The following is a 55,720-nucleotide window of genomic DNA, read 5'->3' on the forward strand; positions in this document are numbered from 1 at the left end:
GATGTGGAGGGCGAGGACGGGCTGGCGGAGCGAGGCCGCGTAGGCGAGGGCCCGCATGCCGGCGAGGTCGAGGGTCGCGAGGGCGACGATGATGAGGTGGCGGATCTCCGCGGGCAGTTCCTCGTTCTCCCCGTTCGTCTCCGGCTGCGCCGCGTGCTGTCGCGGGGCGGGGGAGGCGTCCGACGTGGCTGAGTCCGTGGCCGGTCCCACGGTGGTGTGCGCGGGTAGTTCGACGGCGTGCGGGCGCAGCCGCAGACTGGCGCGGACGGTGGCGTAGTGGTGGTGGATTCGCAAGGTGAGCAGCAGGAACAGTCCGACGGCGATGATCGCGACCCAGGCGCCCGAGGTGAACTTGCTGATGCCCGCGGTGATGAAGACCACGGCTGACAGAAGGCCGCCCAGCGCGTTGAAGAGCAGGCTTTTGCGCCAGTGCCGGTCGCGCAGCCGCCACCAGTGGACGACCATGCCGGCCTGGGAGAGCGTGAAGGCGAGGAAGACGCCGACCGCGTACAGCGGGATGAGGGCCGCCGTCTGTCCGTCGAACGCCGCGTAGACCAGGGTGGCGGCCGCCGAGAGCAGGACGACTCCGTTGCTGTAGGCCAGCCGGTCACCCAGGCGCATGAAAACCCGGGGAGCGTAGTCGTCACGCGCGAGGAGGGACAGCACGCGGGGGAAGTCGTTGTACGCCGTGTTCGCGGCGAGGAGGAGGACGGCAGCGGTGGCGGCCTGGACGAAGACATACATCCATCCGGAGCCGAAGCTGAGATGGGCCAGTTGGGAAAGCACCGTCTCCCTGCCGCGGGGCACTACCCCAGCGAGATGGATCATGACGATGATGCCGGTGAACATGGCGATGAGCAGGCCCACCATCCAGGTGAGAGTCGTACGGGCCTGACGCCACTCGACGGGCTTGAAAGCCGGTACCGCGTTGGAGATCGCCTCGATACCGGTCATCGCCGTGGCCCCGGACGAAAAAGCCCGCATGATCAGATAGAGCCCCACGCTCTCGGTGACCGTGACGGCCGGGGCGGGACGTGGCCGGTAGTCCTGCCCCGCAGCGTGGATGAGTCCCGAGACGATGAGGGCGAACATCGCGACGATGAAAGCGTAGGTAGGAGCGGCGAACAGGGCGCCCGCCTGCCGGACGCCGCGCAGGTTTCCGGCGAGCAGAACGACGATTACCCCGACGCCGATGAGCACGGTGTCGGGGGCCAGCGACGGGAGCGCCGACGTGATGGCCGCCACGCCCGAAGCCACCGACACCGCGACGGTGAGGACGTAGTCGGTCATCAGTCCCGCTGCCGCCACCAGACCGGCCACTGGCCCCAGGTTGGCGCCGGTCACGATGTAGGAGCCGCCACCGTGCGGATAGGCGCGGATGGTCTGACGGTACGACAGGCCGACCGCCAGCATCAGGACCACGATCGCGCCGGAGACCGGGAACGAGTACGCAAGCCCGGCCGTTCCCGCGAGCACGAGAACCGCGAGCAGGGCCTCGGGACCGTAGGCGACCGAGGACAGCGCATCGGCCGACAGCACGGGCAGCGCCACGAGCTTGCGCATCCGCTCGGACACCAAGGCGGAACTCCTCAGCGGCATCCCCAGCACGAGTCGCCGCGCCCACGCCCCGGCACGCCCCAGCCGCCCACGAGGCTGTTCCTCCGTGTCGACCTGCTCGCCCGGCAAAGACACCCCCAAGGGCGGGAGAGGGACCAGGCGCCCGAACCGGGCCGGCCGGAGTTGTGCCGCAGGCGGGAACGCGCCCAGATCCGGGTCGACGGGCAGAGCCCGACGCCATTCCTCGGGAGACACCGACACCCGACCCCAGGCACGGCCCACCCCACGCAGGACACACAGTTGCTCCTCGTCCAGTTCCGCCAGTTGCGCGGCGGGCCCGGGCGGTCCCGCCGACTCCCCGCCTCGACTGCCCTTTGCATCTGTCACACCGCGCAGTGTGACCGATCAGGACACCCGAGCGGCGATGACATGCCAGTGTCGGACACCCACAAGATCGCGCCGGGTGGCCCACCATCGGATTGAGATGAACGTGCTCGATGATCTACCGCAACAAGGCGCTCGAACAAGATCCACACCTTTTTCCTGGGGCTGCTCCGGGTCATTCGAAAGGGCGGGACGCCCAGGGGTGCCGGGTATGGCTACCAAGATCCAGCCGATGTCGTGGCTTTCGGGGATTGGCCGCCCGGCACCCCGCGACGAGTCGACCGCTGATGGGGACGCGCGAAGAAGATCGCTTGTATGGACACGCCGGCGAGGTCGTCTGCTGGGACAAGAACCGCACACGCAGCAAGGAGGACCTGGTGCCGGAACTGTGGGCTGGGACGGATGCGGGCAAGACGGATCACCACTGCACGGTGATCGATACAGACGGGAAGACAGTCCTGTCCCACCGTGTGCCCAACAGCGAAGCAGAGCTGCTGCAGTTGCTCGATGATGTGCTGAAACTGGCGGACGGGGCGTCGGTCACCTGGGCCGTCGACCTGAACTCCCATGGGACGGCGCTGTGGATCGCGCTGCTGGTCAGCCACGGACAGAACGTCCGCTACATCCCCGGCCGCAGTGTGCACCACGCCTCCGGCTCCTACCGGGGCAACGGGAAGACCGGCGCGAAGGACGCCTTCGTCATCGCCGACCAGGCGCGCATGCGCCGCGACCTGCAACCGCTGAAGGACGCCGGCGAGATCACAGTCGACCTGCGGATTCTCACCTCACGACGGCTCGACCTGAGCGCTGACCGGACCCGTGCCACGGGTCGGGACCAGCGTGCCGTCCACGATGAGCACGGTGTCCTTGGCGAACCGTTTGCGGGGTTGGAGCGCGAGCATTGGGCCGACGTGGTCGATGATGCGGTCCGCCGCCGACCTGGACACCCCGAAGAGCGGGGCGAGCTGGCGCATCGTCAAGTTCGTGCGCCAGTAAGCCGCGACCAGCAGAGCCCGGTCCTCCAGCGGGAGGCTCCACGGCCGGCCCCTGCGGACCGCATCCGCACCCTCGCGCCGCAGTACGGTCACCAGCTTGCCGAACAGGCGAGGGCTCAGCCCGGTGAACGGGGCTATCCAGGACGGCTCCGACGCCGTGATCACACCAGCCACATCAAGATCATCTCACCCGTGACCAGCAGTTACGGGACAGCCCTTAACTGCCGCTGAAGCTCCCCTCCCTGGAGAACATGGCTGCTGCAGCTGATTCTCGGCTCGGATGCAGCAGCCACAAATCCTCTTAAGAATTCATTGGCAGACCGTTCGGCGTGCTGCGTTTCCAGTCTACGACCGTAGGTCGCTTTCCCCAGCGGCCGGACCTGACCCCACTCCGCGTCCGTCATGTCCGACGGATACCGCCGAACACGTTCCGGGTGATCGGCTGCGTTTCCGAACCGGTGGGCGACACAATCACACGACGGAGACGCCGAGTTGAACTCCACCGGCGCGAGCGCGTACAACTGCGGCAACAGGGTCTCCTGGATCTCGGGTGGCTTCGCAACCCCGAGCTACCAAGAGACCCGGCCTTCATGCCCGCGGCCGGCGGCAACCACCCGATCGAGACTCCCGTTTGACGAACACTCCTCAAAATCGGAACGACAACAGCCACTCAGGCCCGGCAGACCGCCGACCCCGTACATCTGGTGCACCTGTTTGGCATCCATCCCGGAACCGCGGTCCGCTACGTCCACGCCGCCCACCCCGACAAGGCACTGCCCCACATCTGCTGACCTCGGTTGATCCGAGCGGAGACAAGCGGTGCGAGTGAGTACAAGCTCTGCCAGAAGCCCGCTGCCCCGGGCATGACCGGGTACCCGGATGCGTGGGGTGGGCATGGGACAGAGGGGGCCGAAGCCGAGGTTTTGTGTGTCGGGTCTCGTTGTTGCATGCCCAAGTCGGCCCCCGCGGTCTGCGGGGGCCGACTGGTTTGTCAGGCGATGGCGGTGGGGGTCTTGTCGCGGGTTCGCACCACAAGGGCGGTGATGGTGAAGGCCAGGGCCGTGAAGGCAGCCGTGGTCAGGAAGGCGGTGCGGGCACCGGGGTCGGATTGGCCCGGCACGGCCCCGATGGAGTAGACGGACACGATGACGGCCAGGCCGATGGCGCCGCCGAGTTGCTGGGTGGTCTGGAGCAGACCGGAGGCTGACCCGGCGTGCTCGGGCTCGACGCCGCCGACGACCAGGGAGGCGGCGGGCATGAAGGTCAGCCCGGCTGCGACGCCGTTGAGCAGGAGCGGGCCGAGGACTGCGGCCCAGTAGCCGCTGTGGGCGTCGAGGTTGCTGAGCCAGACGAAACTGATGGTCAGGCCGAGGGTGCCGACCAGCAGAAGGGTCGCCTGGACGACCAGCACGGCCAGCAAGAGGGCACCCGCCGCGAAGCAGGCAATGGTCTGCGGTGAGGTCCAGCCGTGGTCGGGTGCGCCAATCAGTGCCCAGACGACGGCGATGGCGGCACCGGTAGCGCTGATGGCGCCGATGCAGTCGAAGCGGCCGGGGCGGCGGGGGGGCGGTGACGAAGCGGCGGGCGAGGGCGAGTACGGCGATGCCGATGGGGACGTTGATGAACATCGTCCAGCGCCACGAACCGAGGTCGGTCACGAGGCCGCCCAGGACGAGCCCGAGGCTGCCGCCGCCCACGCCGACGGCGGAGAACAGGGCGAGTGAGCGGTGGCGGGCTGCTTCGTCACGGACGCTTGTAGTGACCAGGGCGAGGACGCCGGGAGCGGCCAGGGCCGCACCGAGGCCCTGAACGGCCCGTGCCGTGACGAGCATCCCGGGGGAGGTGGCCAGGCCACCGACCAGTGAGGCGGCGGCGAAGACGGCAAGGCCCATCTCGAAGACACGCAGGCGGCCGAAGATGTCGCCGAGTCGGCCGCCGGTGAGCAGCAGGCCGCCGAAGGCGAGGGTATAGGCGTTGAGGACCCATGACAGGGACGCGGGGCCGAAGCCGAGGCCGCCCGCGATCTGCGGAAGCGCGACGTTGACGATGGTCGTGTCCAGCGTCAGCATCAGCTGGGCCACGAGCACGATCATGATGCCGATGCCGGCGCGCCGGGACGGCCCGGCCGGGGGCCCGGTGGAGGCAGACGCGGAGCTGCTTCGAGTCAGAGAGGGGGAAAGTGGCATGGCTGGTGCGCATCCTGTTCAGGGCGGAGAAGGAGAAATGGGCATCGGGCGCTGCCACTCACGCCGGCATATGGCCCGTGAGGTTGAGGGGCGTGAGCGCCGACGAGGGGAAGGGTGAGGCTGGCCGGCGCCCTGCTGCGCGGGCGGCCAGACCTCCGTGGCGTGAACTGTGGCCGGGCCGGGAAGGACTCCCGCGCCTGCGCAGCAGACCGGCTGCCGTCAGGCCTGGGCGGTGGGACGGACGATGAGTTCGTTGACGTCGATGTCGTCCGGCTGCTCGATCGCGAAGGCGATGGCACGGGCGATGGCCTCCGGCGCCACGGCGAACTTGTCCCTGGCCTCGATGAGCTGGGCTCGCACCTCGGGGTTGTCGACGGCTTCGACGAAGTTCGTGCGGACGAAGCCCGGCGAGACGATCGTCACGCGCAGGTTCTCGCCCGCCTCCTTGCGCAGGCCCTCGGAGATGGCACGCACGGCATATTTCGTACCGGAGTAGACCGCCTGGTTCGGGACCGTGAGGTAGGCGGCGGTGGATGCGGTGTTCACGAACTGTCCAAAGCCCTGCTCGCGGAAGACCGGCAGCGCCGCCGCGATGCCGTACAGGATGCCCTTGAGGTTGACGTCGATCATCAGCTCCCATTCGGCGACCCGCAGGTCGTCCAGCGGGGAGATGGGCCTACTCCGGCGTTGCTGACCAGGACATCGAGCTTGCCGTAGCGCTCGCGCGCCAGCGTGACGAGGTCGGCCAGGTCCTGCTGCCGGGTCACGTCGGTGCGGGCGAAGGCCACGTCGGCGCCGGCATCCGTGATGCGTGTCGCCAGGGCGTCAAGGGCGTCCGTGTTGAGGTCGCCGAGGACGACCTTCGCACCGCGCTCGGCCAGCAGTAGTGCGGTGGCCGCTCCGATGCCGCTGCCTGCCCCGGTGATGGCTATGACCTTGTTCTCGATCTCCTGCATGCTGATTTTTCCTTTCGGATCCTGTCGCTGGCTTCCGTCCCGCCGGCCGGCGGGACGGAAGCCATGTGCCTGCCGGGCCGGCGGGACGGAGTCGAATGCGTCACCGCTCGCGGCGGTGTGTGTACCGGGCCGGGGATGCCGGCGTGGCGCCGCCCGGCCTGGCGGGGGCCGTCAGACCTGGGCCATGCCGCCGTCGACGAAGAGCTCGACGCCGGTGATGAAGCTGGCGGCATCGCTGGCAAGGAACACCGCGGCGGTGCCCATCTCGCTGGGGACGGCGATGCGGCCGGTGGGGTTGCCCTCGCCCATCTTCGCTACCGCGGCAGGAACGGCGTCGGCACCCTGTGCGAGCGCCAGGGCGCGGCGCAGGGACTCGGTGTCGACCGCGCCGGGGCTCAGGACGTTGATGCGGACCCCGGAACCCTTGACGTCCTGGATCCAACCGCGCACGCAGTTGCGCACGGCAGCCTTCGCGCCGCCGTACAGGCTCATGCCGGCCGGGGGCTGGATGGAGGCGGTGGAGCCGATGACGGTGATCGTGCCGCCGGGCTTGAGCAGCGGCAGGGCCGGCTGCACGGTGAACAGGACGCCCTTGACGTTGACGTTGAAGGTCCGATCGAACTCCTCCTCGGTGATCTTCTGAAGGGGAGCGTGGGCGCCGATGTCGGCGTTGGCCACCACCGTGTCCAGGCGGCCGTGGCGTGCGATGACCTCCCTGTAGACCGCTTCCATGTCGGCGAGCTTGGCGACGTTGGCGACGATGCCCGAGCTCTTCGGCCCGATCTCGGCGACTGCTGCGTCGACCTGCTCCTGCTGGAGGTCGGTGATGACGACGTCAGCGCCGTTGTGCACGAACTCCTTGGCGATGGCCAGGCCGATGCCCGACGCGCCACCGGTGACGACAGCGGTCTTTCCTTCGAGCGAGCGAGTCATTTCGTATCTCCTGAGGCATTGCTTCGCTCCCGCCGGACGGCGGGGAACAGGGACATGTGGGTGCACACAACGTCGCGAGCGATACGCAGGCGGTAGTCACGTGCTGCACTCCGGATCCGCGGCCGGTCGGCGGCGGGCGCGCTTCCTCGCGGCTGGAGGCTGCGGTGGAATGCCGCCCCGTCTCAAGGGGGCGAGTGGTGGCGGTGTATGCCCTACAGTGGAAGTGGAGGCATCGCCACTTCCATCACTGTAAGTGGAGGCGTCGCCACTTAGCAAACGGAGACGGCAGGAGATGTGAAATGGCCACAGAGGCAGGGCGTCCCCTGCGGGCCGACGCGCAGCGCAACCGGGACAAAATCCTCGCCGCAGCGGCCCGCGTGTTCGCCGAGGAGGGCCTCGACGCCCACTTCGAACGCATCGCCAAGGAAGCCGGCGTAGGCAGCGGCACCCTCTACCGCAACTTCCCCACCCGGGAACTGCTGATCGAGGCTGCTTACCGTGGCGAACTGGCCCGGCTGTGCGACGCCGCCCCTGGCCTCCTGGCGGCGATGGAGCCCCGCGACGCCCTGCGGGACTGGATGGGCCGCTTCATCGACTACGCGACCGCCAAAATCGGCATGGCTGAAGCCCTGCGCGCCGTCGTCGAATCCGGCGTCAACCCCTACGCCCACAGCCGCGAGATGATGCTCGAAGCGCTCACCTCGCTCATGGACGCCGCCGTCACGGCCCGCACCATCCGCACCGACATCAGCGCGACCGACATGTACGCCGCCCTCAGTGGCATCGCCCTCACCTCCGGCAAGCCCGACCAGCGCGAACAGGCCGAACGCCTCCTCGACCTCACCCTCGACGGACTGAGCACCCGCCCCCACTGAGGGGTGTGTCGTGCGGGCGGCGGCTTTGCCAGTGATGGGTAACCGGCCCGGGCGACAGCCACCAGTAGGCGATGCCGGTAGGTAGTGCGGGGCCTGAGCCGCCGGGCCACGTCCACATCACGGGTTCGGGATCTTCGCGCGCGGGATCCCGCGGCGTCTCGGCCTCCGGCTCGCCCGAATGGCACGGCGCGCTACGGCCGTACACGCCCCTGCTCTGCGCCCAGTTCCTCGCCGCGGCACCGCTCGCACAGAGGGTTCTCCGGGGCCCTACCGGTGAGTCGGCTGATGGCAGGCAGCCCGACCCGGAACCCGTACGCCGACCTCCGCAGACCAGGCGTCCGTGTACGGGTTCCGGGCACCTTCGGTCCAGGATTCCTTCGACGGCGGGACACAGCCGGATCCCTTGAACACACCGGGCCCCAGCCCGTCGGACGGCCGCGTCCGACCAGGGCGCGCCGCCCAACGCGACCGTAAAGGCGAGGTCCGCCGGCCCGCCTGGCGGGCCATCATCTGTAACGTCCCGGCCTGGGAGACCACCCGTTGTGACCGCCCTGCACCGTAGGAACCGATACGCCTGCTCACCTGCAAAGCGCCCCCGGCTGACGCCGGAACAGGGACCTCAACAATCCTCGTCCTCGCTGGGCAGAGACATTTCTCGCCGAGTTGATCACCTTCCGGTCATCCGGCTTTAGGAAAGCGCGAGCGTGGCTTCACCGATCGCCGGTCCTTCCAAGACGACGTGCTTCGGCATGCGCCAACTCCCTCACACATCGCACCGGAATGGTTGCGATGTGTGAGGGGTGACCGTCGAGAAGATGGGGCGGCACCCTGGAGGAGGTGTGATGCAAATCAGCGACGAGATCTGTATCGGGTCCGCCGAGCACCGCGGTTCGACCAGTCCGGTTCGTGCTGGGGATCAGCCGACGAGGGGATGTCCGTCGTTGACCAGCTTCCCAGGCCGGTCGTCGCAATCCGAGTGCCTCGGACGTCGGCGGGAGTCCGGAAACGGGGCCCGTCCGCCCCTGTCTACGAGCGGACGGTGAGCACCAGCTTCCCCGCGACGCGGCCCGTCTCGCCCTGCGCGTGGGCCCTCGCGGCCTGGGCGAGCGGGTACGTGCCGGACACGTGCACGCGCAGTTGCCCGGACTCGACAAGCGCAGCGATCGCGGCCATGCCCGCCCGGTCGTGCTCGGCCAGTACAGCCTTGGCTCGCACCCCCAACGCAGCGGCACGTTCGGCTACTTCGCCGAAATCACGGGGAAGAATCGATACGAGGACGCCACCCGGCCTGAGCGTGTCCAGCGAACGCAGCCGGTCGTTACCGCCGAGTGGGTCGAGGACCACGTCGATACCGCGGGCTTCCCTCACGAAGTCGGCGGTGTGGTAGTCGATAACCTCATCCGCCCCCAGCCCCCGCACAAAAGCATGCTTGGCAGCGGAAGCCGTGCCGATGACGTACGCACCGCGTGCCTTGGCGATCTGTACGGCGGCATGTCCCACGCCGCCGGCCGCCGCGTGCACCAGGACCCGTTGCCCCGGCTGCACCCGGGCAGTGTCGACGAGAGTCTGCCAGGCGGTAAGCGCCACCAGCGGAAGCGCGCCCGCCTCAATGTGGTTCAGTGCTGCGGGCTTGGGCGCGAAGGCGCGGGCGGGACCGGTGACGTACTCGGCGTGCGAACCGCCCCCATACGGGTAGGGCAGCATGCCGAACACCTCGTCACCCGGTTCGAAGAGCGAGACGCCGACGCCCACCGCTTCGACAACGCCGGACACGTCCCAGCCGAGCGTGAACGGGGGCCTTCCGAGGAAGATGCCGTATCTGCGGTGCTTCCAGTCGGTGGGGTTGACCCCGGCAGCATGGACGGCTACTAGGATCTGACCGACGCCGGGTTCCGGACGTTCGAGTTCGACCTCTTGGAGGACGTCCGGCTCCCCCAAGGCGTCCTGGGTGATGGCTCGCATCGTGTTCCTGCTCATGGTTACTCGAAATAACGAATCGGGTTCTTGACGAGGATCGTGTCTATGTCGTCCTCGGAAACGCCCGCCGCGCGCAGTGCGGGGAGAACGTCCTCGCTGATATGCCGATAGTTCCACCTGTCTCCGAAGTCACCGGCCTCGAAGAAGTCGATGTAGCAGGATGCATCGTGCGAGACGACGACGCTCTCGGCATACCCTCGGCGAACAAGTTCCACGACGGTCGATACGCGCTGCTCAAATGGCAGGAATGCATCGACACCGAATCGGTCCATACCCAGCAGCGAGCCGTTGTCGGCCAGCTCGGTGAGGTAGTCGAGATCGGTCGAGTCTCCGGAGTGCCCGATCACGATCTTGGCGAGATCCACGCCTTCCTCGATGAAGAGGCGCTGCGCCACCAGTCCCGACTTGGACGCCGCGTTCGTATGCACGGTAATCGGTACACCTGTTTCGACGCTGGCCTGTGCCACCGCGCGCATGGTTCGTTCCACCCCGTGAGTCATTCCAGGGGCGTCAATAGCGCACTTGAGGAAGGCGGCACGCACTCCGGTATTGCCGATACCCTGCGTGATGTCCTTGATGAACAACTCGGTCAGCGGTTCGGCCATGTCCACGATCTCCCCGGGCCCGCGATAGCTGAACTGCGGGGGAAGATCATTGAAGGTGTACAGCCCGGTAGCGACGATAATATTGAGATCCGTCTGTTTCGCTACCCTTTGAATGCGCGGGATGTAGCGGCCGAGCCCGAGAACGGTCGGGTCCATGATCGTGTCGATTCCCAGAGCCTTCAGCCCGTTGAGGTCAGACACCGCCTGGGCAACTTTTTCCTCCTCATCCCACGTCGTGTCGTAATTGAGGCGGTACTCCTCGCCGATGGCAAACACATGTTCATGGACGAGGGTCTTTCCGAGCTGGGAGGAGTCGATACTCCCCGCCGCTGTAGGAATCGTAGCCATGCCTTCTCCATATGCGGAACTGCGTCTTGTGCGAGCTCGATCGGGGAGGCGTCCAGGCCGTCGTCCACCGACGACGCCGGAGTGCCTCACCTCGGTGACCGGCGAGTTCCAATTGACCACTCCAGCGGCCAGGGAACCATGACTGTTTCGAACAGGATCGTTACCCTGAAGGTATGGATCGGTTGGAACCCGCGAGCTGGACTACCTCGTCACCGTCGAGGAAGAACTGCACTTCGCGAAAGCGGCCGAGCGGTTGGGTATCAGCCAGCCGCCCCTCTCCCGGGCAATCGCCCGCCTCGAACGCCGCGTCGGGACAGTACTGCCTCACCGGACCAGCAGGCGCGTAGAGCTGACCCCAGCTGGCGAGTCCTTTCTGGCGCACGCGCATGAGATTTGGAGGCGATCGCGGCAGCCCCGCGCCACGCCCGCCAGGCAGCCCGCGGAGACCGTCTCATCGTGGCCGCACGGCCGGGCACATCTGCCGTGCCGCCCAGTCCACCGGCTATGGCGATGGACCTGGTCACGGCCTCGGCACCGAGGTCGTTGCGGAGCCGGCCCTCGAGGGGGTGCGGCGGCTGATGAACGGCTCGACGAACACCGGGAGCCGGCGCTCGGCCATCTCGTCGATCACCGGGCGGTGGACTCCAGGGTGTTGAGCGATCCCGGGTCGTCGTAGTCGATCTGCAGCAGCAGCTTGCCCGCGTCGAAGCCGAGCCGCTCGATGTCCTGCGGCCGGTGGCCGGTGAACCGGTCGTCCAGCTCGAAGGACGCCCCCTGGAGGCCGCCGCGGTTCATCGAGCCCATGACGACCTTGTGTTCGAGGGCGCCGAGCAGCAGCAGGTCGTCGAGGATGTCGGCGGTGGCGAGCACCCCGTCGACACCGGGCGGCGACAGCGCGAGACACAGCCGCTCCAGCAGATCGGCGCGGCTCGCCATGGCCATCGCGCGGTCGCCGACGCCGAGGGCGCCGCGGGCGGGGTGGTCGGCGGCGACGATCATCAGCCGACCGGTGTCCCCGTCCCGCCCCGATGGTCAGCTCCCCGCCGCTCTTGCGCTGCGCCAGGCCGCAGCGGCGGCCCCGGTCAGCCGGCGCACTATCACCGCGGCCATCGCTCAGTAGACCCACGACTCCGAACTGCGCGGCTGGTGTTCGTAGTCGCGCACTTGCCGGCGGCGCAGCATCAAGATCCCGTAGGCGCGCTCAACGGTCACCGCCCCTCGCCCATCACCCTCGCAAGGGGCGATGTCGTGACTCAGGCAGAGATGCCAGATTCTGCCTCGTGCTGCGCGGAGCCCCCGACGGGTGTCGACAGGGTGGGGGCGGGTCGGCGCAGGGTGCGGGCGATGCCGACACCGAGGAGGGTGAGGGCGGTGGCGGTAAAGCCTGCAGTGCGCAGGCCCGGGACGAGGTCGGGGCCGGTCGTGGTGTGGAGGCCGGAGTCGGCGATGGCGACCAGGATCGCCAGGCCGACGGCGGAGCCGATCTGCTGGGTGGTGGAGGCCATGGCCGAGGCGATGCCCTGATGGTGGACATCGACTCCGGTTCCAGCCGCGACGAACATGGCGGTCCAGGCGATGCCCTGGCCGAGGCTGAGCAGGACGACGCCGGGCAGCAGGGCCGGGTAACTGCCGCCGGGGGACATCGCCAGGGCCAGGGCTGTCATGCCGACGGCTCCCAGGAGCAGGCCGGTGATGATGGTGGCCCGGGTGCCGACCTTGCCGAGCAGCTTCTCGCTGAGCTTGGTGCCGACCATGCCCACCAGCGCCGAGGGCAGGAACGCCAGGCCGGTGGCCAGGGCACCGTAGCCGCGGACGTTCTGCAGGTAGACGGTGAAGAAGTAGTACTGGGCGCCAAAGGTGCCCATGAAGACGAAGGTGATGCCCATCGCGGCGACCAGGCTGCGGTTGCGGAACAGGCGCAGCGGCATCAGTGGGTGGGCGGTACGGGCTTCGATGAGCAGGAACAGCCCGATGAACAGCACGCCGGCCAGCAGCGAGCCAATGGTCTTGGCGGAGGTCCAGCCGGCCTCGGGGCCCTGTACGACGGCGAAGACGAGGGCGGTGAAGCCGACCGTTGCAGTCAGAGAACCGGCCAGGTCGAAGCTGCGGCCCCGCTCACGCGGCGCATCCTTGGGGACGATGGCGAAGGCCGCGGCGGCGGCGCCCAGGGCGAGGGGGACGTTGACGTAGAAGACGGCTTCCCAGCCGAAGTAATTGGTCAGGATGCCACCCAGCAGGGAGCCGAGTGCCAGGCCGACGGCCCCGGCGCCGCCCCAGATCGCAAGGGCCCGGTTGCGTGCGGCGCCTTCGGTGAAGGTGGTGGCGATCAGAGAAAGGGTGGCGGGCAGCAGGAGGGCGCCGCCGAGGCCCTGGACGGCGCGGGCGGCAACGAGTAGTTGGGGGTCGGTGGCGAGTCCGCCGGCCAGAGAGGACAGGCCGTAGAGGGTCAGGGCAGTGGAGAAGATACGGCGCTGGCCGAGGATGTCGGCGGCCCGGCCGCCCAGCAGCAGGAAGCCGCCGAAGGCTACGGCGTAGCCGCTGACGACCCACTGCAGGCTGTGCGGGTCGAAGCCGACTTCGCGGCCGATCTCCGGCAGGGCAACGTAGACGATGTTGTAGTCGATGGCGCTGATGAACTGGGCGAACGCCAGCAGCGCCAGCAGCAGCCCGGTCCCGCGTCGCGGGGAGGGGGACGACATGAGGAGACAGCCTTTCATTAGTAAGCGGTTGACCGCTTACACAATGGTCAAAATAACGGGCCGCCCGGAGCGGCCAGGTTTGACGCACTAGTAAGCGGTTGACCGCTTACACAATGGGTCAAAGTAATGGGCCGCCCGGAGCGGCCCGGTTTGACGCCTTACTTAGCCGCGCAGCGTGCGTGCCCAGGGGGCGTCGACGGAGGCAGCGTTGATCGCCACCACGGCATTGCTGAGCAGTCCGCTGGCGAAGTGGCGGCGGATCTGCTCATCCGAGGCGCCGGAGACGGCGCGGACGTACTCGACCTGCTTGGCGTAGCAGGTGCGCACCGCCTCACCGATGACCGGCTCACTCGCACTGCATTGGGCGTGCATGAGGATCATGAGGACGTCCCGATCGGCGATGACGTCGTCGTACGAGGCCGTCATCGCCTTCAGGACCGTTTCCGGATCGGTGCTGTGCACCGATGCTGCCGCCGACGCGGCAGCATCGCGCAGGCGGCCCGAGCAGTAGTCGACCAGGGCTGCGAACAGTGTCTCTTTGTCCTTGAACAGCCGGTACAGGTAACCCTGCGAAATACCGGCAGCCTTCGCCACGTCCATCGTCGAGGTCCCGTAGTATCCGCGCTCGGCGAACGCCTTGATCGCCGTACGCATGACCGTCGCCCGGCGCTCCTCAGCGGTGGAACGCTGTCGTGCCCTCGTTTCCATGAAAGTAATTAACCACTCGCATCTGGAAGGTGTCAACCTCACGCCCGGTCACCCGCGACGAAGGCCGCCACCGAGGCGAGGATGGCAGCTTCCAGTATCGAAGGCGACGCGGCTGCGGCGGCAATGATGACGGTGACCCCAGGCTTCGCCGATCGCGATCACCTGCCGCCGCTCGGTCGGTTTCTGCCGCCCGGCTCGCGGGTGTCCTGTCGTACCGCGTGGCGACGCCTCGCCACGCCTTCAGCTTGTTGATCAGCCTCTCGACGGTGTTCCGTTCCTTGTAAAGGCCGGCGTCGTGGCTGACGGGCCTACCGCCCCTGCTGCCCTTCTTCTTCCGGTTGGCGGCCTGGTCCCTCTTCTCCGGGATGACCGCCTTGATGCGGCGTCTGCGCAGGTGGGCGCGGTTGCTGCGGGACGAGTACGCCTTGTCGCCGGCCACTGCGTCGGGCCGGGTGCGGGGACGGCCGACAAACCCGCGGACACGTACCTTCTTGAGCACGGGGATGAACTGCGGGCTGTCGGCGGCCTGTCCCACGGTCAACTGCCCGTGGTCGCCGTCGGTCGTCGGTGCGGGTCCGCCGGTCGCGGCCCACGCTCCCAGAGGCTGGTCCGGCACGTTCTCGTCGGTGTCCTCCGTCTTGTAAATGGCCAGGCCGCGGGACTGGTAGTTGGGCAGTGCGGCGGGGCCGTCGAGGGTGCAGGTGTGCACCCATACGCGCGCGACGGGCGGGAGGCCGGTGCGGTCGGGGAGGGTCCAGGCGGCGGCGATGCCGTGTTCGAGGAAGCAGCCGCCAAGGCGGCGGCCGAGTGCCTGTTCGGCGAGCCCGAAGTAGAGGATCTCGACGTGCGTGCCGTCCGCCTCGACGACGGGGTGGAGGTGCACGTGGCCCATCGGGACGCCCTCGCTGCAGAGGATCCAGAACTCAACGCCGGGCACGTCCAGCTCGTCAGCCCACTGCTGTCGCATCCAGCCGAGCCGGTCGGTCCAGTTCCAGTTCCCGCCGACAAGCGCGTAGAGGAAACGGGCGTACTCCGGAGTGATCCCGGTGGCCCGGTCAAGACGCACACCCTCGGGGAAGGGGCGGGGGCCCGCGCGCTGGGTTCGAGCATCTGCAGGGACCAGGTCGTAACATTCATCGGCGTTCTTCCGCACGGGGTCGGTGGGCGGGTGCTACCGGATGACGACGCGGACGAAGCGGGCCGTCGTGGTTCCGGTGTTGCGGTAGGAGTAGCGCTGCGCGGCTGCACGCCCTTCAACTCCTCCAGCACCGCGGACGAGGTGCTGCGGGACATCGACCTCACCGGCGTCCGCGCGATCGTGACGGGAGCCTCCTGCGGACTCGGGATCGAAACGGCTCGTGCGCCGACCGCTGCCGGGGCGGAAGTGACGCTCGCCGTCCGGAACACGACTGCGGGTGACGCCGTCGCCGAGACGATCGGAGAGGCGACCGGAGGGATCCGGCCCCGCGTCGTCCCGCTCGACCTCGCCGACAGGGCCACCATCACACGGTTCGTCGATGCGTGGGGCGGCCCGCTTCACCTGCTGATCAACAACGCCGGCGTGGTCACCGGTGGCCTCGAACGAACGTGTGAGGGCTGGGAGCTGCAATTCGCGACGAACCATCTCGGCCACTTCGCGCTGGCCACCGGCCTTCACCACGCCCTGGCCCAGGGAGCGGCCGACCGCGACGGAGCACCGATCGTCTCCGTCAGTTCGGCGGCGCACATGCGGTCCGGCATCGACTTCGACGACCTCCACTTCGAGCGTCGCGGCTACGACCCGCAGATCGCCTACGCCCAGTCGAAAACGGCGAACTCCCTCTTCGCCGTAGAGGCGACCCGCCTCTGGGCTGCCGACGGCATCGTCGCCAATGCGGTGAACCCCGGCGGTATCGCGACGGGGCTGCAGCGGAACTTCACACCGGACCAAAAGGCGTCGCTCGACGCGGCCGAGGCTGCCGGAGTCTTCACATTCAAAACGGTCGAGCAGGGAGCCGCGACGAGTATCGTCGCGGCCGTCGCCCCCGAGTTCGCTCACTCCGGAGGCCGCTACCTCGACGATGCACAAGAGGTCCTACACCGTGCCGAACGACGCCGACCTCGCGCAGCACCCGCACGGTGTCAAGGAATGGGCGCTCGACCCCGCCACTGCCAGGCGCCTCTGGACCGTCTCGACCGACCTGCTTCGCGTCTGACCTCTCGACGCCACAGCAAGCCGCATCAGGGCAACCTATCGCACGCCCGTGAGAGTGATCCGAAAGGGAAGACCCAGCAACCTGTTGTCGGCGTACGACCCACTCTGATCTGACTGACGCGTGGATCGCCCCTACCGATGAAGTCGCGGGCGAGACTTTGACGAAGCGGCCGGACCGGCAGTGATCGTCTGCCATCCTGGATGCGGCAGTCGCATTTTCTCTTCCCTGCTGTCGCGGGGGTGCTCCTGCTGCCGGTGTCGTGCCGCCTCAGGCGGTCTTCCCCACGGTCGTGGGGTCCGCCCTTCCGGCTGGAAAGCCGGAAGGGCCTTTTAAGCTGTCCGTACGGACGGCACGAGGGAGCAGCACAGTGCGGATAGAGCGGCATCAGGTAGGCGAGGCAGTCGTTTCGGCGACACGGGAGGACTTCGCGAACAGGATCGGGGGGCAGGTCCGGTCCATGTCGAAGGCCGGCCGAATGGCCACCTACGAATGGCGGTCGATCGCCGACGAGTTTCTCAATTACCTGGGTGCCCTGTCCGTCGAGACGCCCAGCCTCGACACTCCGGAAGCCAAGGCCGCTCTCAAAGACGCGGCCGAGGCCGCGGCCGGGGCCGTCTGCTTCGCGGCGTACTACCCACACTGCACCTTCCAGGTCTTCCTCGACTACGTGAACTTCGGCATCAGCTACGACCCCAGCGACGAGGATGACGCCGAGGAAAGCGTCACCGCCGGCGAATGGATCGACGCGCTCTGCCTCGCGATGCTCACGGACAAGGCCAAGTGGCATGGTGAGGCATTCCACTTCGCTCGGGAGAAGTTCACCGAGAAGGCCAAGGGAAGCCCCGCCGGCGAACTCGTCACGGGTTTCATGGCGCAGGTACTCGACGACACCGGAAACGACCAGGACTACCCGCCGAGTGCGCAGGCGAAGCTCGCTGCCATCGACGCCGCGCTGGCCCGGATCCGCAGCCGGGCCAAGGAGACCGGTGAAAGCCTCCTCGACCGGCGGGAGAGCGTAGCGCTGGGGGCCCTGCGTGCACTTGCCGCTGAGGACCGGAATGCCTTCGACTCCGGGCTGGCCGCCCTCCTGCTCGCCCACACCGCTGTCCACGGCCCCTCCGCCTCGCCGAGCAGCCTCCTGCCTCTCCTGCCGCTCGGCCTGGCCGCGCTTGCGTACCGGACCCATGGCTGGAAGCCGGCTCCCCACACCGACTACCTCCCCCACGCCCTGGTCACCGGCTTCGAAACCCGCGGCCCAAGGGTCGCGGGCTTCGGCCGCGACCGGCGCCCTGACTCGGTCGCCGCGCTGGCCGTCGGCCCGCTGGTGGTCGAACGGCCGGCATACGACGGGACCGTGAACCCGCAGAGCGAGGCCCTGTTGGACCAGTACACCCGGGAAGCGTTCACGCCGGAGGAAGGAAAAGCCCTCGCCGTATGGGAACTCGGGAGGGCCATGCGCTACCAGGAGCTCCTCTTCAGGTGGCGCGCAGGGGACTCCGCTGATGTCACCGACGCCCAGCTCGCGAATCTGCGGCTGGCCTCCCAGATCGGGGCGGCCCTGTTCCGCATCGCCCTGGCGGAGCCGGGCACAGAGGCCGAGGTGACCATCGACGGCCGGAATCTGCGCTACCCGGCCGAGCGAGGCGAAGCGGCCGGCGCCGGCACCTGGGAGAACGCCACCGGCTTCGCCCTGATCACCGGCGTTCGCGAGGACCTCGCCCCCCTGGTCCTCACGGGCCCTACGGTTGCCGGCAAGGACGGCTCCGCCTTCGCCGCGTACCGGGAGGCTCTCCACACCTACCTGAGGGGCATGGATCCCGAGTCGCCGGTGACGCGGGCACTGTGCGAGGCCGAGAAGGCCAAGGACCGGGGCTACTTCCCACCACCGGCCGTACTGCTGTCGCAGCTCGTGGAGGGGGACGAGGAGAGCTTCAACCTGGCTCTCGCCGATGCCCTTGAAGCCCACCGCGATCATTACCAGGTCGCTGGCCGCGCCGACGATGCCGACGCCACGATCAACCTCAACGTCCTCGCCCTGGCCTGCCACGCCCGCCGCCGGGGCTGGAACATCCGGGTCGAGTCCCCCTACCTGCCCCAGCGGCTCCTGCGCTTGTCTTTTTAAAGGGGGTCCGCGTTCGGACGGCGGGGCTGAGGCCGGCATCTGTGCTTTGGGCCGAGCTGCCGTAGCGTGAGGGATTCCTGGGTTGGCTTCTGGCCCCCGGTTGCTACATATCAATGGTGTCCTTCAGGCCCTGCGTCGATGCTGCCACGATCACCCGAACAGGAACCCCGTTCGATCACACACGCTCACGCCCGGAATGCGGATGGCTTCTCAGCGAGGCGTTGGCCGGCGTTCATACACTGTCACCCTGCGGCCGCGAATCTGTTTGTCGGCCACCGGAGTGAAGTATCGGCGCAGGACAGCGGTCTTCATTCTGTCGCGGGCGGCCGTCACCGGACGGGCCACCTGAGAGGCGTCCGTCACCAGGAGGACTCGGTGTTCGGCCAGGATTGCGGCACGTATGCGATCCGGGGCCGCTTCCACGCCTTTCAGGGTGCCGGACTCCTCCGGGGTCTCCGCCAGGGCTATGTCCCGCAGCCCTGCGAAGGCGTTCGGGGAGACAGACCTGGTGTCCCTGCGGGCCGAGGGGACGAAGACCACCGCATCCCTGGTCTGCTTCAACTGTCGTATGTCCGAGGCAACCGCCAGGACGTCGTCCACCCTGCTCGCCGGGGATCGCTTGGCCAGTGACTGCGGCAGCAGGGCCGGTATTGCCACGGCGAGCACAGTGGGGAGTATCCACCTCGACGCTCCCGGGAAACGGGGCTTGGCCGCCCGTACCGCCGAGCCGACGGCCGCGCCAATCAGCAGTGCCAGCCCCAGCATGCTGTAGAGGATGTAGCGGTCCAGGAAGATCGGCTGGATCAGAGACAGCGTGATGAGGCCGAGTTGCGGCACCGCCAGCAACGGCAACCCCACGGCCGCCGACGACAACCGCCCCGCCCGCGGCTGGTCCAGCAGTGCGCCGACGCCGCCCATCGCCAGCAGGACCCCTGGGCCGATCAGCATGTGCCAGGACAGGGGCGGGATCCAGGACAGCTGCGCGGACTGGCCGCGGCTGAACACGATCAACGGCAGCACACCGGCGGTGGCGCACCCGGCCGCCACCGCCCAGCGAGCCAGGACTCCGCGCTCGGCCCGGGTCCAGAGCAAGGTGGCCAGGTGTGCCGCGAGGATCATGAGCGAGAGCCAGTTCAACAGGGCCATGAGGAGGACGGCGGTGCCGTAGGCAGACCAGTGGCGCGTCCGGACCGGCCGGTGGAGGACGGTCACGAGGAGCAGGGTGGATATCCCGGCTCCGGCCGCCACCAGCGCGTACGACCGGCCCTCCTGGAGATAGAACTGCACGGCCGGCAGCAGCGCCAAAGCCATTCCGCCGGCCAGGCCCGCCCAGGCGCCGGCCAGTCGGCGGCCGATGACGGCCACGCAAGCCGCTGCGACCGCCGTGGCCAGCACCGACGGCAGCCGCAGGGTCGTGGTGCTGGGGCCGAAGCACTCGAACAGTAGATGCATCAGCAGGTAGTAGAACCCATGGACCACGTCTACGTTCGCCAGCATGTACCAGATCTCCGCCGTCGAGCGTTGGGCCACCTGCCAGGTCGCGGCCTCGTCCCGCCACACGCTGTCCCGCCGCGACAAACCCCACAGGCCGAAGGCGAACGTCCACAGCACCGGCACCAGCCACACGACAACGGTGTGATACGAGGAGGTCGGTGCCGCAGCTGGCCTTCGGGACAGAGAAAAGCGGGATGCCGTCTCTAACTCTCGGCCGGCCGGCATGAAGAAGGGCTCCCGAGGCGGTTGTCGCACCGTGACCTGGGCCTGCCCGGCGTCTCCGCCCGGGCGGTCGAAGGGCTGTTCGGCTCCAGCGTCGCCGGGAAAGCCGCCGGGAAGGTCACTCATGGTGGGTACCGCCTTGGCCATATCGATGTGATGGACAGGCCATTCTCCCCTGACCTGGCCTCATCACCCCGGCGTCGGGCGCAGGTTGAAGAGGCGAGTGGTGGTCTTGGGGGGAATGGCTAAGGATCTGCGGGCACTGTTCACTTCCAACGACGGGCAGTTGAAGGCCACGGAGGCGTTCACCCACCGGCAGGGGCAGTGGGCGGTGGTGTGGTGCTGCTGAGATTGCTGATGTGCTTGATGTCGATGGGCCGGGTGGGGTGACAAAGGGGGCGGGATGCGGCTTGTATCTGTCTGATCCCAGGAAGTCGGGCCTTGATGGCTGTGTGCTTCCATCGTCGTTGCCGTGCGCCTGGGTGCACTCCATGCCAAGCGGTACGTCAGAAGCATGCCTGCGCGACGCCCCTACTCGAGTGATCTGTCCGATGCCCGCTGGGAGTTGATCGAGCCGGTGCTGTCAGCCTGGCGCTTCGAGCGCCGCGGCAGGGCCCTGGACTTCGGCCGGCCACCCGAACACGACCTCCGCGAGATCATGAACGTGATCCTGTACGTGGACCGCACCGGCGTCCAGCGGCGCTGCCTTCCGCACGACTTCCCGCACTGGAACACGGTCTACGGATACTTCGCCAAGTGGACGAAGGAAGGGGTGTCCGCCGAGCTCAACGGCCTACTCAGGCAACGGCTGCGGCAGAGGGAAGGACGGGACAGGCCGAAACTGCGGACTGTCGTGCCGGTGCCCGGCAGTGATCAGCAACGACAGCGGTTTCTGCCCCTGCTCGGTCGCGAGGTGGATCTTCGTGGTCAGGCCGCCCCGGGAGCGTCCGAGGCCGTGGTCGTCCGGCTCGGTGTCGATCCCGCCGGGCGGCTCGCGCTGCAGATCCCTTTTTTACGCGCGCCGGCGGCGTGCTGGTGGGCACGGCAGACTGTCGAGTCCACGCTCACGTCCCAGGTGATCAGACCCTGCGCGTCGGCCTGGACCTGCAGTTGCTCCAGGATCCGCTTCCAGGTGCCGTCGCGCTGCCATCGGCGGAACAGGTCGTAGATCCGGTCCCACGGGCCGTATCGCTCGGGGACGTCCCGCCACGGGGTGCCCGCTCGGGTCCGCCACCGTATCCCGTCGATCAGCTGCCGACGTGTCCACGTCCGCGGCCTGCCCGCCTTCTTCCCCATCGGCAGCAACGGCTCCAACTGAGCCCACTGCCGATCTGTCAGATCCCTCGCGCCACACCATGATCATCGCAATTCAAGATCCACTTTCACAACAGACCCTAGTCAGGTCGACGCCCCGGATGCCGAGTACCTCGCTGGCCCGGGCCGCGTTGCTGATGTCCAACGAGAGGATCGCGCGGTCCCGGTTCGAGCGCAGGGCGCCGAAGAGCTCGTTCCACCGCTCATCGGGAATCTCCCGCCGTCTGGCCTTGGGAATCTTAGGGTTGTAGCGGATCCGGCCTTCGGGGCGGAAGGGGTCCAGCGGATTCTGGTGAGCGTGCGGGCGGCTGCCCCTGCGATCGAGTGGCACCGGATTGACCAGCGGGCCGTGCCCGGTCTCAATCCAGAACTCGTAGAAGCTGCGGATGACTGCATTGCTGTGCCGGATCGTCCGAGGCTGGTACTGGTCTCCGGGGTTCCACTTGCGGGTAATCGGGTTGACCGTCCCTGCAGTGGACGCTGATTTCGTACGTGGCGAGTTGCGTGGCTTGGTCGTCAGCTTCAGCCAGAGCACCAGGTCCCGCACCTCCGCCGACGTGGCCCTGTCCCACTCGACCTGAACAACATGCAGCCACCGCCACCACCGCAACAACGCGTACGCGTAACTGCGTACAGAGCCGGGCCTGTTCCGGGCGACGAAGTCCCGCAGGAACCGCCGAATGGGATCGACCGCCTCCCCCTCCGGATCGACCACGAACCAGGGCACCACGCCGTCCGACGGCACGACCTTGCCCCACCTCGGCAGACGGATCGAACCGAGATCCCGTTCCACCTCATCCAACGACCTCACGCAGCTCTCCTTCGCTTTGCTGCCTGAGATCTATCGGTCGGCCCCTACCCGACTCGTCCAATGTCTCGGAGTGTCGTCCGGTAATCCGGTCAACAAAGACACCGCCCGCCACCAGGTCAACCATGCCCAGGTCGAGCGCGGTCGGCAGGCCCGCGAGCACTTCGAGGAGAACAGCCCTGTCGCTCCGGCGATCCGCGCGATCGACCGGTCGGTGGAATTCCTGGATCTGGTCACGGCCTGCCACGCGTTCGTCGCGGCGTCCGGCCGGGTCGTTCCGGGCCTGCGCGACCGCCAGCTCGGCGATGATGAGGCTCCTTGAATCTCCTCACCCGGTGCTCGGGTCTGGGACAGACCTGCTCACTGAGATTCCCCACCCACGGACCGCCGACCTGGACCCACCCCTCAGGAAGACTTTTGGCCACGCACGCTGCGACAACCGCGCCGGCCACGAAACTCGTTTTCGACGGCCACTGATCTGTGCGACACGGCCGACCGGATGCCAGGCGCCTTTGGCCCTTCCGGACACGGCCACACCGCCGGACCCGCGCGACGAGTGGGCAAGCTCCTCCTCCTTCGCGTCGTGATCACATCCAGACTCCTCGACTGTGCCTCCCCAGCACACCTGCTGAACAGGAGAGACGGGCGCACGTGAAGGGCTGTCCAGGAACACCTGGTTTGGTTCGCGCCTGCTGGAATATCGCATTCCGTATGTGAATGAATACGGAGCGTTCCAGCTTGCTTACTTCTCCTTGTGAGCCTCGACGAAAGGGCACAGGCATGTCTTCGGCCATGCGTAAGACGACGAAATCCCCGGTGGTGCGGCGGCTGGCTGCCGCGGCCGTCGCGTTGGGCAGCTGCCTGGCGCTCGCCGGCCCGGCGGGAAGCGCGGGCGCGGCGCCTGCCGACCCCGTGCCGACCGTCTTCTTCGGCGACTCGTACACCGCCAACTTCGGCATCGCGCCCTTCAACCAGGACGGCAAGAGGGACTTCTGCTTCCAGGCGAAGGAGAACTATCCCACCGTCGCCACCCGGCGCCTCGCGGACAAGGGCATCACGCTCGACGTCCAGTCGGACGTCTCCTGCGGAGGCGCCCTCGTCCACCACTTCTGGCAGGAACAGGAGCTGCTGCTGCCCGGCATGACGGTCCCGCCGCAGCAGGACGCGCTCAAGCAGGACACCCAGCTGACCGTGGGAAGCATGGGCGGCAACACGCTGGGCTTCAACCGCATCCTGAAGCAGTGTTCCGACGAACTCCGGAGCCACCCTCTGCTGCCGGGAGAGCCGGTGGACAAGGACGAGCCGGCCTCCAAGTGCGGTCAGTTCTTCGAGACCGGTGACGGAAAGAAGTGGCTGGACGGTCAGTTCGAGCAGGTCAGTGGGGACCTGGAGGAGCTGCTCGACCGCATCGGCTACTTCGCCCCCGACGCGAAGCGCGTCCTGGTCGGCTACCCCCGGCTCGTGCCCGAGGACACCACCAAGTGCCTGACCGCGGCGCCCGGTCAGACGCAGCTGCCGTTCGCCGACATCCCCAAGGACGCCCTGCCAGTCCTGGACCAGATCCAGAAGCGGCTGAACGACGTCATGAAGAAGACCGCCGCTGACGCCGACGGCGGCGCCGACTTCGTCGACCTCTACGCCCACACCGGCAGCAACACCGCGTGCGACGGCGCCGACCGGGGCATCGGCGGCCTGCTGGAGGACTCCCAGCTCGATCTCGGCGCCAAGCTCCCGTGGTACGCGCACCCCAACAAGAAAGGCCGCGACATCCAGGCCGAACAGGTGGCCGACACGGTCGAGCAGATCCTCAACCGGTAAGGGAACTCGTCCCTCAATGAAGCCCCAGGTCACCGCCTGGGGCTTCGTCGTGCGGCTGTCCCCCGGGCCGGGCAACGCGAGCGGCCTGGTTTCCACGAGCGCGCAGCCCCGCCCCACCCTTGCCGACGGCAACCGAGTGGGGAACGGAGAGCAGCCCTGGTCGTTTTTACGAAGCCTCATCAGCGATGACGAACGCGTGATCGTCCACGAGAACGTCGCCCGCGTTCGCGCCACGCTGGACTGGATCGAGACAGCCGTCGACACCGGGAAGGTCGACGTCGACGGCGAACTGGCCCGCCTCCTGCAAAGCGAGTAGGCGATGCCGCGCGCCTCCGAGCGCAGATCGGCGGCGTCCCTGCGGCACGCCGACACCGTCCGGTTCGTGCTCTTCGAAGCCCGTCCGGCCGGCCTGTCCTTCCCCCAGCTGGTCAGGTCCAGCGAGCTGACGCCCAGCCAGGCCCGCGCGGGCTCGGCCTGCCTGCGGGACATCATCGCCGAACGCGGCTGGCGGCCCCTGATCTGGACGAAGAAGGACGGCACAGGTTCTGCACCGAACCTGCCGAACTCCAGGCATATGAGGACGCGGTCATCCGGGAGAAGCTCACCGAGATCCGCCGCTTCATTACCGGCGTCGTCGCCCCGCACGCGGCCCTGCAACCGAAGGGACGGTGGATCAAACACCTGAACACCCAGCTCAGCTCGGTCGAGTCCACCCTCGACGTGATCGCCGACTACATCGACGCCTGACCGGGCTGGAGGAGGCTGGAGTGCCACGGCCTCGCTCCCATCATTCGAGCGGTCCCCGGATTATGTCCCTCCAGCCGAAGTCGACCACTGCCGGGACCGGAGCCGACGGTGAGGGTGGCCTCCCGCGCCGACCGACCGGGGCGGACATGGGCCCGGCCGGCGGGCTGAGGGGAGGGTTAGCCCGAAGCCCTGCCGGGCTCACCCCGACGGGGTGAAAGCCGCGGCGGACTCAGGACGAATCGGTGCGTATTGGGGCAGCTTTCGTACTAGGCGACGGTCAGGACCGCCTTGCCCCGCAGGCGGCCCTCCGACATTTCCTTCAGGGCCTGGCCGGCGCTGGTCCAGTCGCCGCGGCGGCCGATCTCGACATGGAGCCGGCCCTGCGAGGCCAGGCCCAGTAGTTCCGCCATGTCGCCTGCGTCCCGGCTGCCGTCGCCGTCGGCGTAGACGAAGTGCCGCAGGGTCAGTCCGGTGCCCCCCTGGAGCAGGTTGAAGAAGTCCAGGGTGATCGGGCTGCCGCCGGCCTGCCCGAACCACAGGAACTGGCCACCGGGGCGCAGCTTGTGCGCGGCCTTGGACCCCAGGTCGCCGCCCACGGACTCCAGCACGATGTCGAAGGCGCCGCCCTCGACCGCGTCGATGTCCAGGACGACCTGGGCGCCCAGCGCCGTCATGTGCTCGGTCGGCTGGCCTTCCGCGGCCACCGCGGTGATCTCCGCGCCCTCGGTGACGGCGAGCTGGATCAGGACCTGCCCGACCCCGCCTCCCACGCCGGTGGCCAGGATCCTGCGCCCCTTCAGCGGGCCGGCCAGGGCCAGCAGTCGCTGGGCGACCAGGCCTCCCAGCGGAAGCGCTGCCGCGGCAGCGGACTCCACGTTGGCCGGAATGACCGCCAGGCGGTCGGCTGCGGCGGCCACGTACTCGGCGCCGGCGCCGCCGGCGGGCAGATGGAGGGCCACGCGGCTGCCCGTCGCGGGCCCGCTGCCGTCCGCGGCTGCCTGCTCGATGATCCCGGCCGCGTCGATGCCGGGCCGGTAGTCCTTAGCGTGGCCGCTCAGGTACAGGAAGTCCGGCCGGTTCAGTGCGATGTCGGTGACCTTGATCAGCGCCTCGTGGCGCTGCGGGACAGGAAGGTCGGCCTCGCCCAGCTCGGTGAGCGTCTTGGGGTTGCCAGTCGGGATGAGCGCGCGCATGACAGCACCTCTCTACAAAACGGTAGCGGAACTACCGTTTCACTCTAACGCGCAAAACGGCAGTACGACAACCGGATCTCATTCAGGGGCGACACCCCGGGCGGAAACCGCCCGGACCGCATTGCCGACCCCGTTCCTCGCCGTCGCCTCCTGGGGCGACGGCGAGGCCCGGGTTCCCGGGTCGGACGCCGGGTCGCGACGTCAGCCGATGGGCCGCTGCGACGCCCTGGGGGCTACGCGGCCGAGGCGCGCAGCCCGGCCAGCATCACCTGATGGGTGAGGTCCCGCTGCCGAGGGGCCGAGGCGGAGTCGGCCATGCGCATGAGCGCCGCCACGTCCTCGGTGGTGACGTCCTGGCGCAGCCGGCCCGTCCGCCGGGCGCGGTCGGCCACCGGTGCGATCAGGGACGTCGCGATCGCCTGGCCCTGCTCGGCCGCGTGGACGCTTGTCTTGCACAGGGCATCGAACAGCCGCAGACCCTCGTCGTCGAGCGCGCAGCCGCGGGTGAAGACCATCCGGAATGCCTCCCAGTCGTCGGGGACGGCGGCCGCCTCCGCAGCGACCTGGCGCGCGTCGCCCACCAGATCCTCCAGTAGCTGGCTGACCAGGTCGTCCTTGGTCGGGAAGTGCCGGTAGAAGGTGGTCGCCCCCACCCCTGCCGCCCGAGCCAGGGCCTCGATGCTCAAATCGGGCCCCTGCCCGGCGAAGGCGAGGCGGGCGGCGTCCAGCAGCCGTTGCCGGTTGCGGACCTGGTCTTTGCGCGGCGCACGTTGCGGTGTAGCGGTCAAGGCGGGCTCCCGACCGGAATGCCCGCCGAGACGGCCGGGGCATCCCGTTTCGACCGATGAATAGATTCGGTAGCCACACTACCGCTTTATGTGGAGGGGGCCGATCCGCCGCAGTGCGTGGCATCCCGCGAGGTGGTTCCCCTGTGATCTACGGCCAGCGCCTCAAAGGCCAGATCCGGATGCAGTACTACCGTTTTGAGTGATACGGTGAAACGGTAGTTGCACATCCGTTTTTTGGAGAGGTGATCTCATGAGCGCACCCATCCCGACCAGCAAGCCCGAGGGACAGGTCGCCCTGGTGGTGGGCGGCGGCCGTGGTCTCGGCGAGGCTGTGGCCCTCAGCCTGGCTCGACGCAGCGCCGTGGTGGTCGTGGCCGACATCGCGAAGGACAACGCGGAGCAGGTGGCTCAGTCGATACGGCGGGCCGGCGGCGTGGCCGAGGCGGCGCAGGTCGACATCACCGACGGCGACTCCGTGGCCGCGCTCGTCGACGGGATTGTGGCACGGTACGGGCGGCTGGACGCCGCCGCCAACATCGCCGGCGTCGTCGGCCCGTACACCGAGGCCGCAGCGCTGACCCGCGAGGCATTCGAGCAAATCCAGGCCGTGAACGTGACCGGGACCTTCCTGGCCCTGCAGCACGAGGCCAGGGCGATGCTCCCCAGCGGCGGGGCGATCGTGAACACCAGCAGCGTCAACGGGCTCATCGGAGTGCCGGGACTGCTGGCCTACACCGCGAGCAAGCACGCGGTGATCGGCATGACCAAGGTGGCGGCGCTGGAACTGGCCGCACGGAACATCCGCGTCAACGCGGTGGCCCCGGGCCCGATCGGGACCGAGGCGGCACTGGAGAACGCCAAGCGGGCCGGGCAAGAAGCCGAGCTGACGGCCGGCATTCCGCTCGGGCGCTTTGGAAAGCCGCAGGAGATCGGGGACGCCGTCGCGTTCCTGCTCTCGGAAGAGGCCGGGTTCATCACCGGGACAACGGTGACCGTCGACGGCGGCTATACTGCGGCCTGAACCAGGACGCATGATCGCCCAAGTGGGTCGGTGCCGAGCCGAACACGCGTAGGACGCGATCGCCTTCCAAGGGTTCGACGCCCACCAGTACCTCGCTGAAGCCCTCGGCGTGTGCTCAGGCCGCTGTGCACCGCCAGCACGGTGTGCTCGGCATCGGGGCCTCCGGTGCCCCAGGCCAGCGTGACCTTGGTGAACAGGCGGCCGGCACCCGAGCCGTGATACCTCACTTCCCAGTGGGTGACTGCGGCTTGGGCGCTCAGAACGCCTTCCCAGGCGGCCAGCCGCTGCTGGAGGTCCTCGGTGAGGAAGTGGGACCGAAGCTGTGATCCCAGGTTGTCCGTACCGTCAGGGACAGCGTCGATGTAGGCGGCGTAGAAGTCGGCCACCCGGTCGGCCGCGGAGTCCGGGCTTCCGCTGCGGACCGCGTCCTGCGTCTGTGTTTCCGTCACTCAGTTTCCTTCTGACCAGGTTCTTTTCCATGAACGCTCCGATGTTCCCGAGGTAAGACCGCCTGTGACGTCAGAAACCCCTCTGCATCACCCGGAGGTGGGCCTGTTCAGGTGGTGCTGGCGCGCGGTGACGAGGTTGTGCCAGCGGTTGCGTACGGCGTCGGCGGTGTCGAGCCAGGTGGTGGTGGAAGGCATGGGGAGCGGGCGGGCGGCCATGAAGTGGGCGATGTCGGCGTAGTAGGCGTAGTCGCCGGTCGAGGTTGCTTCGCGCAAGCGGCCGATGGCGGTGGTGAGGTCGTCGTGTGCGGCTTGTACGGCGTGGTGGAAGGCGAGGGCGGTCTCCAGGAGCGGGGTGAGCCAGGCGAGTCCTGCGACGTCGATGTGGGTGCGCAGGAGGGTGGCGCGGCCGGTGACGTCGTGGTCGGTGCCGGCGTCGCGTATAAGGCCGGCGACCTGGGCGAGCAGTGTGGTGGCGCGCTGGTCGAGCGGTTCCAGGAGCTGGTGGGCGAGGGCGAGTTCGTCGTCGGCGCGCTCGGGGTCGGCGAACGCGGTGGCGAGGGCGAGGCGGGTCTGGGCGATGGCCCTTTCACCTGCCGCACCGTGGTGTTCGGCTTCGGCCCGTGCGTGCTCGAAGGCGGTGATCGCGTTGTCGAAGTCGGCGTGGGGCCAGTGGACGTCGCCGAGGACGCGGTAGTGGCGGCCCTTCCAGCCCAGGCCGGGGACGGCGACGAGGGCGATGGGGAAGTCGCCGCGGATGCGGGCGAGGTTGGCCATGCCGCGGCGGGCGCGGGGGGCGAGCCGGCCGTCTGCAGCGTCACCTCGACGACGACCGGGTCGAGGACATCTGGATCAACGGGCACGACCAGGTGCACCTGAAGTTCAGCGACGACACCGAGCCCGTCCCGGCCGATCCGGCAGCCGAATCGGAGGAAGAACTCCAGGACCTCGTACGCGATCTGATCCGCAACAGCGGGCAGAGCGGCCGTACCTTCTCCACGGCCAGCCCCGACGTGGCGCTGCGCCTGCCGGACGGTTCGCGCTTGCAGGCCCTTCACCCGGAGATCACCGGCGACCGCACGTTCGTGACGATCCGCCGCCACCGGCTGCAGGACGCCACCCTCCAGGACCTCGTCCAGCGGGGCGCCACGGACGCCACCATCGCATCCCTGCTGGGCGCGTGCGTCCGCGCCCGCCGCAACATCATGGTCGTGGGCGAGCAGTCGAGCGGGAAGACGACTCTCCTGCGTGCACTGTTGAAGGAGATCCCGCAGCACGAGCGGTTCGGCACCATCGAGACCGAGTTCGAGCTGTGGGCTCACAGGAACGGTTACCACACCCAGGTGGTGCCGATGGAAGGACGCGAGTCCAACGGCGAACGCGTGGCCGCACCATGGCCGACGGCAGCATCTTCCACACCGACGCCCCGATCCGGCCGGGATGGGTCCTGCAACTGCCCGGCGAACCCGCCACCGGCCTTACCTCCAGCGGAAGACTCCACGGCCGGCCTTTTCGGACCGGATCCGCGCCCTCGCGCCGCAGCATGGTGTGAGCTTGCCGAACTGACGCGGACTCAGCCCGGTGATGAGGCTCCCTGAATCTGGCCCTGACCGCAGTTCCGTGAACGATCTTGGTGGTACGGCGGGCTGCCACCGATTCGGACTCGCCTCGCGACCGCACCGGCGAAGTGCCACGTCATCTATCCGGGCGTCAGCTCGGTGACTCACTCGTCACGTTATGCGGTGCAGGCGGCTTGATGCCTTGTCTTCCGAAGCGGCAGCACGGGGAGCGCCGGTTACCGATGAGGCCGTTGCTTTCGGCAGGATGAGCACCATGACCGAGATCCGTACACCCCGTCTCCTCCTCCGTCGCTGGCATGACGACGACCTCATGCCGATGGCGGACATCAACGCGGACCCGCGGGTCACGCGCTGGATTGACGACGGCTCGGTGCGCGATCTGGAGCACACGGCGGAGGCCATCGAGCGGTGGGAGGAGGAGTGGGAGGAGGAAGGCTTCGGCCTCTTTGCCGTCGAGCTGCTGGCCTCGGGGGAGCTGGCCGGCTTCACGGGTCTTTCGGTGCCCGAGTTCCTGCCGGAGGTACTGCCCGCCGTGGCGATCAGCTGGCGGCTCGGCTCACAGTTCTGGGGTCAGGGATACGCATCCGAAGCCGCCCATGCCACGCTGGAGTTTGCGCTCCAGGACCGCGGCCTCGACCGTGTCATCAGCATTAACCGAGTGGGCGACGACGCCTCCGAGAACGTCATCCGCAAACTCGGCATGGTGCCGGAGCGAGAGACAGCACACCCGATGTACGGCTATCCGCTGCGCGTTCACACCATCGATCTCACCGAGTTCCAGGCGTGAACCAGCAGAGCCGTCGATCGTCACAAGACAGCCGGCCACTGTCCGTACTTCCCCGGCCGCCTTGATCGCCACGGGGTAGTCACCAAGGCAAGAGAGGTTGCTTTCACGTCGCTGACCTGTGCTTTCACGAAACTGCGGCCAGAACCAGATTCAAAGAGCGCCATCAAAGCTGGCGATCGAGCTCGCATAGCGGCCCGGCGGCCTGGTGGCGACCAAGATTTACCTCCACCACGTCAGTACGGCGACCGCGGAAGGCTATGCTTCGCGACCCGGGGGGCCCAAGCCGAACTGCTGGCCGAGGTCAACGACCATGAACAGCAGCGCAATCTGGACCTGGTGCTGGCCGAATTCCGAAACCACCAGGAGGGCATCCTGCCCACCGGCCCCGGCGCCCGCAGCCTCACCGACTTCTTCGCCAGCATCGACAGCAAGCTCGATCAACGGCGGTCCCGAAAACCCAGCGCAGTGACCGGGACATCCTCAACCTGCTGACCAAGCGCGCCAAGACCCTCCACCTCGGAGCGGCGAACTACTGCTGGTTCACCGACCCCTCCCGGGCACTCTGCCTCAAACTCGCCGGCACCCACCGCGGACCGGCCGCTGGTCGGGATGCGTGACTCGGCCCGCTGTCCGCAGGCCACCCACCACCCCTGCCACCGTCCCGTCTGGGCCGAGCACGCCGAACAGACCAAGATCTTCCTCGGTCAGCTCGGCACCACCCGCAAGACCGAACGCACCCGCCTTCAGGCCGACTACGAGCGGGCCCTCCGCATCGTCGCCGAGATCGATGCCGCCGGCACCACCGTCACCGAGGAGTCCGCATGAGAATCTCCGCAGCCCAGCGAGCCGAGAACGAGAACCGTATCCGGGCCGTCATGGACCGCCTCCTGCGCGGCGAGATCCCGCCCGGCGGCAAGTGCGACATCAAGACCCTGGCCAGCGAGTCCGCAGTCGACCGCACCGCGTTTTACGGCACCCGCCCCTACCCACATCTTCGTGTCGAGTTCGAGCACCGTCTCCAGACCCTGCAGCAGGCTGGAGAGATCCCTGATCCCCGCGAAGCCACGATCGCCCGGCTCAAGACAGAGACGACAAAGCTCAAGGAGCGGCTGTCGCATTCGGAGCAGACGATCGACGAGCTCACGGACTTCCGCACCCAGGCCCTGGCCCGGCTCGCCGCCCAGCACGAAGAGATCGTCCACCCGCGAGCCGTCGCCGCCGGGACAGAGACCGTCACGCACCTCCCGAACAGCCGGACCGTCGTGATCGGCTCGTGCAGTTGACCGCAGGACCCGCACTCGACGCGGCGTCAGCCCAGCGTGATCCATCGGATGCCGCGCTGCTCGACCTGGGCGGTCTCCGTCGGGTCGAGCAGCGCGCGACCGGTGACCTTGCGCAAGAAGGTCGGCCCGTCCCAGCCGAGTTCACGCGGCGCGTCCAACTGGTCGGGGCCGATGAGCAGTTCCAGCACCGCCGTCCTGGCCTCCGGAGTCAGCCACGGATCGCGGCCCAGCGAGTCCGCCAAGTCCAGGCCGTGAACCGCGACCTCTACCACCCTGGTGAGCAGAAACTCCGAGAGCAGCATCGCGTCGCCGTGACGAGTACGCACGACTCGGTCTTCCGCCTCGTCCCGGCACATCTGATCCACTTGCTGCCACGTCGCGGCGAAGTCCTCGGCGAGAGCGGTACCACTGGCAAGCCCGGCCGCGTGGTTCTGGGCCAGGCCGATGCGGGCAGCGTTGGTCTGCGGGCTGAATCGATCGTCGGGCCGGTAGTACTCCGCTGCAGTGACCTCAGCCTTGTCCGGAGCGGAGCCGTTCAGCATCTGCGGCAACCACGAGATCACCACCCGGACATGACTCAACAACTGGCGCACAGTCCAGGGTTCACACCGCGTAGGACGATCCCACTCGGTCTCGGGCAGCCCGGCAACCGCACGGGAGAGCTCCCCGGCTTCGAGGCGGAAGGCTTCCAATACACGACCTTGATCCATGCCGATCAAGCTATCAGCGGCTCCACACCGCATCCGAGAGGGTGATCTGCATCACGTCGACGAGGTTGGAATACAACACCGTCGACCATGAGCGTTGCGACTTGCCTCTCGGCGAGGATGCCTGCTCAATGGCGACACGGACTCCACCGCACACGGTCTCTGCGGGCACAAGCCGCACCATCGCCTGGTTCATCTACCGCCAGCCCGGCGGCCGGATCGCCCTCGCGGTGCAGTACGGCCACGCGGCCACCGCCATGTCCGAGTCGTACGCCGGCCGCTCCCAAGCCGACCTGCTCGACGTCCTGGACCAGGAGAAAGGCATGGCCCTGGCCGAAACCCTCACCGAGGCCAGCGAGCGCATCGCCGCCGATGAGACGGTCAGCGGCCCGGCAGCCGACCGCTACCGCGCCGCGGCCGTCGAATTCTCCGACCCCTACGGCGGTACCTGACTCGGCAAACGCGAGCTGCGCGCACTGGTGGACAATCCCCGCCTCCAGGTCTACGAGGACCCGAAAGCCTTCCTGACCTGCAACCACGACGCGTTCACCGCGCTGTGCAACCCCGACCGCGACCGGGCGGTCGACGGCGCCCGTCACACCCCCGACCACTCCCGCTGCCATCCGGCGTGCGCGCACATCAGCCGCACCGACAGCCAGAGCCGCACGCATCGGCCACGCGGTGCCCGGAAGCCTGCCCTTCCCGCGGTCGAGGACCACATCCGGGCGCTCAAGGCCCACCGCGAGACGGCCAGGGCTCTGGGGACCGCGGAGTTCGTCGTTCGCAACTTCAGCGACCAGATCGACTCCTTCCAGAACGTCGTCACCAGCCTCTGGCGCCAAATTGAGCTGATGCTGGAAGACGATCGCCGCCACCTCGAAGAGGACCTCCGCTGTCCTGCGTAAGGTCCGCGCAGCGGCACCCCCGCCCAGGTCCTGCGCGATGCGCGGCAGAAGGACTCGCGCGACAAGCGCGCCCGCGTACTGTCCGTTGCCGACCAACTGGTCGCGGAGAACGAACCGGTCACCTTCACCGCTGAGCGCGACGATGCCTTGGCCCGCGTCAAGGACCTGACCGGGCAGCTCAGCGAGCTCCAGGACGATCTGGCTGCCGCACGGGCCAGCATCCGTCAGCTGATTTCGCACCGAGAACACGATCAGCACCCAGGGCTTCGGCGTAGTCGGCGGGCGTCCGTTTCGTGACCACTTGCGATGAAGGGAGCGCGAGCGGACGGTTCCTGCCTCATGTCCATTGCGCCTCGGTGGCCTGCGTCTCCGCGCACCTTCGGGCGGAGCCAGCCGACGGTGCCGGGGGATGACCCTTGCGTGGCTGAAGAGACAGGTACAGATGCGGACGACGCTCGTGCATGGGATGAGCGGCTGGGTTGGGCGTTCGGGCTGATAGCAGATGATCCGGCTGCGAGGAGTGCGGCACGCGCTGGCCGTTCTCCTCGACCTGACCGCGTGCGCGGTGGCGGACCGACAGCGCACCCCGCGCTATGGCGACCTGGCGCAACCTCGCGGTCGGCGCCCTGCGACTGAACGGCGCGAAGAACATCGCCTCCGGCCGTCGCCGCAATGCGCGTGACGCCCGCCGACCCCTCACGCTCCTCGGCCTCGCCTGAGCACGAAGTGGACGTCACTCGACTACGCCGAAGCCCTGAGGGCTGTCGCAGAATAACTTCAGGCTTTGATCTTAGTCAGGCGGGCTGTCTCGCGAGGTCATCGAGTGGAACGGCGCTTCGGCGTTCGTGAGTTATTTTCCGACGGCTCCCTGGGCCGCTCAGGGGTCGACCGGGTCCGGCGCATGCGTTCTCGGCGTTCTCTCAGGCCGAGACCGAGAGGTAACGCCGCCTCAGATGGTCGGGGTGTCGTCAACAATCGGCCTGTGAACCTCAACGACCGGCTTCCACCCCGCGGAGAACTCGATGAAGTCCGCACGGGTGGGGTAGGTGTCGATCGCGCGACGGTCACGCTTGGGGCTGTCGCTCCCCTTGCGTCCCCGGGGAATCTGCTCCTCGAAGATGTCGACCTTCACGTCGGGAACCTCCTTGAGGCCCTGGCGCCAGATCTGCACGATGTCGGCGCCGAACGCCTGCCGGGCCGCAGCGTAAAGGGCCGTGAGGGCCCCCTTGTCCCCACCAGGGACGAAAAGTGCCAGGTCCAGCACGACACCGGCGGACTGGAGGACCTCGATGGTCACCGAGCCGCTCTCGTCGGCCAAGTAGATTCCGGCTTCATTCTCGTCGTCGGGAAGGCAGGAGACCTCTTCCTGGAATACGGTTCTCGCCGTGATCGAGCCGCCCTCGAAATCCTCACCGGACTTGGTCAGAAAAGCAGGGACATAGCAGTCGGGAAGCTTGAGTTCTGCCGTGTCGGCGGAAACGAAGAGCCTGTCCTTCACGCCGAGCTTCGTCACCTCTTCCAGCGAGAGGCGGCGAGCGGCGATCTTCTCCGTGTTCACGATTTCCCTTTCAGGTTGCACTGTCCCTCCGAACAAGGACGCTACCACGAAACCCTGAGGTCAACTGCCCAGTAATCTTTGGGTAAATGGCCTCCGATGACCTGTACGGGAGGATACCGAAGCGAGTGCCACTCGGTCGGGAACATGCATCCGCCAGGTAGCGTCCCTCGTCATGGTGTTGGGGATCAACTGGCGGTTGCATTTCGGTGCGTTGGGTAGCGCGGAGGAACCAAAAGAGAGTTTACGGTAGATATCACCCATATCCCCTTCGGGGAGGTGGTGGTGAGGTAAGGCGATCCATTCGTCGTGCATCTCGAAGAGCGCAGCGGAAACCAACCGGATGGTCCGACAACGCAACAACGGAGACCCCACCGGCAGCATCTGGATGGAGCGCGAACCGGAAGTCGCGTACTACCGCGCCCTCTTCGGTCAGGACTTCGGCGTAGTCGGCTGACGCCCGGTTGCTGACGTCTCGTCATGTTTGGCGGGGTACGGTACACAGCAGGCACGGATGTCCGCGATCATGGAGTCCTACCTTTCAAGCGTGGGTTTCCGCTGGTCATTCGTAAGATCGGCGGGCCCAGGGGCTCTGGGTATGGCTGTCATGAAGGAGCCGATCGGATGGCTCAGAGAACATGGCCGCCCGGAGCCCCGCGACGACTCGACCGCCAATTGGGATACGCGACTTGATCGCTCTGTAGGACTACGTCGGCGAGGTCGTCTGCGGGATGGAGTGACGACGAGCTGACGGAGGATTGCGACGACCGGTTGAATCCGGGCAATACATATCAATTCGGTATACCGACCGGCTCGCCGACATCGGCGCCTCAGCCTCCGTCGGTTCGGTCGCGGACAGCTATGACAACGCGATGGCCGAGGCCCTGAACGGCACCTTCAAGGCCGAGCTGATCGAGATGCAGGGCCCCTGGAAAGACGTCGACCAGGCCGAACGGGCCATCTTCCAATGGATCGCCTGGTACAACGAAGAGCGCCTCCACTCCGCTCTCGACTACGTGCCGCCTGCCGAGTACGAGGCAACCTTCTGGCGGGGCGACGAGCAAGCGCCTCAGTCCGCCTGAAGCAAGATCACCGGACTCTACGAAACTCGGGGCAGCTCAGTAACGATGCCCGACTCACCGAGTGGATCACCCAAGTCCGCGCCGCCGGCCTACCCCACCTGCAGAGCTTCTGCAACGGCCTCGAACTCGACCGCCACGCCGTCGCGGCCGGGCTCACGCTGCCCTACCACAACGGCCACAGCGAAGGCGTCAACACCCGCACCAAGAAGATCATGCGCCAGATGCACGGCCGGGCCGGACTCGACCTCATTCGCCACCGCATCCTCCTCCCATGACACCGAACGTCACCACCGACTACGGGACAGAGCCTGATTCATGGCACTCCCCGCTGTTCGACGACGCTGGAAGCCGGCGTACGGATTCGTGAGGAGGGCCGCCCCTGGCCGGCCGGCGTACGGCCCCAGGGGCGACTGACTCAGATGTCCGACACGAGCAGGTGAGCCCGGCGGATACGCCGCGCCGTGTGTGGCAGGGCCATGCGTTCGGGGCGCTGCCGTTGTTGTGACGGTGTGGCGTCGCTCACTCGGCTGCGCTGTACGCCGCGAATGCCTTCGCGAACGCGTTCGCCTTCTGATCGATGGAGCTGCATGTCGGGTCCGCCGAGGGCTTCGGCCCCTGGGGGCACGGTTTGTCCCGGGTGGCGGACCACATGGAGAGGCCGCCCAGGCTCTTGGACTTGGCGAACGCCACGAGCTGGGTGGCGTCATCCAGCTTGAAGACCTCGGTCGACACGTCATTGACGCCGATCATCGGGGTGACGGCGAGCGTTTTCCAGGCCGCGCCATCGTCCAGGACTAGGGCCTTCTTGATTTGGCCCTGGGTGGCGGTGGCGGCCTGTTCGGCGTAGTCGCCCATGTCGCCGCTGAACGAGGCGCCGTAGTCCATCGCCATGATGTTTACGGTGCTGACGTGTACTCCGTTGTTCTTCGCGTCGGACAGAAGGTCGACGCCCATCTGCGTCAGGCCGTCCGGCATGACCGGAAGGGTGAAGGAGACATCCAGGTCCGGCCGCTGTTGCTGGAGCTTGGCGATCGCTTGCGCGCGGCGGGTGTTCGCCGCCGCGTTCCCCAGTGAGCCGCCCTCGATGTCGAAGTCGACCTTGGTCAGGCCGTACTCGTCCACTACCTTGCCGTACGCCTTCGCCAGTGCGTCCGCCGACTGGCATGCCAGCCCCAGCTCGATGCCGTTGGCACCGCCGAAGGAGACCCGGACGTCTCCGCCCCTATCGCGCAGCTTCCCGATCTGCCCGGCCACCGCATTGTTCGCCAGGTCGGTTGTCCCGCCCCACTTCGGTGTGCAGTTGCCGCCGTCGGTGATGAAGGCGAGGTGGTAGTCCTTGACGCCGGTGGCCTCGGCGGCGGACAGCAGATCGAAGGCCGGGTAGAGGGATGTGTCGACGTACGGGGAGAAGCCGACCGTGATGGGGCGCTGCGGTTGCCCGGGTACGGGGTCGGTCGGCTGCACGGGGTGAGTGGTCGGGGTCGCCGGGATCGCTGGAAGAAGCGGAAGCTGGCGCGGCTGCTCTCTGCCTTCGCCCGAGCACTGCGACCCGTCGATCGAGCAGTTCGCGGGACCGCCGGTGGTCCCCTGCACCACGAAGCCGACGGTCGCCGACTCACCCGCCGCCAGCCCATCCGTGTCCCACTGCGGAGGTTTCACGGTGACGTGCTGCCCGTTCATGGTCCACGAGGCATCCCATAGGGAGGTGATCTGGGCTCCTTGTGGCATGTCGAACTCCAGCGACCAACCCGGCTTCGTCTCCCGGGTGTTGTTGGTGACGACGTACTGTCCCGTATAGCCCGTCTCCCACTCGGAGGTCTTGGAGAACTCCGCACCCGCCGGGGCCGCCTCCGTGGATCCGGCGTTCATCATTGCACCGCCGCCGACGACCGCCGCCGTGCCGACCACAGCCACGACAGAGGTCCAGATCATCGCTTTTCCGCTGACGTTCTCCAACTGCGATCTGCCCATCACACGCCCCTTCCGAGCCGCCGTTCGCCGTTCGCAAACGGACGCATGTACTACGCTGATGGCCCTGGTTCGGTTCAAACTTTGGGAATTTCCGTACCTGCACGACCTGCTCGGACTCACTTGCCCCGCACCGACACGTGATCACCAGGACTTTGATTCAGCCTGTAACTCGGGTGGTGTGGGTTATCGGCGGCCGACGGAGAGTCGGCCGCCGAAGGCGATGTCGAAGGCTTGCAGGGCCGGCTTCCATCGGCCGTGCGTACATCCGCGTGCGGGCCGGACGACCACCGACCCGGCCAGCAGGCCGGAGGAACGAGGACCCTGTGCCCGCACCTGGCCGACCAGCCCCTTCCCGCCGCTCCGCGCGGCCGCGATCTGGGAGTCCCACCCGTCAGGCCCTCGCTGCCTGGCCCCGGCCACGCCCGGCGCGTCGGCTGCTGGGCAGGCGGTCTGCGACGCTGCCGGGGTACTGCTGAAGTGCCCTCAGGCGGCTGGGCGGTTCCGAGGAAGGCGGAGGCACGCAGAGGGTACAAAACGGAATCGCCGCTGGTTCAGAGGCAACCCGATGGGTGTGGATGCTGTGGCCCCGCGACGAAGGCCGTCCATACCTTCCGGGAGCGCATGCCCAGTGACTGATGGCGGCGCGACTGGGAAGCTGCGCGAGCAGACGGCGGTTCACCCGCGCCCGCGCTAGCCGGACCGGCTGCCGCAGCCTACGGTCCGGCCCCTGGACAGCAACACGGCCGGGGCGGTGATCGCATGATCACCGAACTGAGCGACACTGACCTCGCCTGCCAAGCCCCTTGTCGCGGTCCGGGAAGCGGCGAAGAAGGACAGTGGCCACCGTTGGGGGAAGCTGAGGCGGCGCACCTGCCGGCCCTACTGGACGGCAGCCTGGAGCCGATCGGGCTCTGCTGCGGTCATGGCGATGAAGACCGAGTGCGGCACGGCTGCTCCGGCCGCCGACGGCAGCGTTCTGCGGATTACTCCCAGGGCGCGTGTGGAGACGTTTGCTCGGGGGTCCGTCTCGTTTGCCAACACCGGACCTGCCCGCATGAGAGGGCGGTACGTGACCTGATGTCCGTTTCACTGTTTCGGGAGGGGCAAGCTTGCTGGCCTCGACGTCGTCGGGCGGCTATGGCCGCGGCTGAGCGAATAAGCCCCGCTCGGTCTCGACCAGGATTCCGCGCTCGGCGAGCCGCTTGAGCTTCAGGCGGGTGTTGTTGATGTTGTTGGGCGCGATCTCCAGGCCCATCGCCTCGCACACCTGTCGCGCCCGCAGCGGCGCGTCGGCCGCGGCGAACACCGCCATGATCGGCTGGTAGGCCGGATGGTCCGGCAGCTTCGGGGCCGACGGCGCGGGCGGCTGCGGATCGGGCAGCTCCAGCAGTGTCATGCGGGTGATCCTCATCTCCTCGGCGGCCCGGCCGAGTTCGTCCAGCCGTGCGGTCAGCTGCGCGATCCGCTCCCTCGTCGCCTCGGCCCGCGCGGCGATCTCCCGTTCCCGCTCCTCCAGCCGGACCAGCACTGCCCCGAGGGTCAGCTCCCCGCCACTCATGTGCTGCGCCAGGCCCCAGTGGTGGCCCCGGTCAGCCGGCGCAGTATCACCGCGGTCATCGCCCAGGACACCCGCGACTCCGAACTGCGCGGCAAATGCTCGTAGTCACGCACCAGCCTGCGGTGCAGCATCAAGATCCCGTAGGCGCGCTCCACGATCCACCGCTTGGGGATCGGCACGAACCCGCTCTGCGCCGGGTTGCGCCCGACGATCTCCACCTCGATGCCCACCGTCTGGCCGTGCGCCACGACGGCGTTCCTGAAACCCTGGTCGACCAGCGCCTTCTGAACGGTGTCGGTGTCGGTGTCGGCGGCGACCTTGTCCAGCAGCGCAAAGGCACCGTCTTCCGCCGTTTCCGAAGCAGGGTCGGCATCTTCCACGCCCTCCTGGACGACGACGAGTGCGCCTTCCGGGAACGAGTCCTTTACGGCCCCCACCTCTGGGCCCCGGCGCAATGCCGGCCGCACGACTGGTGGCCTACGGCCGTGCCCGCATCAGGTTCCTGCTGGAACGTCTGCCATCGCCCGCGCCGCCTTGGATCACAACCAGTCGATTCCCGCCGGTGAGTCGACCTTGCCCCAGATCCATCTCCGCATGCTTCTCGGACAGGCCGGGGTCGACGCCCCGGACATCGACGGCCTCGCCCTGCAACTGACCGGCGCGCTCGAAGGCCCCCGCGAACACCACCGCCCGAAGTTCGCGATCGCCACTCCCTCCTTCACCGAGTCGTTCCCTCTCTTCGGATACGACCTCGCCGATTACGACGTGCTGTTCGAGGAGAAGATCGAGCTCTTCGCCAGGCTCCTGGAGGAGAAGCCCGTCACCTGGGTGGGCGTCGGAACGCGACGCCCGCAGCAGCCCATGCGGCGGCGCGCGGCGTCGGGCCACCACGTCTGAACTGCTGCTGCACTTCAGGCGGGGTGTCGGTCACTCAGTCCCCTCACCGCCTCCGCCGCATCAGCACTCGTTCGCGTGGCCGCCCCCACTGCCGCGGCCACGTGGGTGGCGGACTGCGTGCACGCCGGCGCGGGCAACCTGCTTCTCCTCCAGGCCCTTCTGGAGGATGTGGGCGCCGAGTCCTCCTCACCCCTTCCCGAGATGTCCCCGCTCTCTGTCCCGGCTCATACCCGGCGGCCGTCGGCTGGTGGTTGAACAGCGCGGGAGCGGTCACCAGGCAAGTGGCCCGGGCCCTGGCAGTGGCGGAGTACGACGGGCTGCGAGAGCCGGCAGGAGAACTGGCCCGGTTCCTCGCCGCGGCGTGCGACACCGACCCGGCACGCACCTTGGGCCGGCTCACCGCCATGAGGCGCTTGCGCATGGTTCGCGAAGGAGAGGACGGTTCCATGCGCTACGCACACTCTCTCCTCCGGGACGCTGTGCTGGGAGACTGACCGACCGAACGCCGGGAGGCGGTCAGACGACGCCGTCACTCTCTGAAGATGTCCCGGTTCCCGTTACTCGCTCGGCTCCGCCGCGCAGGCGAGGTCCTGCGGTGGGCGTTGCCCAGTGGTCAGGAATGCCGTCACCGCGTCGTTCGCGCACGTGTTGGGGCCGAACGGATAGACGTCGTGCCCGCCCTGGTCGGCCGTCACCATCGTGGCCCGCTTCCCGAACGCGTTCCGCAGCTTCCGGGCTTCGGCCAACGGTGTCCCCGGGTCGCGTTCGTTCTGCACCATGAGCACGTTCGACGGGCCCCGGTCACCGATGCGCACTGGCGGTTCGACCCGCTTGTCCGGCCAGAACGCGCATGGTCCGATGCTGGCCGTGGACCCGCCCAGCATCGGGTACTTCAGCCGGTCGACCGCGACGTTGCGCTGATAGTCCTGGACCGTCCCCGGCCAGCGTGTATCACTGCATATCACTGAAAAGCGGGAGGCCATGCTGTTCTCTATGTTCACTGCATATCACTGAAAAGCGGGAGGCCATGCTGTTCTCTATGTTCTCCGGCAACGGCAGTGTGGGCGGCAGAGGCCGGTCCCTCTCAAGCGCTTGCCAGGTGACGGCCAGCAGGGGCATGGTCGCATCGCTGTAGAGGTACTCGAACGTGAGCCCGCGGAACAACGTCCCGTCGATGCCCTGGACCGGCTTCGCCTCCAACCGCTTCGCGAGGTCGAAGAACTTCGCGGTCACCTGCTCCGGCGTGGTGCCCAGACCGTACTCGGGACGCGCGGCCGCGAACGCCGCGAAGTCCGGGAACCGGTCCTCCATTCCACGGGCGAACAGCCGCATGGCCGTAACGTCGTAACCGCCCGGGCCCAGGTTGCTGTCGAGCACGACCCGGTCGCCGCGCTTGGGGAACATCGTCGCGTACACCGCGCCGAGGTAGGTGCCGTACGAATGACCGAGGTACGAGAGCTTCGGCTCGCCCAGCGCCACCCGGATCCGGTCCATGTCGCGCGCGGTGTTCGTGGTGGTGGTGTGCGGCAGCATCCACGCCGTCCGCGAGGTGGCGCACTGCTCGGCGACGGTCCGCGCGTACCTCGCCTCCTTCGCGACGTCGGCCGCGGTGTGCGCGTACGGCGGGAAGTTGCGGCGTGCCTGCTGTTCCGGCGTCAGATCGCAGGTCACCGGCGCGCTGCGGCCGACGCCGCGCGGGTCGAAGCCGATCACGTCGTAGGAGTCCAGCACCTTCTGGGGCAGCCCTGAGCCGGCGATTCGCAGGGACGGAGAATCGAAAAATGGTCGAATTATCCCTCGCGCAACTGCATCCCTCGCTGGACGACCCCGTCCTGCTCTCGATGAACCTGCTGAACGACATCGCCTCGGACCACCCGCAGGCGGTGTCCTTCGCCGCCGGCCGACCCTACGAGGAGTTCTTCCGGGTTGAACAACTCTACGACTACCTGGGCACCTTCGTCGCACACCTCACCGAGGTGGTGGGGCTGACGGACGAGGAGGCCCGCAGAACCGTGTTCCAGTACGGGCGGACGAAGGGCGTCATCCACGACCTGGTCCCCGCTACCTTGAGATCGACGAGAGCATCACCGTCGACCCCGACACGGTGGTGGTGACCGTCGGCAGCCAGGAGGCGATGTTCCTGACGCTGCGGTCCCTGCGCGTCTCCCCGCAGGACGTCGTCCTCGCCGTCACGCCCACCTATTTCGGACTGACCGGCGCCGCACGCTTGCTGGACATGCCCGTGCTGGGCGTCGGGGACGGAGACGGCGGCCTCGACCTCGTCGACCTGGAGCATCAGGTGGCAGCGGCCCGCGCCCGCGGCCAACGGACGCGCGCCCTGTACCTCGTGCCCGACTTCTCCAACCCCACCGGTGTGAGCCTGGACCTGGCCACCCGGACCGCCCTGCTCGACCTGGCGGCCGATCTCGATCCGCTGATCATCGAGGACAACCCGTACGGCCTCTTCCAAGCCGACCCCGGCACTCGGCCGCCGACCCTCAAGGCGCTCGACACACGGCACCAGGTCGTGTACGTCGGCTCCTTCGCAAAGACCGGCCTGCCCGGCGCCCGCGTCGGCTTCGTCGTGGCCGATCAGCCCGTCGTCAGGGACGGCCGCACGGCGGGTACGCTCGCGGACCAGTTGTCGCTGATCAAGAGCAACGTCACTCTCAACACCTCCCCCGTCGCCCAGGCCGTCATCGGCGGCAAGCTTCTGCGCCACGGGTGCAGCATGCTTGCCGCGAACAAGCGTGAGATCGAGGTCTACCGCGCCAACCTGCGGCGCATGCTGGCCGGTCTCACCGCGCGCTTCGGCGCCACTGGCTCGGTGACGTGGAACACCCCGGCCGGCGGGTTCTTCGTCGTTCTCACGGTGCCGTTCACCGTGGACGACCGTTCGCTGCACAGATCGGCGCGCGATCACGGAGTCATCTGGACCCCCATGCACCATTTTCACACTGGCATGACCTCCTCACACCAGATTCGGCTGTCCTTCGGCCTGCTCGACGACGCGTCGATCGACGAAGGACTCGACCGGTTGACCGCCTTTGTGACAGCCGAGGCCCAGGCTTTCGGCCATTCCGCCTGATCGCCCGCCTCTCTGCGGTCGGAACGCCACCATGGCAAACAGCCGCCCGTATGCGCACGAGATCATGTCCGGCGGATTGACGCGATAAGGGGCGTCGGCGGGTGCGAAATCAGCCCTACGTCTGTGCGGAAAGCGCGCCGCTGTGTCGGTGATATCTCCATCGGCGTGCCCGCGTGCCGCCGCGCGGGTGATTTGGTGACCATTCAGCCTGAAAAGGATACCAATGATCAGACACATTGTGCTGTTCAAGTTCAATCCAGGCTTCGGCTGGCAGGACCCCGCGGCCCTCGCGGCCGAGCGGTCCTCACGGCTCGTCGGCGAGCGGATGCCCGGCCTACTGCACTGGCAGGTGGGCCGCAACATCGCCGACCGTCCGATCGCCTACGACTTCGCCGCGATCGGCCTGCTGCCCGACCAAGTCTCCCTGCGCAACTACCAGGACCACCCCTTCCACCAGGAATCCGCGGCGCTGTGGAGCGCCATCAGCACCTGGGTCGTCGCCGACATCGAGGAGTAACGCATGACCGTCGAACTGGGCTGGATCGACGTCCGACCCGCACCGGCCGGGCCGCCGACCATCGGAACGCTCGGCCCCGAGGGCACGAGCAGCGAGCAGGCCGCGCGGCTGCTGGGCACCCGCCTCCCCGGCAGGCCGCAGATCGTGCTCAAGACGACCTACGAACAGGCTCTGGAAGCCCTGACGGCCGGCACCGTCAGCCATGTGGTCGTCGCCAACGCCTATCGGGACATCCATCACTTCTACATGGCCGACGACATCGCGCTGGCCAGCATCTTCGTCATGGACACCCCGCTGTACGGCATCGCCCGGCGCGCCGACGGCGGTCCGCTGTCCGACCGCCCGAGTCTGGTGACGCATCCCTCGCCGCGACCGTTGCTGGACCAACTGTTAGCCATTACCCACCAGTTGTCCGAAGTCGCCACCGCGGACTCCACCAGCCAGGCAGCCCAGGCCGTGGCCGCACGCCGCTACGACCTCGCGCTCACTACCGAACCGGCCGCCACACGGCACGGACTGCGCTTCATCTCCCGGCTGCGGCCGATCCGCATGGTCTGGTCGGTCTTCGTCCGCACCTGAGCCCGCACCCCACCACCCGACCCGCCGGCTGAACACCTGTAGCTGCTCAGCTCCCGGTTCGCGATCAGACTGTCGGCCAGGCCACACGTTCACCGGCCCCCGACCGGATGCCGGCCGGACTCGGCGGAAACGGATCCCCTCGTTCTCAGGTGCTGCTCCGGGCACCTCAGCGCGCGTCCAAGGTCGCGGTCGCCGTATTCGCCTGGCCCGGCCGCGACCGGATCGGTCTGCTCAGACAATGCCCGGCTGCCATCCCGACCGAGCCGGCTTCAGCGTCGCTCTGGAAGCCGCCCGCGACACGGTGGTCAGCCTGATCGGAACGACCGCGGCGTCAGGACCGAGCAGCCGCTCCGACCTGGCGGGACACCCACCCATGCCCAGCCGGCGCACCGATCGCACCACTGGTTCCCGGACAACCTTTCAGGTTCTCACCGCTCAGGCGCGCGGTGCACGGCGAAGGAGACGATTGGCCGCCCGGCTGGAACCGCAGCAGGATTTTTGGAGTGGAGTCCTGGCCTTGAGCCCGGCATTACGCCGCGCCATGACCCAGATCTCGTGGAGGCATTCGACCTCCTGGAGCGGGACGACGTGCTCGTCGCTTTGGGACACGTCGCTGCCTTCGGTGGCTGGGGCCGGGCGGAGCCATCCGTGGTGCTCCTGACCAACGCGTCCCGAGATCAGGTCCTCCGGTTTCCGGTGCCTCAACGAGCATGGGCCCGGCCCCTGGTGCCCCGGTGACCGGCGTGGACACCAAGACGAACGAGCCGTACGCCGACTACAAAAACGCCGGGCACGAAGGGCGCACGACTTCGCCGGCCAGGCCGAGAAGACACTCAGCCAAGCTGCGCCTTCAGCCATCGCAGGACATCAGGTGTGACCGGGTCGGTGATGTCCGCGAACTCGTCGTGCCGCTTGAGGAACTTGGCGACGTAGGGGCAGACCGGGACGATCCGCATCCCGGATGCGCGCACGTCGGCGAGTGCCTGCTGGACCAGCTGCAGGCCCAGCCTCTGGCCGGCGAATGCCTCGTCGATCTCCGTGTGGAAGAAGACACGTTGCATGCCCAGGTCACGGTAGGCGGTCAGACCGGCGCGTCGGCCGTCGACCAGGATCTCGTACCGGTGATCGGCGTCCACACGCTCGACGACCGTGGTGGTGGAGGACTCGCTCATGGTGTGCCTTTCGTAAGGGAGGTCAGCGGGCCGGCGGGTTCCGGCGCGGTGTGATGACGGCGTTCGGCAGGGCCGGTGCGGGAAGGCGGCCGCCGGGAAGGTCCTCGATGACGCCGAAGCGGTCGGAGGATGCCTCCCAGTCCTCGCGGGCTTTCACCATGTCCTCATGGCTGCGGCCGATGAAGTTCCACCACATGACGATCTCCTCCCCGAAGGGAGGTCCTCCGAGGAGGATGGTCCGCGCCGGCGCGTCGGTCTCGTTCACCATCCGTAGGGTGTCCGCGCCGCGAGGGACGTATCCGAGTTCGGCAGGCCGCAGCACAGTGTCGATCAGACGGATGTCTCCGCTGTCCACGAGAAGGCCGTGCTCGAAAGCCGCATCAACGGCGAGAGTGAGCGTCACGTGCGGTTCGACGACGATCTCGGCGCCGAGCAGCGGCGTGAAGGTCCGGACCGGGGAGGTGCTTCCGGCGAGCGAGCCCAGGAAGACCCTGATCTCGGCCCCGTTGACCCGGGCGAGTTCGGGCACGTAGTGCTGGAAGTCCCGCTCGGCGTTGCGGTGTTCCTCGGGCAGCGCGACCCACAACTGGACGCCGTGGATGACGGTGGTGTTCGGGGTGGAGACCTCAGAGTGGGCGATGCCATGACCGCCGGTCATGAGGTTCATCTGGCCGGGCCGGATCAGGGCGTGGGTGCCGAGGGTGTCGCGATGTTCGACCTCGCCGCTGAACAGCCAGCTCACCGTCTGCAGTCCGGTGTGCGGATGCGGGGGCAGGTTCATGCCGCCCAACTCGGCGACCTGGTGCGGGCCGAAGTGATCGGCGAAGCACCAGGCGCCGATGAGTGTGCGCTCTCGCTGGGGCAGCGTCCGCCGCACACGCATCGCACGTGGACCGCCGAGGGGGACCTCTCTCGCCGACAGGGCATCGACCCTGGGGGCTCCGGTCGGCCGGTCATCTTCGACGAGCACACCGCAGAGCAGCGCAGCGGCATCGGTTTCCGTGTTGCTCACCGAGAGTACCCCCTACACGATCTGGTTGCTGCATCAACTATGGCGCCATGGAGGCAGGCCAATGGCCACAGCACCCGCCCGAACACAGGCCATTCCCAGCGTGGCCCGAAGGAGCCCCCGACGTGAGCAACCACACCCACAGCTCCCCGCCCCGCAGGATCTTCATCGACAAACAGAGCCCCAAGGCATTCCATGCCCTGGGGCAGGTCTCCGAGGCGGTCCGAGCAACGGCCTCCGAGGCCGGACTCGACCGCACCACCGTGGAACTGATCAACGTCCGCGTGTCGCAACTCAACGGCTGCGCCTACTGCCTCGACATCCACAATAGAGCGGCTCTGCGCGCCGGTGAGTCACCGCAGAGACTCGGAATCCTGAGCGCATGGCGGGACACCGGCCTGTTCACTCCCTCGGAGCGCGCCGCCCTGGCGCTGGCCGAGAGTACAACCGATCCGGCCAACGCCACGACCCAGGCTTCCGCCTACGAGACCGCCCGGCAGGTCCTCTCCGAAGACCAGATCTCAGCCGCGATCTGGGTGGCGGTCACCATCAACGCGTTCAATCGCGTGTCGATCATGAGCAAGCACCCCGTACCGCCGCGTCCCGACAAGTAGAGGCGGGTGGCCCGCCACACCGCTGACCTTGGACGTGGCCAGTGCAGCGGAGACTTGGTTGCAGTGTCGCGCGGGTCTTCATGAGGCGCGATCCGCTCTCAGCCGCCACCGCGGCGACGCTCACGCCGACCGCGTGACGTGGGCCGGGCCGCCCGCTCCAGACGGGATGGTTCCTCGTCCAGCTTCTCCGCCACACGCTCGGAGATCCGAGCCAGCAACCGCAGCTCCGACGGCGTGACGTTGTCAAGGAAGAGCTTACGCACCGCCTCCACATGACGCGGGACGGCGGCTTCGATCACCGCTCGCCCCTCGTCTGTGATAACCACGAACGTGCCACGGCCGTCTTCGGGACTCCTGTCCCGCACCACCAGACCACGCTTCACCATCCGGGCGATGTGATGGGACATCCGGCTCTTCTCCCACGCCAACGCCCTGGCGATGTCCAGAAACCGCCGCCGTCCCTCCGGTACGTCCGTCAACTCGACCAGTACGGCGAAGTCTGCAGGCGAAACGTTGGACTCCGTCTGCAACAAGCGAGACAACCGGACCATGAGCCTCTCATGCATGCGGACAAAGCTCAGCCACGCATGCTGCTCCTCTGCCGTCAACCTACGCACCGGCTCTTTCATGAAAAGGCCGCGGCCGCTCGTCGACGGTCCGGCCCTCAGTTCACAACGGTTGGCTCGGTCGACCGACCAGCGATGCCGCCCCAGCCGAAGGAGCCCCGCCGAGCGGGGAGCTCCCAGTGCCCCTGCTCCTGCCAGTTCAGCGGCACGACGTCGCGCCGTTGAAGACGCGTTCCCCTCATTCGGCATTCCGAGGGTGTCCCCGGAAAAGCGGCACCCTCGGGGCATGGCCCGCCGACGGTAGCGGGTCAGCTTACCTGGATGTTCGCGGCGTTCTCGGCGAGCCAGTCGTCGAAGCTCTTGAGCGCCGGGTTGATCTCCCGCAGAAGGTTCAGGTCGCGGGCGCCGGTGAACTCCTGGTCGAAGTCGCCGTAATACTGGAACATGTTGGCGATCTCCTCCCCCGCCGGGGCGCCAAGGGAGCGGAAGACATCGTAGGGCACCGACTGGAAGCGCACCGGCTCGCCGATCGCAGCTCCCAGCTTCTGCGCGTACTGGGCGCCGGTCAGGTGGTCGCCGGCGAGGCCGACGGTCCGGCCGATGAACCGCTCGCCGTCCTTGAGGATGGCGAGCGCCGTGCGGCCGATGTCGTTCACGTCCACGCCGGCCAGCAGCTTGCCGTCCGCGAGCGGCAGGGTCAGCGTCAGTACGCCGTCCTCGGCACGCTCGGGACCCATCGTCGACAGGAATCCCTGGAAGTAGAAGGTGGTGTTCAGGAAGGTGGTCGGCACCCCGGCCTGCCAAAACAGCTCGTTACCCTCGCCCTTGACGTCGAAGTGCGGGACGTTGTACTTCTCCTGCAGGACAGGCATCCGCTCGTCCTGCAGCGGCAGCAGTTCGCGGGTGTCCTCCAGCGTCGACCACACCACGTGCCGCAGCCCGGCATTCTTCGCGGCCCGCACCAGAACCTCGATCTCCACCCTCTCCTTGGCCGCCGAACCGTGCGCCCAGAAGTTGGTGACGAGGAAGGCGCCGTAGGCACCCTCGAACGCTTCGTGCACGGTCGGCTCGTCGTAGAAGTCCGCCCGCACGACCTCCGCACCGAGCTGCGCGAGTTCCTTGGCCGCGGGTGAGTCGGGGTTCCGGGTCAGCGCGCGCACGGTGAACCCCGAGTCCGGATCGGCGAGGATCGCCCGCGCGGTACCGCCTCCCTGTGCACCCGTGGCTCCGGCGACCGCGACGACTTTCTTCTCACTCATGCCATTACCCCTACCCGAGGAGATATTGTTGATGAATCAACTAAAGCGCATTCTGGTTGATTAATCAACGTGTGGCGCAGGATTCAGCCGTGATCGCCGCGAAAGTCGCCCGAGTGGCACAACGCCACCGGCCAGACGCCGGTTCGGCCCACACGCGGGCGGCGTTCAGGGCCGCCATGGCCGCGAGGAGGCCGTCCAGCGGCTTGACCACCGGCTTCACCCGAGCCAGAGGAGTTCTCCGGGCAGGACGCGGTGTCGGTGGCCGCGTGCACGCCGACCGGTACCTTGCAGCCGGCCCGCTTACCCAGAGCACCGCAGTACTGCCGGGCGACCCCGACCGAAGCGGTCCCGCACTTGCCCCGCGAGACCTATCCGCCCGGCTGGACCTCTGTCAGGCGCGCCGAACCTTCGGCCGACGGGGCGGAGGTCTGGCTACGCAGGCCCAGGCTCTACGCCGGGAGTACCACGAGCTTGCCGCCCGGGTGCCCGGACTGGCTCACTGCCAGTGCCGCCGCAACCTCGCCGAGGGGGTAGGTACCCGCGACAGGCACCTGCAGCCGCCCCGCCTCGATGAGGGCGAGGATGCCCCGGAGCGCTTCGGGACCGCCCGCTCCCGGCTCGGTCATGTGCACCTGGATCCCGGTGCTCGCGGCGTCGAAGGCTACGAGTGACAGGACCCGTGCCGGGCCGCCGGCGAGTACGATCGAGTCCGGGATCTCACCGCGACCGGAGGCGTCGAGGACCGCGTCGACTCCCCGGGGGGAAATCGCTCGTACGCGGTCGACCAGGCCCGTGCCATAGGTGACCGGTTCCGCACCGAAAGAGCGGAGCTGTTCATGGTTGCGTTCGCTCGCGGTGCCGATGACACGCGCACCGCGAGCAACGGCCAACTGTACGGCGAACATGCCCACGCCACCGGCCGCGCCATGGACCAGCAGCGTCTCACCCGCAGAGAGCTTCAGCTTGTGGAGAACCTCCCAGGCGGTGATGCCCGTACCGGCCAGGGTCGCGGCAACTTCCCACGGGACGGAGGCCGGCTTGGCGACCAGTGCGGCGGGGTCGGCGAGCGCGGACTGCGCGTAGGAGGGGGTAAGGGAGGCCCCCAGCACCTTGTCACCGATGCTGAAGGCGGTCACGCCCTCGCCGACCTGGTCGACCACGCCGGCCACGTCGGAGCCGAGGCCGCCCGGGAAATCGACAGGCATCACCTGGCGCATAAAGCCGTGCAGGATCTTCCAGTCGATCGGATTGACGCCTGCGGCGCGCACCGCGAGCCGTACCTGCCCGGGGCCCGCGGTGAGCGGCGGAACATCGACGACACGCAGCACATCAGGGGTGCCGTACTCGGAGAACCGCACGGCGAGGGACATTTGCTCAACTCCAGGATCTTGGGTGTCACCTGCGGGAAGCGGACACGGCCGCCGCGTCATCGACCGCAGGGCCCCGCGTGATCGCAGTACGGCTGAAGGCGGCTCTGCCCGCAGCCGCACAGCACGACCCTGGTCTCGGCGCGCGCGCCTTGCGGCGTGTCCACACTCAGCTCCCCGCGCACGGTCAACTGCCCGGCGGCACTGCGGGTGATCGTGGTCGGCCGGTCGGGGGATTCTGTCCCGCCCTCCACGAGTTCGTACTGGAGCGCGCCCGAGGGGCAGCGCCGCACCACCTCCGCCAGACGCTCGGCCGTAGTCTTGTCCGGCTGGATCCACGGTCGCTTCGTCGGGTCGAACACCTCGGGCAGGCCATGGACACATTCGGCGGCGTGCAGGCAGCGCCTGGCCTCGAAGGTCACCGTGATCGACTCCGTCCGGTATGCCTTCCGCTCGGATTCGCCGCTCATGCCCGCCTCCATTACTGCCGTGCTCGGCTTTCAGTCACTGACCTTGCTGCGGGACTGGTACAGCAGGTCCTGGTACTCGGGGTGCCGGCTGATCCAGCCCGCGAAGAAGGGACAGGTGGCCAGCACCCGCAGGTTCGCGGCACGTGCCTCGTCAAGGGCTGTACGAGCCAGCGCGGACCCGACTCCCCTGCCCTCGTACTCCGCCTCCACCTCGGTGTGCACGAACGCGACGAGCTCCTTCGTGCGAATGTATTCCGCGACGCCCGCCACCTTGGACTCTCCATCGACACGGGCCTCGTAGCGCTTCGCCTCGGGCACGTCACTCACTTCGACCGCCATGTGTCCTCCTTGTGGGGTCTGATCCCGCTCAACTCGACCGTATCCCGTCAGCCAAGACCTCACCCTAGCCTCACTGAGTTGATGCATCAACTTAACCCTCGACGACGTTCCTCGCCCGTCCGACAGGCATCGGTCCCGGCACGTTCCGGCTCGCGCATCGGGGGCCGGGTGTGCGGAAGTATCTTGGTCACGACAGACGCGGTCGCCCCCGATGGTTGCATCGCCGTCCTCGCCAGTAGATGAGCTGTCAACGATTTCGTTAGACTGCCCCCATGGACGCACCACCACGCTGGCTCAACCAGGAAGAGAAGGCCGCCTGGGACAGCTTCATCCGCATGCAGGAGACACTCGTCGGACGACTGTCCCGACATATCCAGGCCGACTCCGGCATGTCAGCCTCCGACTACCTCGTGCTCGTCAACCTCACCGAAAGAGGCGACGGGCGGATGCGCTTCTCGGACCTGGCCAAACGCATGGAGTGGGAGAAGAGCCGAGTGTCCCACCAGGTCACGCGGATGACGAAACGCGGGCTCGTGGCCAAGGAGGAATGCCCCGACGACGGACGCGGAGCATTCATCGTCGCCACCCCGGCCGGCTACAAGGCGATCGAAGAGGCCGCACCCCAGCACGTCGAGCACGTCCGCCGCCTGTTCATCGACGCCCTGACTCCCAACCAGCTCAGCACACTCGCCCGGATCTCCAAGCGCGTCCTGGACCACATGGAGAAACAACCGGACTGACCCGACGCGGGGACGCGACTGCCTGGATCACGGGGGTCAGCCCCCCCAACCCGGCGAGGACACCCTGGTGCGCAGACCGTCGGACGCAGGCCGGGCGGGGCGGATCCCACGGGAACGGTGACGGCGACCTCGGCCAGCCCGATGAACCGGACCAACCCGGTACTCAACCCCATGTGGGACTGCGGCCCGGCGGAGACATCACCTCGCCCGGCGTCACGTTCACCATTGGAGTTGGCACACCAGCCATACGGAGTACGACCGTTGGTCCGCCCAAATCTCACAGCACAGCAACATTTGCACGTGGACGATCCACGTCAAACACTGCTCACAGCCAACGCCCCCGCAAGCACGAGGATACAGACTCCCGAAAGCTGGCCGACCCGATGAGCGATCGATCCCCTATACGACCGAAACCTCCATCGAAGAATTCTCCTGGCTCCAACATAGAGGCCGCCAATGACGGCTTCAACGCCCATGTAGGCCAGACCTAGAAGGGCAATGTGTGGGGGCACCGCGAGATTGATCACGCCGTACTACAAAACTGCGGATGAGAACTGTCGACCAAATGAGCCGCAGGCAGGGAAGCGGTGGCAAAATACGTCTGATTGGTCATGGCGTGGCCTTCTCTTAATACCGAAGAACCCGATTAATACATCGGTTACGCCGAGGCGGACGGACACTGCGACGTCCACTCGGCGAGGTCGGAAACCGCAACGTAACGGACTGCCATCATCGCGGTAGCTGGCGCTTAGGGCCTTCATATCTGGGCCGTTCATCACGGCGGCTGTCGCGAACGCCCGTCGGGGCGTCGCGCGCGGACCGCCCCATTGCCCCGACTCAGGGCCGGGCGCCATGAATGGCCACAGACGCGGATCGCCCATCGCCCATCGCCCACCGTGGGAGGCTTTCACGGCCTTGTTGTCGCCCCCGCCGGATGCCACTGAGCACCAGTTCACCGCCGTGCAGTTGCAGCCACCATACCCCACTCTAGTTGACACATAAACCATAAGGATGTCATGGTTTACATGTCAACTAGATTGGCGGAGGTGGTGTGGGTGACCGAGCGGACCGCGGAGCAAGGCATCGATGTCCGGCGAACAGGATCCCCTCCCCCGTCTGCGCGCGAACTGCTGGCCGACGATGACGGCACGCGTGACCTGACGGGCAGCCAACCCGCGCAGGTCGCCCGGGACGGACGTCCCGCCCGGTCGTCGCGAACCACGCACCACCACACCCCGACACAACGAAAGCGTTGAAAAAAGTGAACACGACGGATGCTTCGCAAATCGAGTTCGGTATCGACAGCTTCGGAGACCGGCCCCGAAACGACCAGGGCGTGATCGTCTCGCACGCGCAGGCGATCCGCGCGGCCGTGACCGAAGCGGTCCTCGCCGACCAGGTCGGCATCGACGTTGTTGCGTTGGGCGAGCACCACCGGCCTGAGTACGCGATCTCCAGCCCTGAGACAGTACTGGCCGGCATCGCGACAACCACGAAACGCATCCGGCTCGCCTCGGGCGTGACAGTGCTGTCCTCGGACGACCCGGTGCGAGTTTTCCAGCGGTTCGCCACGGTCGATGCGCTCTCCAACGGTCGCGCCGAGGTTATCCTCGGACGCGGTTCCTTCACCGAGTCGTTCCCCCTGTTCGGGTACGACCTCAAGGACTACGAGGTGCTGTTCGAGGAGAAGATCGACCTTTTCCATCGGCTCCTGCACGAGAGGCCGGTCACCTGGGAAGGCACCACGCGTGCCGCCCTGCACAATGCGGACGTGTACCCGAAGACGGATTCGGGACGTCTCAACACCTGGGTAGGGGTCGGCGGGACACCGCAGTCCGTGCTCCGCACCGCTCAGTACGGCTTCCGGCTCATGCTGGCCATCATCGGCGGCGCCCCTGACCGGTTCGCTCCCTACGTGGATCTGTACCAGCGTGCCAGCGAGGAGTTCGGCACGACCGCACAGCCGATCGGGATGCACTCGCCCGGCTTCGTCGCCTCCACCGACAAAGAGGCCAAGGAGCTCTTCTACCCCGGGTACAAGGAGATCCGCGACCGGATCGGGGGGCAGCGCGGCTGGCCGCCGCTCCGCCGGGAGGAATTCGACGCCGAAGTGGACCGCGGGTCTCTGTATGTCGGCTCGGTCGAGACGGTCGCGAGCAAGATCGCTCATGCCATCCGGGTACTGAACGCGGGCCGGTTCGACTTGATCTACTCCGCCGCCGGCACCGTTTCCGCCTCCGCGCGTCTCCGTTCGGTCGAGCTGTACGGCACCCAAGTCATCCCTCGGGTCCGGGAGCTTCTGGCCGAGCAGCCCGCGGCCACGGCGGGAGCGACGCGATGACCAACCCTGTCACCACTATCGGGATCCTGGGAGCCGGGAAAGTCGGCACCGTCCTGGCGCGCCTGGCGGTCGCCGCCGGCTATCGAGTCCTGATCTCAGGGTCCGGTGACCCCTCCAAGATCGCGCTTACCGTCAAAATCCTCACCCCCGGAGCGACCGCCGTGTGGCCGGCCCAGGCCGCGGCTGCCGCCGACGTGGTGGTCCTGGCTCTCCCGCTCGGCAAACACCGTGACCTCCCAGTTCCGGAGTTGGAAGGAAAGCTGGTCATCGACGCGATGAACCACTGGTGGGAGGTCGATGGTCCCCGCGACGCGATCCTCCCGGCCGATACCTCTTCGAGCGAAGTCGTTCAGCGGTTCCTGACGGGCGCACGTGTCGTGAAAGCCCTTAACCACATGGGCTACCACGACCTCGAAGACGAGGCTCGTCCAGCCGGCGGTCTCGGACGCAAGGCCATCGCGCTCGCCGGTGACTCGCCCGAGGATCTCGCTGTGGTGTCTGCGCTGATCGACACGCTCGGATTCGACCCACTCCCCATCGGCGACCTTGCGGCGGGGGTCCGGCTTGAGCCCGCAACCCCCGCCTTCGGAGCCAATGTCGACGCCGACCAGCTTCGCGTGCTCACCGCCACCCCTGCTCCGACAAAACTTTTGGAACCCTCGTAACAGAAACACCGACTGTCAGGTGCAGCCCGATACCAGGGCGCACGCAACGCGGTTCTCACACGGCGTGAACGTTGCAATGATGCTTGGAGGACGAATGCGGCCCATCATTCCCGACTATTTGGCCGAGGTACTGAGAGATGTGGAGTCGGATGCGTCCGGAGAGCCGGCGGGATACATCCCTGAGCTCGCAGCAGCGGATCCCGAGCGCCTCGGTGCGGCCTTTGCCATGATTGGCGGAGAAGTCTATGGGGCCGGCGACTTCGATATCGAGTTCACCA

At 67.7% G+C, this 55,720-nt stretch carries 46 protein-coding genes and 18 pseudogenes (2 of these 64 cut by a window edge); 30 read left to right on the top strand and 34 right to left on the bottom strand.

The annotated features are described in order from the left end of the window. On the bottom strand, positions 1-1,881 hold the 5' portion of the coding sequence (locus ACFY2B_RS35180; protein ID WP_390767161.1) for an APC family permease. It extends 294 nt beyond the left edge of the window; 1,881 of the gene's 2,175 nt are visible here — the first part of the coding sequence; it begins with the start codon at positions 1,879-1,881; its stop codon lies off the left edge, out of view. Between the two features lie 434 nt (positions 1,882-2,315). Between ACFY2B_RS35180 and ACFY2B_RS35185 the strand changes: the two are divergent. Then, a pseudogene (locus ACFY2B_RS35185) lies at positions 2,316-2,765 on the top strand (IS110 family transposase); the annotation flags it as partial. Here the strand turns inward: ACFY2B_RS35185 and ACFY2B_RS35190 are convergent. From ACFY2B_RS35190 to ACFY2B_RS35210, 5 genes and pseudogenes are all read right to left on the bottom strand, one after another. After that, a pseudogene (locus tag ACFY2B_RS35190) lies at positions 2,766-3,110 on the bottom strand (transposase family protein); the annotation flags it as partial. It abuts the pseudogene before it with no gap. An 817-nt stretch (positions 3,111-3,927) separates the two neighbouring features. Continuing rightward, complete coding sequence (locus ACFY2B_RS35195; protein ID WP_390767165.1) at positions 3,928-4,356, bottom strand: MFS transporter; 429 nt, start codon at positions 4,354-4,356, stop codon at positions 3,928-3,930. A 145-nt stretch (positions 4,357-4,501) separates the two neighbouring features. After that, positions 4,502-5,122, bottom strand: a pseudogene (locus ACFY2B_RS35200) (MFS transporter); the annotation flags it as partial. A gap of 219 nt (positions 5,123-5,341) precedes the next feature. Then, positions 5,342-6,078, bottom strand: a pseudogene (locus ACFY2B_RS35205) (SDR family oxidoreductase). A gap of 171 nt (positions 6,079-6,249) precedes the next feature. Next, on the bottom strand, positions 6,250-7,011 hold the full coding sequence (locus tag ACFY2B_RS35210) for an SDR family NAD(P)-dependent oxidoreductase (RefSeq protein ID WP_390767120.1): 762 nt from the start codon (positions 7,009-7,011) through the stop codon (positions 6,250-6,252). 299 nt (positions 7,012-7,310) lie between these two features. Here ACFY2B_RS35210 and ACFY2B_RS35215 point away from each other — a divergent pair, with 299 nt between their 5' ends. Continuing rightward, entirely contained in the window at positions 7,311-7,886 is a 576-nt protein-coding gene (locus ACFY2B_RS35215; protein ID WP_390767121.1) for a TetR/AcrR family transcriptional regulator, read from the top strand. A gap of 1,026 nt (positions 7,887-8,912) precedes the next feature. Here the strand turns inward: ACFY2B_RS35215 and ACFY2B_RS35220 are convergent. Continuing rightward, complete coding sequence (locus ACFY2B_RS35220; RefSeq protein WP_390767122.1) at positions 8,913-9,848, bottom strand: NADP-dependent oxidoreductase; 936 nt, start codon at positions 9,846-9,848, stop codon at positions 8,913-8,915. Positions 9,849-9,865: 17 nt separating this feature from the next. Then, positions 9,866-10,816, bottom strand: coding sequence for a phosphotriesterase (locus ACFY2B_RS35225; RefSeq protein WP_390767123.1), 951 nt, complete (start codon positions 10,814-10,816; stop codon positions 9,866-9,868). Positions 10,817-11,042: 226 nt separating this feature from the next. On the opposite strand from ACFY2B_RS35225, the pseudogene ACFY2B_RS35230 reads away from it, so the two are divergent. Further along, a pseudogene (locus tag ACFY2B_RS35230) lies at positions 11,043-11,123 on the top strand (LysR family transcriptional regulator); the annotation flags it as partial. A gap of 172 nt (positions 11,124-11,295) precedes the next feature. On the opposite strand, the pseudogene ACFY2B_RS35235 reads toward ACFY2B_RS35230, so the two are convergent. The 4 genes and pseudogenes from ACFY2B_RS35235 to ACFY2B_RS35250 form a co-directional block, all read right to left on the bottom strand. Next, positions 11,296-11,833: pseudogene (locus tag ACFY2B_RS35235) on the bottom strand (deoxyribose-phosphate aldolase); the annotation flags it as partial. A 236-nt stretch (positions 11,834-12,069) separates the two neighbouring features. Next, positions 12,070-13,515 (bottom strand): MFS transporter, encoded by a 1,446-nt coding sequence (locus tag ACFY2B_RS35240; RefSeq protein WP_390767124.1) that lies wholly within the window; start codon positions 13,513-13,515, stop codon positions 12,070-12,072. 162 nt (positions 13,516-13,677) lie between these two features. Further along, positions 13,678-14,223, bottom strand: coding sequence for a TetR/AcrR family transcriptional regulator (locus tag ACFY2B_RS35245; RefSeq protein ID WP_390767125.1), 546 nt, complete (start codon positions 14,221-14,223; stop codon positions 13,678-13,680). A 184-nt stretch (positions 14,224-14,407) separates the two neighbouring features. Then, positions 14,408-14,764: pseudogene (locus tag ACFY2B_RS35250) on the bottom strand (transposase); the annotation flags it as partial. 693 nt (positions 14,765-15,457) lie between these two features. Here ACFY2B_RS35250 and ACFY2B_RS35255 point away from each other — a divergent pair. Both ACFY2B_RS35255 and ACFY2B_RS35260 read left to right on the top strand, forming a co-directional pair. Further along, positions 15,458-16,418: pseudogene (locus ACFY2B_RS35255) on the top strand (SDR family NAD(P)-dependent oxidoreductase). A 475-nt stretch (positions 16,419-16,893) separates the two neighbouring features. Further along, positions 16,894-18,540, top strand: coding sequence for an immunity 49 family protein (locus ACFY2B_RS35260; protein ID WP_390767126.1), 1,647 nt, complete (start codon positions 16,894-16,896; stop codon positions 18,538-18,540). A 210-nt stretch (positions 18,541-18,750) separates the two neighbouring features. On the opposite strand, the gene ACFY2B_RS35265 is transcribed toward ACFY2B_RS35260, so the two are convergent. Then, positions 18,751-20,259 (bottom strand): glycosyltransferase family 39 protein, encoded by a 1,509-nt coding sequence (locus ACFY2B_RS35265; protein WP_390767162.1) that lies wholly within the window; start codon positions 20,257-20,259, stop codon positions 18,751-18,753. Between the two features lie 511 nt (positions 20,260-20,770). Here ACFY2B_RS35265 and ACFY2B_RS35270 point away from each other — a divergent pair. Further along, a pseudogene (locus ACFY2B_RS35270) lies at positions 20,771-21,092 on the top strand (transposase); the annotation flags it as partial. A 91-nt stretch (positions 21,093-21,183) separates the two neighbouring features. Here ACFY2B_RS35270 and ACFY2B_RS35275 read toward each other — a convergent pair. Together ACFY2B_RS35275 and ACFY2B_RS35280 are read right to left on the bottom strand one after the other, a co-directional pair. Then, entirely contained in the window at positions 21,184-21,552 is a 369-nt protein-coding gene (locus ACFY2B_RS35275) for a transposase (RefSeq protein WP_390767163.1), read from the bottom strand. A gap of 73 nt (positions 21,553-21,625) precedes the next feature. Beyond that, a complete protein-coding gene (locus tag ACFY2B_RS35280; RefSeq protein ID WP_390767127.1) occupies positions 21,626-22,381 on the bottom strand; it encodes a hypothetical protein in 756 nt (251 codons plus the stop codon). Positions 22,382-22,469: 88 nt separating this feature from the next. On the opposite strand from ACFY2B_RS35280, the pseudogene ACFY2B_RS35285 reads away from it, so the two are divergent. From ACFY2B_RS35285 to ACFY2B_RS35300, 4 genes and pseudogenes are all read left to right on the top strand, one after another. Continuing rightward, positions 22,470-22,691, top strand: a pseudogene (locus ACFY2B_RS35285) (DUF6192 family protein); the annotation flags it as partial. A 479-nt stretch (positions 22,692-23,170) separates the two neighbouring features. Then, a complete protein-coding gene (locus ACFY2B_RS35290; protein ID WP_390767128.1) occupies positions 23,171-24,196 on the top strand; it encodes an SGNH/GDSL hydrolase family protein in 1,026 nt (341 codons plus the stop codon). Positions 24,197-24,374: 178 nt separating this feature from the next. Then, positions 24,375-24,512 (top strand): annotated as a pseudogene (locus ACFY2B_RS35295) (DUF6192 family protein); the annotation flags it as partial. A gap of 3 nt (positions 24,513-24,515) precedes the next feature. Further along, positions 24,516-24,943: pseudogene (locus ACFY2B_RS35300) on the top strand (RacP protein). Between the two features lie 266 nt (positions 24,944-25,209). On the opposite strand, the gene ACFY2B_RS35305 reads toward ACFY2B_RS35300, so the two are convergent. Continuing rightward, complete coding sequence (locus ACFY2B_RS35305; protein WP_390767129.1) at positions 25,210-26,136, bottom strand: zinc-binding dehydrogenase; 927 nt, start codon at positions 26,134-26,136, stop codon at positions 25,210-25,212. A gap of 233 nt (positions 26,137-26,369) precedes the next feature. Further along, positions 26,370-26,924 carry a TetR/AcrR family transcriptional regulator gene (locus tag ACFY2B_RS35310; RefSeq protein WP_390767130.1) on the bottom strand — a complete coding sequence of 185 codons (555 nt, stop codon included), beginning with the start codon at positions 26,922-26,924 and terminating at the stop codon, positions 26,370-26,372. Between the two features lie 250 nt (positions 26,925-27,174). On the opposite strand from ACFY2B_RS35310, the gene ACFY2B_RS35315 reads away from it, so the two are divergent. Further along, entirely contained in the window at positions 27,175-27,945 is a 771-nt protein-coding gene (locus ACFY2B_RS35315) for an SDR family NAD(P)-dependent oxidoreductase (RefSeq protein ID WP_390767131.1), read from the top strand. A 536-nt stretch (positions 27,946-28,481) separates the two neighbouring features. Here ACFY2B_RS35315 and ACFY2B_RS35320 read toward each other — a convergent pair. Continuing rightward, positions 28,482-29,168 (bottom strand): hypothetical protein, encoded by a 687-nt coding sequence (locus tag ACFY2B_RS35320; protein WP_390767132.1) that lies wholly within the window; start codon positions 29,166-29,168, stop codon positions 28,482-28,484. Between the two features lie 32 nt (positions 29,169-29,200). Here ACFY2B_RS35320 and ACFY2B_RS35325 point away from each other — a divergent pair. Next, positions 29,201-29,788, top strand: a pseudogene (locus ACFY2B_RS35325) (ATPase, T2SS/T4P/T4SS family); the annotation flags it as partial. A gap of 79 nt (positions 29,789-29,867) precedes the next feature. Here ACFY2B_RS35325 and ACFY2B_RS35330 read toward each other — a convergent pair. Then, positions 29,868-30,007: pseudogene (locus ACFY2B_RS35330) on the bottom strand (IS5/IS1182 family transposase); the annotation flags it as partial. 217 nt (positions 30,008-30,224) lie between these two features. Between ACFY2B_RS35330 and ACFY2B_RS35335 the strand changes: the two are divergent. Further along, entirely contained in the window at positions 30,225-30,758 is a 534-nt protein-coding gene (locus tag ACFY2B_RS35335; RefSeq protein WP_390767133.1) for a GNAT family N-acetyltransferase, read from the top strand. A 255-nt stretch (positions 30,759-31,013) separates the two neighbouring features. Here the strand turns inward: ACFY2B_RS35335 and ACFY2B_RS35340 are convergent, their stop codons facing one another. Further along, positions 31,014-31,199 carry a hypothetical protein gene (locus tag ACFY2B_RS35340; RefSeq protein WP_390767134.1) on the bottom strand — a complete coding sequence of 62 codons (186 nt, stop codon included), beginning with the start codon at positions 31,197-31,199 and terminating at the stop codon, positions 31,014-31,016. A 168-nt stretch (positions 31,200-31,367) separates the two neighbouring features. Between ACFY2B_RS35340 and ACFY2B_RS35345 the strand changes: the two genes are divergently transcribed. After that, complete coding sequence (locus ACFY2B_RS35345; RefSeq protein WP_390767135.1) at positions 31,368-31,583, top strand: hypothetical protein; 216 nt, start codon at positions 31,368-31,370, stop codon at positions 31,581-31,583. After that, positions 31,580-32,041 (top strand): hypothetical protein, encoded by a 462-nt coding sequence (locus ACFY2B_RS35350; RefSeq protein ID WP_390767136.1) that lies wholly within the window; start codon positions 31,580-31,582, stop codon positions 32,039-32,041. Before ACFY2B_RS35345 ends, ACFY2B_RS35350 begins: the two co-directional genes overlap by 4 nt. Before the next feature lie 26 nt (positions 32,042-32,067). Here ACFY2B_RS35350 and ACFY2B_RS35355 read toward each other — a convergent pair whose 3' ends face one another. Further along, on the bottom strand, positions 32,068-32,751 hold the full coding sequence (locus ACFY2B_RS35355) for a maleylpyruvate isomerase N-terminal domain-containing protein (RefSeq protein WP_390767164.1): 684 nt from the start codon (positions 32,749-32,751) through the stop codon (positions 32,068-32,070). 128 nt (positions 32,752-32,879) lie between these two features. Between ACFY2B_RS35355 and ACFY2B_RS35360 the strand changes: the two genes are divergently transcribed. From ACFY2B_RS35360 to ACFY2B_RS35370, 3 genes are all read left to right on the top strand, one after another. Then, positions 32,880-33,200 (top strand): hypothetical protein, encoded by a 321-nt coding sequence (locus ACFY2B_RS35360; protein ID WP_390767137.1) that lies wholly within the window; start codon positions 32,880-32,882, stop codon positions 33,198-33,200. 27 nt (positions 33,201-33,227) lie between these two features. Then, positions 33,228-33,653: a hypothetical protein gene (locus ACFY2B_RS35365; RefSeq protein WP_390767138.1), complete on the top strand. Its 426-nt coding sequence runs from the start codon at positions 33,228-33,230 to the stop codon at positions 33,651-33,653. A gap of 593 nt (positions 33,654-34,246) precedes the next feature. Further along, entirely contained in the window at positions 34,247-34,372 is a 126-nt protein-coding gene (locus tag ACFY2B_RS35370) for a hypothetical protein (protein ID WP_258572997.1), read from the top strand. 230 nt (positions 34,373-34,602) lie between these two features. Here ACFY2B_RS35370 and ACFY2B_RS35375 read toward each other — a convergent pair whose 3' ends face one another. Further along, a complete protein-coding gene (locus ACFY2B_RS35375) occupies positions 34,603-35,211 on the bottom strand; it encodes a hypothetical protein (protein WP_390767139.1) in 609 nt (202 codons plus the stop codon). Positions 35,212-36,080: 869 nt separating this feature from the next. Between ACFY2B_RS35375 and ACFY2B_RS35380 the strand changes: the two genes are divergently transcribed. Further along, a complete protein-coding gene (locus ACFY2B_RS35380; protein WP_390767140.1) occupies positions 36,081-36,290 on the top strand; it encodes an integrase core domain-containing protein in 210 nt (69 codons plus the stop codon). Positions 36,291-36,331: 41 nt separating this feature from the next. Then, a pseudogene (locus ACFY2B_RS35385) lies at positions 36,332-36,565 on the top strand (transposase); the annotation flags it as partial. A gap of 244 nt (positions 36,566-36,809) precedes the next feature. Here the strand turns inward: ACFY2B_RS35385 and ACFY2B_RS35390 are convergent. From ACFY2B_RS35390 to ACFY2B_RS35400, 3 genes are all read right to left on the bottom strand, one after another. Next, complete coding sequence (locus tag ACFY2B_RS35390) at positions 36,810-38,261, bottom strand: cellulose binding domain-containing protein (protein ID WP_390767141.1); 1,452 nt, start codon at positions 38,259-38,261, stop codon at positions 36,810-36,812. A gap of 1,135 nt (positions 38,262-39,396) precedes the next feature. Then, positions 39,397-39,819, bottom strand: a complete 423-nt coding sequence (locus tag ACFY2B_RS35395) for a hypothetical protein (protein WP_390767142.1) — start codon at positions 39,817-39,819, stop codon at positions 39,397-39,399. Next, positions 39,816-40,199: a hypothetical protein gene (locus ACFY2B_RS35400; RefSeq protein WP_390767143.1), complete on the bottom strand. Its 384-nt coding sequence runs from the start codon at positions 40,197-40,199 to the stop codon at positions 39,816-39,818. Before ACFY2B_RS35400 ends, ACFY2B_RS35395 begins: the two co-directional genes overlap by 4 nt. Positions 40,200-40,338: 139 nt before the next feature. On the opposite strand from ACFY2B_RS35400, the pseudogene ACFY2B_RS35405 reads away from it, so the two are divergent. Beyond that, positions 40,339-40,653: pseudogene (locus ACFY2B_RS35405) on the top strand (hypothetical protein); the annotation flags it as partial. A 620-nt stretch (positions 40,654-41,273) separates the two neighbouring features. Here the strand turns inward: ACFY2B_RS35405 and ACFY2B_RS35410 are convergent. After that, a pseudogene (locus tag ACFY2B_RS35410) lies at positions 41,274-42,474 on the bottom strand (alpha/beta hydrolase); the annotation flags it as partial. A 23-nt stretch (positions 42,475-42,497) separates the two neighbouring features. On the opposite strand from ACFY2B_RS35410, the gene ACFY2B_RS35415 reads away from it, so the two are divergent. From ACFY2B_RS35415 to ACFY2B_RS35430, 4 genes are all read left to right on the top strand, one after another. Next, positions 42,498-42,830: a hypothetical protein gene (locus ACFY2B_RS35415; RefSeq protein WP_390767166.1), complete on the top strand. Its 333-nt coding sequence runs from the start codon at positions 42,498-42,500 to the stop codon at positions 42,828-42,830. Then, complete coding sequence (locus ACFY2B_RS35420) at positions 42,821-43,804, top strand: aminotransferase class I/II-fold pyridoxal phosphate-dependent enzyme (protein ID WP_390767144.1); 984 nt, start codon at positions 42,821-42,823, stop codon at positions 43,802-43,804. Before ACFY2B_RS35415 ends, ACFY2B_RS35420 begins: the two co-directional genes overlap by 10 nt. Positions 43,805-44,027: 223 nt before the next feature. Further along, positions 44,028-44,321 carry a Dabb family protein gene (locus ACFY2B_RS35425; protein ID WP_390767145.1) on the top strand — a complete coding sequence of 98 codons (294 nt, stop codon included), beginning with the start codon at positions 44,028-44,030 and terminating at the stop codon, positions 44,319-44,321. A gap of 3 nt (positions 44,322-44,324) precedes the next feature. Then, positions 44,325-44,900, top strand: coding sequence for a hypothetical protein (locus tag ACFY2B_RS35430; protein ID WP_390767146.1), 576 nt, complete (start codon positions 44,325-44,327; stop codon positions 44,898-44,900). Positions 44,901-45,733: 833 nt separating this feature from the next. Here ACFY2B_RS35430 and ACFY2B_RS35435 read toward each other — a convergent pair. Further along, on the bottom strand, positions 45,734-46,072 hold the full coding sequence (locus tag ACFY2B_RS35435; protein WP_390767147.1) for a GNAT family N-acetyltransferase: 339 nt from the start codon (positions 46,070-46,072) through the stop codon (positions 45,734-45,736). Between the two features lie 22 nt (positions 46,073-46,094). After that, entirely contained in the window at positions 46,095-47,084 is a 990-nt protein-coding gene (locus ACFY2B_RS35440; protein ID WP_390767148.1) for a pirin family protein, read from the bottom strand. A 122-nt stretch (positions 47,085-47,206) separates the two neighbouring features. Between ACFY2B_RS35440 and ACFY2B_RS35445 the strand changes: the two genes are divergently transcribed. Continuing rightward, a complete protein-coding gene (locus ACFY2B_RS35445; RefSeq protein WP_390767149.1) occupies positions 47,207-47,695 on the top strand; it encodes a carboxymuconolactone decarboxylase family protein in 489 nt (162 codons plus the stop codon). A gap of 98 nt (positions 47,696-47,793) precedes the next feature. Here the strand turns inward: ACFY2B_RS35445 and ACFY2B_RS35450 are convergent, their stop codons facing one another. From ACFY2B_RS35450 to ACFY2B_RS35475, 6 genes and pseudogenes are all read right to left on the bottom strand, one after another. Next, positions 47,794-48,261 carry a MarR family winged helix-turn-helix transcriptional regulator gene (locus ACFY2B_RS35450; protein ID WP_390767150.1) on the bottom strand — a complete coding sequence of 156 codons (468 nt, stop codon included), beginning with the start codon at positions 48,259-48,261 and terminating at the stop codon, positions 47,794-47,796. Between the two features lie 308 nt (positions 48,262-48,569). Continuing rightward, positions 48,570-49,520 (bottom strand): NmrA/HSCARG family protein, encoded by a 951-nt coding sequence (locus tag ACFY2B_RS35455; protein WP_390767151.1) that lies wholly within the window; start codon positions 49,518-49,520, stop codon positions 48,570-48,572. A gap of 239 nt (positions 49,521-49,759) precedes the next feature. Further along, a pseudogene (locus tag ACFY2B_RS35460) lies at positions 49,760-49,876 on the bottom strand (transposase); the annotation flags it as partial. 93 nt (positions 49,877-49,969) lie between these two features. Then, complete coding sequence (locus ACFY2B_RS35465; RefSeq protein ID WP_390767152.1) at positions 49,970-50,890, bottom strand: NADP-dependent oxidoreductase; 921 nt, start codon at positions 50,888-50,890, stop codon at positions 49,970-49,972. Between the two features lie 56 nt (positions 50,891-50,946). Then, positions 50,947-51,357: a (4Fe-4S)-binding protein gene (locus tag ACFY2B_RS35470; protein WP_390767153.1), complete on the bottom strand. Its 411-nt coding sequence runs from the start codon at positions 51,355-51,357 to the stop codon at positions 50,947-50,949. Between the two features lie 30 nt (positions 51,358-51,387). After that, positions 51,388-51,696 carry a GNAT family N-acetyltransferase gene (locus ACFY2B_RS35475; RefSeq protein ID WP_390767154.1) on the bottom strand — a complete coding sequence of 103 codons (309 nt, stop codon included), beginning with the start codon at positions 51,694-51,696 and terminating at the stop codon, positions 51,388-51,390. A 272-nt stretch (positions 51,697-51,968) separates the two neighbouring features. Here ACFY2B_RS35475 and ACFY2B_RS35480 point away from each other — a divergent pair, with 272 nt between their 5' ends. The 4 genes from ACFY2B_RS35480 to ACFY2B_RS35495 form a co-directional block, all read left to right on the top strand. Further along, on the top strand, positions 51,969-52,436 hold the full coding sequence (locus ACFY2B_RS35480) for a MarR family winged helix-turn-helix transcriptional regulator (protein WP_390767155.1): 468 nt from the start codon (positions 51,969-51,971) through the stop codon (positions 52,434-52,436). 1,252 nt (positions 52,437-53,688) lie between these two features. Beyond that, a complete protein-coding gene (locus ACFY2B_RS35485; RefSeq protein ID WP_390767156.1) occupies positions 53,689-54,777 on the top strand; it encodes an LLM class flavin-dependent oxidoreductase in 1,089 nt (362 codons plus the stop codon). Beyond that, on the top strand, positions 54,774-55,442 hold the full coding sequence (locus tag ACFY2B_RS35490) for an NADPH-dependent F420 reductase (protein WP_390767157.1): 669 nt from the start codon (positions 54,774-54,776) through the stop codon (positions 55,440-55,442). The genes ACFY2B_RS35485 and ACFY2B_RS35490 overlap by 4 nt, the downstream gene beginning before the upstream one ends. A gap of 94 nt (positions 55,443-55,536) precedes the next feature. Further along, positions 55,537-55,720 carry the start of a glutaminase gene (locus tag ACFY2B_RS35495; protein WP_390767158.1) on the top strand. The gene runs 1,124 nt beyond the window's last position, so only the first 184 of its 1,308 coding nucleotides appear in the window; the start codon lies at positions 55,537-55,539; its stop codon lies off the right edge, out of view.

Origin of the sequence: Streptomyces sp. NPDC001270, from assembly GCF_042896695.1 — a bacterium.
Lineage (GTDB): Bacteria > Actinomycetota > Actinomycetes > Streptomycetales > Streptomycetaceae > Streptomyces.

Excerpts from the sequence above, each read along its gene's own strand:
- ACFY2B_RS35210 (WP_390767120.1), bottom strand. The coding sequence starts at position 7,011 with ATGACTCGCTCGCTCGAAGGAAAGACCGCTGTCGTCACCGGTGGCGCG.
- ACFY2B_RS35215 (WP_390767121.1), top strand. The coding sequence starts at position 7,311 with ATGGCCACAGAGGCAGGGCGTCCCCTGCGGGCCGACGCGCAGCGCAAC.
- ACFY2B_RS35220 (WP_390767122.1), bottom strand. The coding sequence starts at position 9,848 with ATGCGAGCCATCACCCAGGACGCCTTGGGGGAGCCGGACGTCCTCCAA.
- ACFY2B_RS35225 (WP_390767123.1), bottom strand. The coding sequence starts at position 10,816 with ATGGCTACGATTCCTACAGCGGCGGGGAGTATCGACTCCTCCCAGCTC.
- ACFY2B_RS35240 (WP_390767124.1), bottom strand. The coding sequence starts at position 13,515 with ATGTCGTCCCCCTCCCCGCGACGCGGGACCGGGCTGCTGCTGGCGCTG.
- ACFY2B_RS35245 (WP_390767125.1), bottom strand. The coding sequence starts at position 14,223 with ATGGAAACGAGGGCACGACAGCGTTCCACCGCTGAGGAGCGCCGGGCG.
- ACFY2B_RS35260 (WP_390767126.1), top strand. The coding sequence starts at position 16,894 with ATGGCCACCTACGAATGGCGGTCGATCGCCGACGAGTTTCTCAATTAC.
- ACFY2B_RS35265 (WP_390767162.1), bottom strand. The coding sequence starts at position 20,259 with ATGCCGGCCGGCCGAGAGTTAGAGACGGCATCCCGCTTTTCTCTGTCC.
- ACFY2B_RS35275 (WP_390767163.1), bottom strand. The coding sequence starts at position 21,552 with ATGGGGAAGAAGGCGGGCAGGCCGCGGACGTGGACACGTCGGCAGCTG.
- ACFY2B_RS35290 (WP_390767128.1), top strand. The coding sequence starts at position 23,171 with ATGCGTAAGACGACGAAATCCCCGGTGGTGCGGCGGCTGGCTGCCGCG.
- ACFY2B_RS35305 (WP_390767129.1), bottom strand. The coding sequence starts at position 26,136 with ATGCGCGCGCTCATCCCGACTGGCAACCCCAAGACGCTCACCGAGCTG.
- ACFY2B_RS35315 (WP_390767131.1), top strand. The coding sequence starts at position 27,175 with ATGAGCGCACCCATCCCGACCAGCAAGCCCGAGGGACAGGTCGCCCTG.
- ACFY2B_RS35320 (WP_390767132.1), bottom strand. The coding sequence starts at position 29,168 with ATGGCCAACCTCGCCCGCATCCGCGGCGACTTCCCCATCGCCCTCGTC.
- ACFY2B_RS35335 (WP_390767133.1), top strand. The coding sequence starts at position 30,225 with ATGACCGAGATCCGTACACCCCGTCTCCTCCTCCGTCGCTGGCATGAC.
- ACFY2B_RS35345 (WP_390767135.1), top strand. The coding sequence starts at position 31,368 with ATGCGTGACTCGGCCCGCTGTCCGCAGGCCACCCACCACCCCTGCCAC.
- ACFY2B_RS35350 (WP_390767136.1), top strand. The coding sequence starts at position 31,580 with ATGAGAATCTCCGCAGCCCAGCGAGCCGAGAACGAGAACCGTATCCGG.
- ACFY2B_RS35355 (WP_390767164.1), bottom strand. The coding sequence starts at position 32,751 with ATGGATCAAGGTCGTGTATTGGAAGCCTTCCGCCTCGAAGCCGGGGAG.
- ACFY2B_RS35360 (WP_390767137.1), top strand. The coding sequence starts at position 32,880 with ATGGCGACACGGACTCCACCGCACACGGTCTCTGCGGGCACAAGCCGC.
- ACFY2B_RS35370 (WP_258572997.1), top strand. The coding sequence starts at position 34,247 with ATGGCGACCTGGCGCAACCTCGCGGTCGGCGCCCTGCGACTGAACGGC.
- ACFY2B_RS35380 (WP_390767140.1), top strand. The coding sequence starts at position 36,081 with ATGGCCGAGGCCCTGAACGGCACCTTCAAGGCCGAGCTGATCGAGATG.
- ACFY2B_RS35390 (WP_390767141.1), bottom strand. The coding sequence starts at position 38,261 with ATGGGCAGATCGCAGTTGGAGAACGTCAGCGGAAAAGCGATGATCTGG.
- ACFY2B_RS35395 (WP_390767142.1), bottom strand. The coding sequence starts at position 39,819 with ATGAGTGGCGGGGAGCTGACCCTCGGGGCAGTGCTGGTCCGGCTGGAG.
- ACFY2B_RS35415 (WP_390767166.1), top strand. The coding sequence starts at position 42,498 with ATGGTCGAATTATCCCTCGCGCAACTGCATCCCTCGCTGGACGACCCC.
- ACFY2B_RS35425 (WP_390767145.1), top strand. The coding sequence starts at position 44,028 with ATGATCAGACACATTGTGCTGTTCAAGTTCAATCCAGGCTTCGGCTGG.
- ACFY2B_RS35430 (WP_390767146.1), top strand. The coding sequence starts at position 44,325 with ATGACCGTCGAACTGGGCTGGATCGACGTCCGACCCGCACCGGCCGGG.
- ACFY2B_RS35435 (WP_390767147.1), bottom strand. The coding sequence starts at position 46,072 with ATGAGCGAGTCCTCCACCACCACGGTCGTCGAGCGTGTGGACGCCGAT.
- ACFY2B_RS35450 (WP_390767150.1), bottom strand. The coding sequence starts at position 48,261 with ATGCATGAGAGGCTCATGGTCCGGTTGTCTCGCTTGTTGCAGACGGAG.
- ACFY2B_RS35455 (WP_390767151.1), bottom strand. The coding sequence starts at position 49,520 with ATGAGTGAGAAGAAAGTCGTCGCGGTCGCCGGAGCCACGGGTGCACAG.
- ACFY2B_RS35465 (WP_390767152.1), bottom strand. The coding sequence starts at position 50,890 with ATGTCCCTCGCCGTGCGGTTCTCCGAGTACGGCACCCCTGATGTGCTG.
- ACFY2B_RS35470 (WP_390767153.1), bottom strand. The coding sequence starts at position 51,357 with ATGAGCGGCGAATCCGAGCGGAAGGCATACCGGACGGAGTCGATCACG.
- ACFY2B_RS35475 (WP_390767154.1), bottom strand. The coding sequence starts at position 51,696 with ATGGCGGTCGAAGTGAGTGACGTGCCCGAGGCGAAGCGCTACGAGGCC.
- ACFY2B_RS35480 (WP_390767155.1), top strand. The coding sequence starts at position 51,969 with ATGGACGCACCACCACGCTGGCTCAACCAGGAAGAGAAGGCCGCCTGG.
- ACFY2B_RS35490 (WP_390767157.1), top strand. The coding sequence starts at position 54,774 with ATGACCAACCCTGTCACCACTATCGGGATCCTGGGAGCCGGGAAAGTC.